Genomic DNA, 53,271 nt, shown 5'->3' on the forward strand with positions numbered 1-53,271 from the left:
CCCCCGAAAGCCGCATCCATGCCTGCAAATGCGGGGAAGCATTTCCCTGTTTCGCCAGAGTATAGCGCACCCGGTAGTTGACTTTCAGCTTACACGGGCACCGACTACGATGACCCCCGTATTGCGGTCAACTTGACGCATCCGTGTCAAGTTGATCCGCCTCAACGCCTTTTCTTTTGACCGTGAACGGCCGTTTTCTTTTCCGCAAGAGGAAAAGAAAATGGGGGTTCATTCCCCGCCCGGCAAAGCCGGGCAATCCTCCCCGTGCCCCGGCAGGGGCGCCAGAAAGGAGCACCTATGCGCGCAGTTGTCACCCGCGTGAAGCACGCCTCCGTCACCATCGACGGAAAAATCAACGGCCAGATTGGCGAGGGCTATCTGGTCCTGCTGGGCGTCGCCCCCAACGACACCCACGACACCGCCGTGAAGCTGGCGGACAAGATCTGCAATCTACGTATTTTCGAAGACGAAAACGATAAAATGAACCTGAATCTGGAGCAGGTGGGCGGCAGCCTGCTGGTAGTCTCCCAGTTCACCCTCTTTGCCGACACCTCCTCCCGCCGCCCCGGCTTCTCCGGCGCCGCCAAGCCGGACCTGGCCATCCCGCTGTACGAGGATTTCATGGCCCACTGCCGGGAGCGGGGCTTCACCGTGGAGCACGGCGAATTCGGCGCCAAGATGGAGGTGGAGTCCCTGAACCACGGCCCCGTCACCATTCTCTTTGACACCGACCGCCCCTGAAAAGGAGACGCCTATGAACATCAAGACCTTACAGGTAGGCCCCATCGGGACCAATTGTTATATTCTCTGCGACGAAGCGGAAAAGCTGTGTGCCGTCATTGACCCCGGCGGGGACGCCGACCTGGTGGCCGCCGCCGTGGCGGAGACCGGCTGCGCACTCTGTGCCATCCTGCTGACCCATGGTCACTATGACCACACCGGCGGCGTGGCAGGCCTGCAGGCCCGGTGGCCGGAGGTGCCCACCTATCTGAGCTGCCGGGATCAGGGTGCCGACGACAGCTATATGCTACAGCTCTTCCCCCCGGTAGCCAACGTCAAGGACTACGGCGAGGGAGATGCGATCCAGGTGGGCAGTCTCACTCTGAAGGTCCTGTCCACCCCCGGTCACTCCGAGGGCAGCGTCACCCTCCGCTGCGGGGACGTGCTGTTCTGCGGAGACACCCTGTTCGCCGGCTCCTGCGGCCGGACGGATTTCCCCGGCGGCAGCGTGAAGAAGATCATGGCCTCCCTGAAGCGGCTGGGCGAGCTGGAGGGAAATCTGAAGGTCTATCCTGGCCACATGGAGAGCAGCACCCTGGACCAGGAACGATCCTGGAACCCCTATCTCCGCCAGGCCATGAACGGATAAGGAACGGATATGAAATTGGTATTACAGGGCCACGACGAGCGGTACGTGGTGGAGCAGAGCCTGATGAACCTGTTCCCCGGCGAGCTGCCGGTCTACGAGCCCATTCTGCCCGGGGACGACACCTGGGCCATTATCTCCCTGCGGGAGGCGGACGAGCGTTGCCATGTCACCGTGGAGCTGAGCGTTCACGGCAAGGCAGCGCCCTATTCCCTGGACCGCCCCCTCTCCGGCACGGACTTTGAAAAAGAGGGACAGCGGCGCCACGCCGTCGCCCGGTGCTTCTTCCTGGCTGCCCGGGCCGTCACCGACGTCACGCCCCCCTGGGGGATGCTGACCGGCGTCCGGCCCGACAAGCCCGTCACCTGGGCGCTGGCGGAGGGCAAAAGCCCGGACCAGGCCCGCGCCATGCTGGAGGAGGACTACTTCGTCACCCGGTCCCGGGCGGATCTGGCCCTGGAGACCGGAGCCATGGCTCTGCGGGCCTCCCGGCGTCTGGCGTCCAAGGATATTGACATCTATGTAGGCATCCCCTTCTGCCCCACCCGCTGCGCCTACTGCTCCTTCGTCAGCCAGTCGGTGGAGCGGAGCTTCGCCCTGGTGCCCCCCTATGTGGACGCCCTCGTCGAAGAAATCAGGGAGGGCGGCCGGATGGTGCGGGAGCAGGGTCTCCGGGTCCGGGCCTTCTACATGGGCGGCGGCACCCCCACCACCCTGACGGCGGAGCAGATGGACCGGGTGCTGACGGCCTTTGAGGAGTCCTTCGACATCCTCCCCTGTGAGGAGATCACCGTGGAGGCGGGCCGTCCGGACACCATCACGGCGGAGAAGCTGGCAGTCCTGAAGTCCCACGGCGTCACCCGGGTCTCCGTGAATCCCCAGACCATGGAGGACCATGTGCTGCGGGCCATTGGACGGCACCACAGCGCCGGGGACATTGAGACCGCCATGGAACTGGTGGACAAATTTGGCTTCCCCCATGTGAACATGGACCTGATCGCGGGCCTGCCGGAGGACACCCCCGAGGGCTTCCGCCGGTCCCTGGACCGCTGTCTCTCCTTCGGCACGGACAACGTCACCGTCCACACCCTGGCGCTGAAAAAGGGAAGCCGGATTCTGACGGAGGGCCTGACTATCCCCGGCCCGGAGGCCGTCAGCGAGATGCTGGACTACGCCGCCCCCGTGCTGCGGCAGGCCGGCTACGCCCCCTACTACCTGTACCGGCAGAAGTATATGTCCGGCAGCTTTGAAAATGTAGGTTGGAGCAGGCCCGGGGCGGAGTGCTGGTACAACATCGACATCATGTCGGAACTGTGCTCCATTTTGTCTTTCGGCGCCGGCGGGTCCACCAAGATGGTGGAGCCCGGGACCAACCACATTGAGCGGGTATTCAACCTGAAATATCCCAAGGAGTACACGGAGCGGCCGGAAAAATGTCTTGCAAATCAGGCGGCCTTTGCCGCGTTCTATAAAAATCTGAATCTTTGAAAGGAGCGTTTCTCATGGCATACTCTCTGAAGCAGCTGAATGAAGCCATCCGCAGCGACCCCCAGGCCTTCGTGGACGAGTGCGACGCCGCCTTCCACAAAAAAGTGGAGACCGCGGCCCAGAAGATCGCCGACCACCGCAGCGAGTCCCACATCATCCTGCTGTCCGGTCCCTCCGGCTCTGGCAAGACCACCACGGCCCTGAAGATCGAGGAGCAGCTGGAGAAAATGGGCATTGAGACCCACACGGTCTCCATGGACAACTACTTCAACACCGTGGACCCGGAAACGGCCCCCCGGAACCGGGAGGGCGCCATTGACTACGAGTCTCCCTTCTGCCTGGATGTGGACCTGCTGAACCGGCATTTCGCCATGCTGGACCGGGGCGAGACCATCCACATCCCCAAGTACGAATTCGCCCGCCAGATGCGGTCCGACATCATGTCTCAGCCCATGCACCTGGGCCCCGATGAGCTGGCCATCTTCGAGGGCATCCACGCCCTCAACGACATCATCGTGGGCAAGAACCCCCGGGCCTTCAAGCTGTACATCGCCGCCCGCAGCAACCTGCTGGACGAGGACGGCTCCATGGTGTTCCAGCACCCCTGGCTGCGGCTGTGCCGCCGCATCGTCCGGGACTACCAGTTCCGGGGCAGCGACGCCGCCTTCACCCTGAAAATGTGGGCCAACGTGCGCCGGGGCGAAAAGCTGTACATCTCCCCCTACAAGGAGAACGCCAATCTGATGTTCGACTCCTCCCTGGCTTTTGAGTTCGCCGTTCTGAAGCCCATGGTGGTGCCTCTGCTGGAGGCCGTCCCCGCCGGGAAGTACGACGTGGTGGACGACATGCTGCGGGGCTTTGAGAAAATTGAGGCGCTGGACGAGAAGTATGTAGCCCCGGATTCCCTGGCCCGGGAGTTCATCGGCGGTTCCACTTACGACAACCACTGAGACTTTCAAGGGGGAGCCTGCTCCCCCTTGAGAACCCCCACCACCGGTGACGCCGCGTCACTGATATGCGTGTCCCCAGGGCACGCAGGTCAGGGTATTTTCGGCAGGCGCAGAAGGTGAATTGCCGCACAGCGGCAAGAGAAGCCCCCTCTGGAGGGTGTCCTGCCGGAAATGATGGAAACGACTTCTTTTTCCAGAGCTGAAAGAATTGGGGGGACCCTTGGTCCCCTCTGGCCCCGCTGTGCGCGGCGGGGAGATTGGAGGAGCTTATGAACGAAAAACTGGCAGCCTTACTGGAATCTGTTCAGCGTACCGCCGTACAGGCGGGAGACGTGGCCGCGGATGTAGCTTTCGGCATGGGGAAAAAGGCCGGGGAGCTGCTGTCCGTGGCAAAGCTGCGGATACGGATCGCCTCCCTGGAGGGCGATGTGAAGGACCGTCTCTCCCAGGTTGGTGAACTGCTGTACGCCACCCACACCGGGGCCCCCACGGACTCTGAGGTTCTGCTGGAAAAGCTGCAGGAGATCGACGGTCTCAAGGCGGAGATCGCCGGGCTGCAGGCCGAGATCCGCAGGGAGGAAGATGCCCACACCTGCCCCACCTGCGGGGCCTTCATAAAAGATGGCGACGCGTTCTGCGGAGAGTGCGGAGGGCAGCTGTGATGGAGCAGTACACCTATCAACAATATCAGGAAAGCGCGGAGATCCTGCGGACACGGCTGGGGAGCTTTCGTCCCGATGTCCTGCTGATCCTGGGCTCCGGCCTGGGTGCCCTGGGCGACGAGGTGGAGGCCCCCATCGTGGTGCCCTATCAGGATGTTCCCCATATGAAGCATTCCACCGCCCCCGACCACAAGGGCCAATTCGTCTTCGGGCGGCTGGCAGGACGCAACGTAGCGGTCATGCAGGGGCGGCTTCACACCTACGAGGGTTGGTCCTTCGCGGATGTCAGCTATCCCGTCCGGGTACTGCGGCTGCTAGGCGCGGAGACCCTGATCGTCACCAACGCCGCCGGAGCAGTGAACACGGGCTTTTCCGCCGGGGATATCATGCTGATCACCGACCACATCAAGCTCTTCGGCGTCAGTCCCTTGTGCGGCGCCAACGTGGCCGAATTCGGCCCACGGTTCCCGGATATGAGTCAGGTATACACCCCCGCCCTGCGGGAGGTGGCCCGGAAAGCCGCCCAAAATCTTGGCATCCGGCTGCGGGAGGGTGTATATATGTACTTCCCCGGTCCCCAGTACGAGACCCCGGCGGAGGTCCGGGCTGCCCGCATCCTGGGTGCCGACGCGGTGGGCATGTCCACCGTGCCGGAGGCCATCGTGGCCGCCCACTGCGGGATGAAGGTGTTGGGCTTCACCCTGTGCACCAACATGGCCGCCGGCGTGCTGGACCAGCCCCTGGACGGGGACGAGGTCATCGCGGCGGGCATGGCGGCCGGCCCCAGATTCACCGCTCTGGTAAAGGCCTGTCTGGCCGAGGTATAAAGATTTTCCGCCAGCCATACATTAAAGAGAACTCCCCACGCACATTTTTCTGTGATTTCGAGGTAATCTGTTCATGTCGAAACAAAAAAAGCAGTCCTTTCTGGGCGGCGCCGCCATTCTGACTGCGGCGGTGGTCATCGTCAAGCTCATCGGCGCGGTCTACAAGCTGCCGCTGAACAACATTCTGGGCAGCGTGGGCAAGACCTACTTTGACACCGCCTATCTGATCTACAATTTCCTGATGATCTTCTCCACGGCGGGCCTGCCCCTGGCCATCTCCAAACTCACCAGCCAGGCACACGCCCAGGGCCGGGAGAATCAGAAGCGGAAGATCTTCAGCACCTCCGTGTGGCTGTTCTTCATTCTGGGCCTGGTGGGCTCCCTGCTGATGTTCTTCGGTGCGGAGCAGCTGGCGGCCTTTGAGGAGAACCCCATGGCCGCCCAGGCTATCCGGGCGCTGGCGCCCGCGGTGTTCTGCGTGTGCCTGTTGGCCTGTATGCGGGGCTACACCCAGGGCCAGGGCAACATGAAGCCCACCGCCATTTCCCAGGTGCTGGAGGCCCTGTGCAAGGTCTGCATCGGCCTGCCCCTGGCCTGGTTCATCCTGCAGAAGTGCCGAGAGACCGCTGTCTCCCAGCAGCTGGCGCAGACGGGCAGCGACGGCGTGGAATACGTGGCCGCCGGCGCCATCCTGGGCGTCACCGTGGGTACCATTCTATCCCTGGCCTTCCTGATCGTCTATCTGGTGACCCACCACAGCAAAACGGAGAGCCTGGACACTCCCGATCCCAGCGGCACCATCATGAAGAGCGTGCTGGCTATCGGCATTCCCATTACCCTGGGCAACTCCGCCCTGGGCATTATCAACCTGATCGACACCAAGATCGTCATGGGCCAGCTGCAGAACGCCCTGCTGCTGAGCGAGACGGAGGCCGCCCTGCTGAACGGCCAGTACCGCATGGCCATGGATATGCCCAACATGGTGGCCTCCTTCGTCTATCCCGTCACCATGAGCCTGATCCCCTTCGCGGCGGCGGCCATGGCCCAGAAGGACACCGCCAAGGCCAACAGCATCATCTCCTCCGCCTTCCGGCTCATTGCCATTCTGGCCCTGCCGGCGGGCGTGGGTCTCTCCGTGCTGTCCACTCCCATCATGCGGCTGCTCCTGCCCACCCAGCAGGAGGACGCCCTGGCGGCAGGCCCCCATCTGCAGATCCTGGGCATCGCCCTGGTGTTCATCTGCCTGATGATCCTGACCAACGCCATCCTGCAGACCTACGGCAAGGAGAAGCTGCCCATTTTCACCGTCATCGCCGGCGGCATCACCAAGATCGTCATGAACTACATCCTGGTGGGCAACCCCGACATCAATATCCACGGCGCTCCCATCTCCACCCTGTGCTGCTACATGGTCATCGTGGGGCTGAACCTGTTCTTCGTGTGGAAATACTCCCCGGAGAAGCCCAGGTATCTCCAGATCTTTCTCAAGCCCGTGGCAGCCTCCGTGCTCATGGGTGCAGCCGCCTGGGCGGTCCACGGCTTCGCGGCCCGGGCCCTGGCCGGACACTCCGCGTATCTCGCCAACGCCGCCGCCACCTTCTGCGGCATTCTGGCGGGCGTGGTGGTCTACGCCGTCCTGGTCATCGCTCTCCGCATCCTGCGGGCGGAGGACGTCCGTTCCATCCCCCACGGGGAGACGCTTATTAAACTTCTGCACTTAAAATAAAAAACTTTGAGATTTCAAGGCTTTCACCGTTGAAATTTCTTGCAAAGGCGGTCAATCTATGGTAGATTTTCAATGTAAGCCCCAGTATGACTGGGAGGATTTTCTGGAGATCATGCGTCTGCTGCGCGCTCCGGGCGGTTGTCCCTGGGACGCCGAACAGACCCACCAGTCCATCCGGCGGAATTTTCTGGAGGAGACTTACGAGGTCCTGGATGCCCTGGACCGGGACGATCCCCACGCCATGCGTGAGGAGCTGGGAGACGTTCTGATGCAGGTGGTGTTCCACGCCCAGATTGAAAAGGAACAGGGGCGGTTCACCATGGACGATGTGGTCAACGAGATCGCCCAGAAAATGGTCTACCGCCACCCCCATGTGTTCGGCGGCACCATGCAGGCTGACACCAGCGAACAGGTCCTGGTGAACTGGGAGGTCCTGAAGCGCCAGGAAAAGGACCAGCGGTCCACGGCGGACGCCATTGAGGCCATTCCCCACACCCTGCCTGCCCTGTGGCGGGCGGAGAAGACCCAGAGCAAGGCCGCCAAGGCGGGCTTCGACTGGGACGGGGCCATGGGTGCCCTGGAGAAGCTGGAGGAGGAAGTCCGGGAATTGCGGGCGGCCCTGGAGGCCGGCAAGTCCGTGGACGCCCCCCACGGTATCCGGGAAGAAGTGGGCGACACCCTCTTCATGGCCGCCAAGGTGGCCCAGTCCTTCCAGGTAGACCCGGAGGACGCCCTCCACCGCGCCTGCGACAAATTTGACGCCCGTTTCCGCCTGGTGGAGGAAGCGGCGGACAAGCCCCTGGCGGACTATTCCCAGGAGGAGCTGCTGGCCCTCTGGCGTGCCGCCAAGGAACGAGAGTCTTAACACGCGATACGCGTTAAGAAATAAATGCTGCAAAAACTTTTTTACAGGAGGATACAATCACATGAACAAAGCTGAACTGATCAATGCTGTTGCCGCTACCGCTGAGGTCTCCAAGAAGGACGCCGAGGCTGTTGTTTCTGCCACTCTGGACGCCATCACCGCCGCTCTGACCGAGGGCGAGAAGGTCCAGCTGGTGGGCTTTGGCTCCTTTGAGGTGAAGAAGCGCGCCGCCCGTATCGGCCGCAACCCCAAGACCAAGGAGTCCATCGAGATCCCTGCTTCCGTGGTGCCCGTGTTCAAGGCCGGCAAGGCTCTGAAGGACGCTGTTTCCAAGTAAAGAGGGGACTCCGTCCCCCCTTTCCCCGCAAGGGGGGACGCCGCATCCGTAAAGCAGCAAAGCTGCTAACGGCTGCGCAGTAGATTCCCCCCCCCACCGCGTCAGAACAAGCTGCGCTCCGTTCGCTTCCGCCTTTGGCGAAAGCGAACACCGCTCCTCTCGTTCTTCCTTTCCCCACCGAACCCGCTTCGCTGGGCTTCGGCGGGGGCCCCTTGATCTGGTCACTGGTGAACGGCGCCCTTGGATAGCCGTTGGCGCTTTAGCGCCTTACGGATATCGCATACTCCTTGCGGGTAAAGGCGCCTGGGGTCAAGGAATTTTCGCCACGTACAGAAGGTGAATTGCCCCGCAGGGGCAAGAGAAGCCCCTCTGGAGGGCGCCGCGGCGAAAATGATTTCAATTTCTTGATTTGCCGCAGGCAAATCAACTGGGGAACCGCAGGTTTCCCTAGCCCCTTTCCGCTGTGTGCGTATGGGGAAAAGATGACCAAATCTGCCGGCACCTTGGTGCCGGCAGTCCTTATTTGGAGGATTTGCAATGCGTTTGGACAAATATCTGAAGGTCTCCCGGCTGATCAAGCGGCGGACCGTAGCCAATGAGGCCTGCGACAACGGGCTGGTGCTGGTCAACGGCAAGGCCGCCCGGGCCTCCTACGATGTGAAGGTGGGCGACCAGATCACCCTGCGCTTTGGCGCCCGCACCCTCACCGTGGAGGTCCTCTCCGTCCAGGAGACGGTAAAGCAGGCCGACGCCTGCACCCTGTACCGGGAAATCGGCCGGTAGCATATTTCCCCTCCCCCGCCCATAGGATATGGACAGGGGGAGGGCTGACCATGATGAAGGATTACAACAACACCGTACCCGCGGCGGAGCACCGCCTGGAGCTGGTGGGGCGGGAGCGGCTTACCGTCTCCGGCGTAGAGGATGTGGACCGCTTCGACGAGACCGGCATCGTCATGTCCACCTCGGCGGGCACTCTGGTGGTCACGGGAGAGGACCTGCACATCGGCAAGCTGTCCCTGGACGGCGGCGAGCTCCATGTGGACGGCCGCATCGACTCCGTGACCTACGAGGATGAGGGCCGGAGCCGGGGCGGCTTTTTCAGCCGGCTGTTTGGCTGACTATGGGGAACCAGGTCTCTCAGCAGCTGCTGACCTTCGGCCAGTCCATTCTCCTGGGTCTGGCCCTGGGGTCGCTGTACGATCTGCTGCGCCCCTTCCGGCTGCGGCTTCCCCGGCTCACCGCCCTGCTGGACACGGCCTACTGTCTGACGGCAGGCGCGGCCGCCTTCTCCTTTCTCATGGAGCGGGGCGGCGGCGAGCTGCGGGGCTTCATGGTGTTGGGCGCCGTGGGCGGAGCGGTGCTGTTCTTCTGCGCCTTCTCCCAATGGCTGCGCCCCATCTGGGATTTTTGGGCGGACACCCTGGCGTTCTTGGTATATTTGTTGTCTTTTCCCGCTCTCTGGACCAAAAATTTCTGCGAAAAAATGGCCCGCCGCGGAAAAAATCTCTTTTATTTTGCGAAAAAATGCTATACAATAAGAAAAACTGGGCGCATGTGTGCATCACGCGGAGGTGAGGATCATGGCAGACAAGCAGCACGCAAAAAAGCGGCCGCGTCCCCGGAGCGGCTTTCTGACCAAGGTCGTGATCCTGGTACTGCTGGCCGCCATCGGATGGCAGCTGTACGGTCTCCGGGACCAGCTGAAGACCGCCCAGGAAGAAAAGGACCGGTACGCCGCAGAGGTGGCGGCTCAGCAGCAGGAAAACGACGCCCTGGCCGCTGACATTGCCGCAGGTCCCACCGAGGAAAAGATTGAAGAGATCGCCCGGGACGAGTTGGGATACGTCAAACCGGGAGAATATATCTTTGAGCCGGGCAATTGACGGACGGCGGGGGTGCCCTCGTCCGTGGTGAAACAAACGGAAGGAGAAACAAAACTGGGTATGGAGCTTCAGGTCGGGAGCATTTTGGAAGGCAAGGTGACCACCATCACCAAATTCGGCGCCTTCGTCGCTCTGGAGGGCGGCAAGTCCGGATTGGTGCACATTTCGGAGATCGCCAACACATTCGTCAACGATGTACATGATTTTCTCCAGGAGGGACAGACCGTCAAGGTCTTGGTGCTGTCCACGGAGAACGGAAAGATCAATCTTTCCATCAAGAAAACGCAGCCGCAGGAGCGCCCCGCGCCCCGGCCTGCCACAGGAGGCCGCCCGGTCTCCCGGCCCGCACCCCAGCAGCCCAGGAGCTTCAGCCGCCCGCCCCAGCAGGCAGCGCAGGCCCCCTCCGGGGACCAGTCCTTTGAGGACAAGCTGAAGCAGTTCCTCTCCTCCTCCGAGGGGAAAATGGCCGATCTGAACCGCAGCATCGACGGCAAGCGGGGCGGCGGCCGCAGAAGAAGATAACAAAAAGGACCGCTTTGAAAGCGGTCCTTTTTTGATGAAAAAAGAGCCGCGCGGCGTCGGAACACCGTGCGGCCCAAACGGGTGGGATATTGGAAAGCTTCCTGGATTATCATAGCACCTTCGGCGCCCGAAGTATGTCGGAATGGGGCAGTGCTGAACAATTTGTAAAAACCGCTCAACACCATCTGTACAAAAGCGGAAATATATGCTATATTATACAAAAGAGAGGACACGCCTCTCTTCCACACGAAAGGAGCGATCTTTATGAAGTATACGTACGCCTGCAAGAAAGTCTCCCTGAACGATTCCATCAAGGACTATGCCGAGAAGAAGATCTCCAAGCTGGACAAGTATTTCCGGGATGACACGACCGCCGCAGTCACCTTTGCTGTGGAGAAGGATCATCTTTGCACGGTGGAAATTACCATCCGCGGCGGCGGCACGCTGCTGCGCGCCCAGACTGAGGCGCCGGATGGGGATATGCGCGGCGCCATCGACGCCGCGGTGGGCTACATTGAGCGCCAGATCCTGAAGAACAAGACCCGCCTGGCCAAGCGCCTGCGCAGCGAAGGCTTCCCCGCTCCCGCTCCTGCCGACGACTTCGAGGTGGCCGAGGAGAAGGAGTTCAACATCGTCCGCACCAAGCGCTTCTCCGTCAAGCCCATGAGCGCCGAGGAGGCCATTCTGCAGATGAACCTGCTGGACCACGACTTCTTCGTGTTCCGCAGCAGCGAGGATGACAGCCTGTGCATCGTCTATCAGCGCAAGAACGGCGGCTACGGCCTGATCGTCACCGACGAGGAAGAATAAGAACCATCTCCGGGGAGGCCGCAAGGCCTCCCCTTTTTTGCGGAAAACAGCCATTCTTTCTAAAATACTTGCCTTTCTGGCATGTATTTGTTATACTGATGAAACTTCCGCACATGGAAAAAAGACGAACAAAGGACTTTCAGAATATGATTTTTTTAGTAGACGGAGACAACAACATCGGCACCGGCCTGAAGGGCATCGACATGCTCTCCCAACAGGACACAGTGCTGGTCTTTTATCAGAAGACCGGTCTGGCCCTCAGCAAAATTGAAAAGCTCTGCGCCGGGACCCAGGCCAGTGTGCAGTATATCGAGAGCGTCCGGGGCGGACGGAACTCCATCGACTTCCAGATCATCACGGAGCTTGGGGTATTGGTGGGCCGGGGCGAGACAGACTATGCCTACGTCATCAGCCAGGACAAGGGCTACGCCGCCTCCATTGATGCCCTGCGTGCCCGGTATGCCGACGCCTTCCGGGAGGTGGACCTGCGGCCCTCCATTGAGGCCTGCCTGCCCCTGCCCTTCCTGCTGCGCGCTGCCAGCCGCCAGGAACTGCAAAGCGCCCTGGAGAAGGAATACGGCGCCGCCCGGGGCGGCCTGCTGTACAGCCATCTGAAGGCGCTGTTCGAGGCACCGGAGCCGCCTGTCCAGCCGGAAAAGCCCGCCAAAACCTCCCGACCCCGCCGGAACTACCGCAGAAAAAAAGCCGCCGCGGAAAAGGCGGCGGAGTAAAGAGTCATATGAGCACGCCCGGCCTGAAAAGGCCGGGCGTTTTTTGCGCAAAATAGTTTAGTTACCGTCCATGGCTTCCAGCATGGCCCGGACGGTGTTCTCCACGATCCGGAGGGTCTTCTCGTCCCGGTCCCGGAGGAGGGCGGTAATGGTCTCCTCTGGCATCTGTGTTTTTCCAAAGAGAATATAATTGGCATCAGCATCCAAAATTTTGCAGAGTTTTTGAAAACGATCCAGCCTTACGCCCGTATTTCCCAATTCCAGATCGGCCAGAAAGGGTACTGACAATTCCGCTCTTTCCGCCAATTGCTCCCGCGTCCAGTTCTTTTTCTCTCTGGCCTCCCGGAAACGGCGGCCCATATCCACTTTTTCCGGGTCTTTCTTCCTCATTGCCTGTGCTCTCCTATAACAGTTATGAGAAAAGTTTACCCCATTAGCGCAAAAACCAGAATATGTCATAGTACGTGTTTAACATAGTATTATATCATATGCTATAAATAAGTCGGGACTATATCAGCAAAAAAGAGCGCGGGAAATTCCCGCGCTCCATAATTCAGTCAATTCGTTAATTCTGGTGGTCCACCGCATACATATGGGCCATGAGGTCCAGCAGCTTGTTGGTGTAGCCCCACTCGTTGTCGTACCAGGCAATGAGCTTCACGAAGTCGTCGTCCAGCATGATACCGGCAGTCTCGTCGAAGATGCAGGTCTCGGAGAAACCCGTCAGATCAGAGGACACCACCTGATCACTGGTGCAGGTGATGATGCCCTTCATGCTGTTCCGGGAGGCGTTCTCCATGGCCACGCACACGTCATGGTAGCTGGCAGGCTGGATCAACCGTGCGGTCAGGTCCACCACGGACACGTCGTTGGTTGGCACCCGGAAGCTCATGCCGGTCATTCTTCCCTTCAGCTCGGGGATGACCTCGCCCACCGCCTTGGCGGCGCCGGTGGAGGAGGGAATGATATTGCCCAGGACGCTGCGGCCGGTCCGCCAGTCCCGTCCGGCGCGGGAGTCCACGGCCTTCTGTTTGGCGGTGGCGGCGTGGATGGTGCTCATCAGGGCCTGCTTGATGCCGAAGGTGTCGTTGATGACCTTGGTCATGGGAGCCAGGCAGTTGGTGGTGCAGGAGGCGTTGGACACCACGTCCATGTCCGTGGTGTACTTCTTGTGGTTCACGCCCATGACGAAGGTGGGCGTGCAGGTGTCCTTGGAGGGGGCGGAGAGAATGACCTTCCGAGCCCCGTGGACCAGGTGGGCGGAGGCCTTTTCCGTGGTGTTGAAGGCGCCGGTGGACTCAATGATGTACTCTGCGCCGCAGTCGTCCCAGGGGATCTGGGAAGCGTCGCTCTCGCTGTACACCCGGATCTTCTTGCCGTTGATGATGAGGTGTCGGTCATCGTGCTCCACGCTGCCCAGGAAGGTCCGGAACACAGAGTCGTATTTTACCTGATAGACCATGTAGTCCAGATCCGCGTTCCGCAGGTTGATGCCGCAGATCTGATAGCTGCTGCAGCCCCGCTCGATCATAATGCGCAGTGCCACGCGCCCGATGCGGCCGAAGCCGTTGATGCCCACTTTGATTGCCATGTTCCTGTGATCCTTCCCATTTTTCATATTCTGCCGGTCCTGCGGCAGTGGTTTTCCATCGCACAGCCATTATAACATTTGTTTCGCAAATTTCAATTTATATTTACGTAAAATTGCGTATGTTTTTTCTGGTTTTCTTTGGGCATTTGTATAGTCCTTCCTCCCTATTCGACAAAATTCGACAAAATTCTTGTTTTTTCCCCTCTGATTTGCTATCCTAATGGTGCCGCAGGCAGGGTTTTCCTGGGTTGAAGGCCCCTGCCCGTGCAAATCCTATCAACAGCGCCCCGGCGCCGGAAAGGAGGATTGCATGGATTCCGAACAGAATGAGCTGGCGTCCCTGTTTCCCAATGTCGCCGCTCAAATGCGAAGTGCCCTGAGCAATTTCCATCTGGCTGCCACGCAGTTGGCTCCGGCCTCCGCCCGGGAGCAGGACCCCGCCCTGGACGCCCGGGCCGCCCAGCTGGATCAGAGCTATTACCAGCTGCTGCGGCTGGCGAACAGCCTTTCCCTGGCATCGTACCTCACCCATGACGATCCCCTTCCCCTGCGGGATGTGGATGTGACGGAGCTGATCGGAGAGCTGTGTGAACGGGCCGCCTCTCTGGCGCCCATGCTGGGGTTGGAGCTGCGCTTCGTCTGCAGTCTGGAGCGGCATATCTGCGCCGTCTCTCCGGATGCCATGGAGCAGATCCTGAATCACCTGCTGTCCAACGCCTTCAAATTCACGCCCGCCGGCGGCACCGTCACCGTGGAACTGCGGCGCACCGCCGGACAGCTGCTTCTCTCCGTGGAGGACACCGGCTGCGGCATTCCCCAGGACCGGCTGGAGACCCTTTTTGACCGGTACCTCCATGCCGACCGCATGGACCCGCCTCCCCACGGCCTTGGCCTGGGGCTTCCCCTGTGCCGCCGTCTGGCGGCCGGTCAGGGCGGCGCCCTGATGGCCGAATCCCGGGAGGGAAAGGGCAGCCGCTTCACCCTGTCCCTGCCGGACCGGCAGTTGGGCACAGGTGTGTCGGACGTGCACTTCGATTACAGCGGCGGTTTCAACCGGACGCTGCTGGGTCTGGCGGATGCCTTGCCCTCCAAAGCATTTTTGCTGCGCAATCAGGAATGAACCTTCGCCGCGGGTCTCCCCCGCGGCGAAATTGTTGTTTCCTTTTTTACCGGAATGGGGTACAATATCACTCATACCACCCCCAAGGAGGGACGCATATGTCAAATGGACACGTATTCGTCGCCATGAGCGGCGGTGTGGACAGTTCCGTGGCTGCGGTGCTGCTGCAGCAGGCGGGATATCAGCTCTCCGGCGTGAACCTGCGGATGTTCCATAACGAGGACCTGGGCGAAAGTCCCAGCCGCACCTGCTGTTCTCTGTCTGACGCCGAGGACGCCGCCCTGGTGGCCCGCCGCCTGGGATTTCCCTTTTATGTATTCGATTTTGCACAGACCTTTCGGGATACGGTCATCCGGAATTTCATTGAGGAATACCAGCAGGGCCGTACCCCCAACCCCTGCGCGGAGTGCAACCGCTCTGTCAAGTTTGGAGCCCTGCTGCAGCGGGTCCGAACCTTGGGCGGCGACTATATGGCCACCGGCCACTATGCCCGGGTGGAGCGGGACGAAACCTCGGGCCGGTATCTCCTGAAGCGGGGCAAGGACCGCAGCAAGGATCAGAGCTACTTTCTGTATATGCTGACCCAAGAGGAACTGGCCCATACCCTGTTTCCCCTGGGCGGCATGGAAAAATCGGAGGTCCGCCAAATCGCTGAGGCTCACGGCCTGGTCAACGCCAAAAAGCGGGACAGTCAGGACATCTGCTTTGTACCCGATGGAAAATACGCCGATTTCATTGAGCGCACCACCGGGCAGCCCTCGGAGCCGGGACCCTTCCTGGACCAGGAGGGCCGGGTGCTGGGCCAGCACAAGGGGATCATTCGGTACACCAAGGGCCAGCACAAGGGGCTGGGTCTGTCCACGGAGCAGCCCCTTTATGTGCTGGAGAAAGATATCGCATCCAACGCCATCCGTCTGGGGCCGGACAGCGCCCTCTGGAGCCGCACTCTGACGGCAGAGCGGATGAACTGGATCTCCGTCCCGGAATTGACGGGGCCTATGGCCGTCACCGTCAAGACCCGCTATACCCAGCGGGAGGCCGCGGCGGTGGCGGAGCCGCTGGCAGGCGGCTGCATCCGTGTGACGTTTGAAGAGCCGCAGCGGGCCATCACCGCGGGGCAGGCGGTGGTGCTGTATGACGGCGACACCGTGGTGGGCGGCGGCACCATCTGCGGGACATGACGCAAAAGGACGCCGCTTTCGCGGCGTCCATCAGTGTCAGCGGTCGCTGATCAGCCAGTCATCCTGGAAAATCAGGTCGTCGACATCACCAATATGAAGCATTTGGGGTCTCACTTTGGGTTCCTCCTTTGCGATGTGTTTCATTCAGTATATGCTTCCACATGCGAAAAGTTGCACGAAACCATGCACCATCGAAAATTGTCGTACGGTTTTTTGATTATTTTCATATTGGTATTGACAGAAGCAGTAGATCTGTGGTATTCTAACTATTGCCGACAGCTGCCGGTGTGGTGGAATGGTAGACACAGGAGACTTAAAATCTCCCGGTAGCGATACTGTACCGGTTCGAGTCCGGTCACCGGCACCACAAAATTCTATATCGATATCGCGGAGTAGAGCAGTTGGTAGCTCGTCGGGCTCATAACCCGGAGGTCGCAGGTTCAAGTCCTGTCTCCGCAACCAAAAACCCTGAAACCGCAACGGTTTCAGGGTTTTCTCTTTGCCCCCGCTGCAATTTGCATTTGATTTTCCCGAAGAGCTACCTTCCGCATTTTCTTCAATTTTAGTCTCTCATATCTTGATTCTCCTAAAAGAGAAGATATCGCTCTTGTTCTCGGCGCTCAACTCAACGTTTGCAGTAAAGCAGGCCATTTCATAGCCTGTTGACGAATGAAGCCGAAGCACTGTTTCCAAAGCTGATCCATCAGATCACTTTCTCCGGCCTGAATAGCTGTTGTGGGCGGAGTCATAGTCATGGCTTTTGGTGTACTTTTTACTCACAGCAGGGCTTCCCTCACAAACTGTCTACGCCGCCTCAGAAGCGACTTGAAGGTGTACGGGTGCCACCCATTCCCCGCCGAGGGCACACAGCGGCCCACAGGGCAAGGATTGCTGCTTGCTGTGTTCCTTTGTATCTGTGGTCTTCTTTGATGACTGCATCGCAAATTTTGACTCGGAGCATTGCGATATTCCCGTTCTTTTCTAAACAAATCCCGCCGGGGCTTGCCCCGGCGGGATGGTTACCGATGAAGTGGAATCTGAATTTCTATCTGCAAAACGCATACGGCTGCTGCTTACACCACACTGCCTACGATCCGCTCATAGGTCCGGGCGGTCAGGCCGTACACCAGGGCGTACACCGCGGCAAAGACCGCCAGCGCCCCCGCCGTGCAGAGGGCGAACAGCCCCACGTCGTACAGGCCGAACAGCTCCAGAATCCGGCAGAGCATGGGAAATGCCGCCAGAATATGTAGTCCCGCCGCCAGCAGGGGCAGGAAGAACACCAGCAGGATCTGCCCCCGGATGGAGGCCCCCACCTCCCGGCGGCTCATGCCCACCTGCTGCATGATCTGGTAGCGGCGCTGGTCCTCATAGCCCTCGGAGATCTGCTTGTAGTAGATGATGAGCACCGTGGCCAGCAGGAACAGCAGTCCCAGAAAGATACCCAGGAACAGGAAGCCGCCGTACATGGCGTAGAATTCCTCCGCCATCGCCTGGCGGCTGGCCACGCCGTAGTTCCCATCGGAGACTGCCAGGATGGCCTTTGCGCAATCCAGCTTTTCGCTGCCGGTGCCGTCGGTGTTCAGATGGATGCGGAAAATCCGGCGGGCCAGGTCCATGTTCATCAGGTGCTCCGCCAGGGCGCCGTCTGCCACCAGACCCAGCGTGACCTCGTTGGTGACGATGGCGCTGTCCCCGGCGGGGAAGCTGTCCAGCCGGGCTTTCACCTGAACGGGAGACTCCTCATACGCAAAAAAGAAGGTTTCCGGCAGCTGAAAATCGCCGTCCGTATAGGCCAGCACCTGGTTTTCCTCCAGAGAGACCGTCTCCCCCGTCAGGCGGCTGTACTCCTCCGCCGTCAGGATCGTGACCTCCGTCAAAAGGCCGCTCTGGCTCATGTCCGTCAGCACCGTATTGCCGCTGTATCTGGCGTGGAAGGAGGCGGAGGTCTCATAGCGCAGGTCCGTCACCTGCCGCCCCGCATCTGCCACAGTCTGCCGCACCAGGTCCAGCGTGGCGTCGGGGTCAGTATCGTCCTTGAGCGTCTGCGTCACCAGAATATCATCGGGATACTTGCTGTCCAGGGATGTCTGCGCCCCCAGATAGAGACACAGCGTCCCGGACACGGTCACCAGCACCATGCAGGCCAGGATGCAGATGTTGGCGAGGCCCACTGCATTCTGCTTCATGCGGTACAGCAGGCCGGAGACGGCGGTGAAGTGGCGGGTCTGGTAATAGAAGTCCTTGTTGGCCCGCAGGCGCTTCAGCAGAGCGATGGACCCGGCGGTAAACAGGCAGTAGGTGCCGATCATCACCAGAATGACCGCTACGAAGAACAGCATCAGGGCGTTCACCGGGTTCCGGGTGGTGAGGGCGATGGCATAGCCCCCCAGCAGCGACACCAGCCCCAGGACCGCCAGCAGCCGCTTTGTTTTCGGCTCCCGCTCTCCAACGCTGTCACTGTGAAGCAGCTCAATGGGCCGGGCCCGCCCCAGGCGCAGCAGATTCCATAAAAGCGCCAGCAGGAACAGCACGCCCAGCAGCGACGCCGTCTCTCCCATGCCCCTGACGCTGACAGAAAAGCCGAACTGCACCGGGATCTGCACCAGCTTCAAAAGCAGCAGCAAAATCAGCTTGCTGAGCAGGATGCCTGCCGCGATGCCGCCGGGGATCACAGCGGCGGCGCACAGCAGCGTTTCCCAGAAACACAGGGCAGCGATGTGGCGCTTTTCCAGGCCCAGAATGTTGTAGAGCCCCAGTTCCTTCTGCCGACGCTTCATCACAAAGCTGTTGGCGTACAGCAGCAGCACCGCTGAAAACAGCGCCACCACAAAGCAGCCAATAGACATCATGACCTGCAGGTAGGCGGCGCCCCGCACCGTCTGAATGACCTCGTTCCAGGTCAGGAACCGCAGGATATAATACATGGCGGCCAGCGCGCCGCAGGAGAGCAGATAGGGGCCGTAATACCGGCCGTTGCGGACAAGGTTCACCAGCGCCAGCCGGGGAAAGAAGCTGCGCTTACCCATGGTTCTCACCGCCTTGGGTCAGGACCGTCAGGGTATCGGAGATGCGGCGGAACTGGGCCTCCCGGCTCTCGCTGCCCCGGTAGAGCTGGTGATACACCCTGCCGTCCCGCAGGAACAGCACCCGCCCCGCATGGCTGGCGGCCTTCACGGAGTGGGTCACCATCAGGATGGTCTGTCCGCCCTTGTTGATCTCGCCAAACAGCTCCAGCAGATTGTCGGAGGACCGGGAGTCCAGGGCGCCAGTGGGCTCGTCCGCCAGGACGATCTGTGGGTCCGTGATCAGGGCCCGGGCCACTGCCGCCCGCTGCTTCTGCCCGCCGGAGACCTCGTAGGGGTACTTGCCCAGAATGTCGGCGATGCCCAACTGCTCCGCCAGGGGCTTCAGCTTCCGCTCCATCTCCTCGTAGGGCCGACCCGCCAGCACCAGCGGCAGGAAAATGTTGTCCCACAGGGAGAAGGTATCCAACAGGTTGAAGTCCTGAAACACAAAGCCCAGATGAGAGCGGCGGAAGGCCGCCAGGTCCCGTTCCCGGACATCGGACAGGGCCTTACCGTTCAAAAACACCTCTCCGGCGGTGGGCCGGTCCAGCGCCGCCAGAATATTCAGCAGGGTGGTCTTGCCGGAGCCGGACTCGCCCATGATGGCCACATACTCCCCCGGCTCCACAGAGAAATTCACGTTTTGCAGCGCCTCTACCTGGCTGCCGCCGAAGCGGCTGGTGTAGACCTTCTGCAGGTGCTGTACTTCCAATAATGGCATAAAGGTTCCTCCTCTTTCAGCTTGCCATCATCTTACCAAACAAGCCGGACTGTCCGCCATCGATTTGGCTTACAGTCCGGCTCCGTTTCTTACACTTTTGTAAGGTTACTCCACCATGCGGCCCTCCCGGCCCAGGTCCAGCCGCACCAGCGTCCCCTGACCGGGCCATGAGGTGAGGGAGATGCCGTGATTCAGCCGGTCCATGACCTGACGGCATAGGTACAGCCCAATTCCCGTAGATTTCTTGCCCGCCCGGCCATTGTACCCGGTGAAGCCCTTTTCAAACACCCGGGCCTGGTCCTCCTCCCGGATGCCGATGCCGCTGTCGGCAATGACCACCGTGGCGCCGTCCCCGTAGATGCGGATGGTGCCGCCGGCCGGAGTGTATTTCAGGGCGTTGGAGAGCACCTGCTCCACCACGAACAGCAGCCACTTCTCGTCCGTCAGCACGGTCTTTCCGGTCTCCCGGAAATCCAGGGTGATTTTTTTCAGAATGAATATCTTGGCAAACTTCCGCACCGCCTGCCGCAGGATGTCGTCCAGTGGGTACTCCCGCAGAACGTAATCCGTAGAATCGCTGTCCAGCCGCAGATAGGAGAGCACCATCTCCACATACTGCCGGATCTTCAGCAGCTCTGTTTCCAACTCGCCCCGGTGGGGAGAGTCATCCTCCTGCAGCAGCAGGTCCATGGCGGCGATGGGCGTCTTGATCTGGTGGGCCCAGAGGGAGTAGTAGTCCGTCAGCTCCCGGAGGCGGTTCTCGTTCTCTGCAGCCAGCCGGGCCCGGTCCTGGCAGACCGCCCGCAGCAGCGCCTGATAGTCCTCCTCCAGCAGTCCCCTGGCGGGCGGCAGGGGCAGGGCCTTCTCCCCCGCCTGCCGCAAAAGCTGCTGCAGTTCCCGGTGCCGCCGGAGAAAGCGGCTGTACCCCACCGCAAAGAGGACCAGCCCCAGCGCCAGGCACAGTACCCCGGCGTAGAGCACTGCCTCCAGGGGCAGGTCGTAGAGGGCAAAGACCGCCGCGAATACGCAGACGGCTCCCGCCAGCAGCAACAGCAGCTTGTATTGGCGTTTCAGGTAAGCCAGCAGCATCCTCAGCCCTCCACCAGATAGCCCGCGCCCTTCCGGGTGCGGATGAAGTCCGTCAGTCCCGCGCTCTCCAGCTTCTTCCGCAAGCGGGTCACATTTACCGTCAGGGTGTTCTCATCCACAAAGCTGTCGGATTCCCACAGCCGGGTCATGATGGCCTCCCGGCTGACGATCTCGCCCCGGTGCTCCAGCAGGAGCTGCAAAATTTTGAACTCGTTCCGGGTCAGCTCCACTTTCTCTCCGCCCGCCGTCAAAGTCCCATCGGACACATTCAGCACCGCACCGCCGCACTCCAGCAGGTGGGCGGTACCGGCGAAATCGTAGGCCCGCCGCAGCATGGCCTGCACCTTGGCGGAGAGCACCTGGAGGTGAAAGGGCTTGGCCAGCAGGTCGTCCCCGCCCATCTCCATGGCCATCACCAGATTCATGTCATCTGAGGCGGAGGTGAGAAATAAAATAGGGACCTTGGACACCTTTCGGATCTCCCGGCACCAGTGGTAGCCGTTGAAAAAAGGAAGGGAGATGTCCAGCAGCACCAGCTGGGGGTCGAAAGCGGCAAATTCCGACAGCACATCGTCAAAATGTTCCGCACAGGCTACCTGATACCCCCAGCTCTCCAGATGCCGCTGCACGGCGCTTGCGATGACGGCGTCATCCTCCACCACAAAGATTCGGTACACTGTGCTTCCCCCTCCCCATGATGTTTTCATTCTGGTTGGAGCATAGCATCCGGGCACGAAAATGTCAAATTCCAAAGGGATCTTCGTTCGTTCCTGACCCAAACCGTGACCCAGACTGGAATCGAAGCAGGCAGCAGACAACGGAAACAGCGGAGCGGACAAAAAGCAATTTTGGCCAAATAGGCCTGGAAAGATCTCAAAGCAGCAGACAGCAACCCGGGCCGCAGCTCATAACCGGTCGGTCGCAGGTTCAAGTTCTGTCTCCGCAACCATAAAGCCTTTGAATCGCAACGATTTCAGGGTTTTTACTTTTGTCTCGGCAAGTAGCAGCCGCGTCTTTCAGCACTTTTCTAACCGTTTTATAATGACATTGGCTTGGCGGGTACGGTTCATCACCAGCCGGGGTACTTTCCTGCCATTCATGTACAAAATTTGCAATTCATGGAAAAAAAGGGGGACAAACCACTTCTTCTCTGGTAAAATAAAATAGTAGATATCGCTCCCGTGGAAACAATTCTTCTTTGCGGAACAGGGGTCGTTTCGGAAATAGATTCAAGCGCGAATAATCAATCTCGGGAGAGAACATACGGGGAGATTCGCTTATGACCGGCAGAAACAGAGAATTGAAAAAGCTCGGGGCGATTGCAGATAAGATCATCGCCCGGAAAGCCGAGACGTCCGCGTTGAGCGACGCCGCGCTCCGGAATAAAACATGGGAGTTTCGGAGGCGTCTGGCCGAGGGCGAAACGCTGGACGATTTGCTTACGGAGGCATATGCTGTTGTCCGGGAGGCAGCCCGCCGGGTGCTGGGAATGGAGCACTTCTATGTGCAGCTGATCGGCGGGATCGTGCTGCATCAGGGCCGGATCGCGGAGATGTGTACCGGAGAAGGCAAAACGCTGGTGGCAACTTTGCCTGCTTACCTCAATGCGCTGACGGGGGAGGGCGTCCATGTCGTCACGGTCAACGACTATCTGGCAAAGCGTGACCGGGAGCAGATGGGGCAGGTGCAAGAGTTCCTGGGTCTGAGCGTTGGCGTGGTGTTGAGCGGTATGAGTATCGCAGAGCGAAAGAAGGCGTACGGCTGCGACATTACATATGTGACAAACAGCGAACTGGGATTCGATTACCTGCGGGATAATATGGCTCTTTCCAAGGCGCAGCTGGTCCAGCGTGGATTTCACTATGCCATCATTGATGAAGTGGATTCCATTTTGATCGATGAGGCCAGGACCCCACTGATCATCTCGGGAAAGAGCACCCGCTCCACACAGCTTTATGAAGCCTGCGATGTGTTGGCCCGGAGGCTGACCCGCGGTGAGGATGTGAAAGAACTGTCCAAGCTGGATATCATTTCCGGGGTGGAGCAGAAGGAGACCGGAGATTTTGTCGTCATTGAGAAGGAAAACCGGGTCATGCTCACAAACAGCGGTATTGACAGAGTGGAGAGATTCTTCCGCATCCAGAATATCGCGGACATACAGAATATAGAGATACAGCATCACATGAACCTGGCTCTGCGGGCGAACAATCTGCTGATCCGGGACAAGGATTATGTGGTGAAGGATGGGGAGATTCTCATTGTGGACGGCCTTACCGGGCGGATCATGCCGGGGCGGCGGTATTCTGACGGGCTTCATCAGGCCATCGAGGCCAAGGAGCACGTCCGTATTCAGAAAGAGAGCTGCACGGCGGCCACAGTCACCTATCAGAATTTCTTCAATAAGTATCAGAAAAAGGCGGGCATGACCGGCACGGGCCGGACGGAAGGAAAGGAATTTGGGGAAGTTTACGGTATGGATATCGTGGAGATCCCCACCAACCGTCCAGTTCTCCGAGTGGATAAGGAGGACCTTGTATTCCGGACAAAGCAGGAAAAGCTGGAGGCCGTCTGCCGCGCTGTGGAGGAATGCGCGGCCTGCAAGCGGCCTGTCCTTGTCGGCACCGCCAGCGTCAGCGATTCGGAAGAGTTGAGCCAGCTGTTTGCCCAGCGGGGGATCCGGCACAATGTGCTCAACGCGAAGCACCATGAGCGGGAAGCAGCTATCGTTGCAGAGGCCGGCCGCCGGGGAGCGGTGACGATCGCCACCAATATGGCGGGCCGGGGTACCGATATCAAGCTGGATGACAGGGCCCGGGCTGCCGGCGGGCTTCTGGTCATCGGAACAGAGCGCTATGATTCCAGACGCATTGATAATCAGCTGCGGGGACGCTCCGGGCGGCAGGGAGACCCCGGGGAATCCCGGTTCTACCTCTCACTGGAGGACAGCCTGCTGCGGCTTAACGGCCGGAAGCGGATGGAGTCCGTTTTTGATTTGCATAGTACCGCAGGGGCGGGCGGCGTGACCCATGCTGCGCTGACGAAAGCGGTGGAGCAGGCCCAGCGCCGGGTGGAGAATGACCACTTTGCCCAGCGACGCCATCTGTTGGAGTACGACCAGGTGCTCAACGAGCAGCGGGAGATTTTTTACAGCTGGAGGCTGCGGGTCCTCAAGGGAACGGATATCCGCGAGCTGATCGGCAAGCTGTTCCAAGGCGCGGCGGCAGATGCGGTGGAGGCCGCTGCCGCGGGCAGCCCGGCTGAGCGCAGAAACGCAGCCATACAGGCTTTCGCGGAAGTCCTTGCGCCGTTCGAGACAGCCGCCTGTGCGCGGTGCGGGGAAGAGGAGCTTCCCCAATGCCTTGCGGAAAAGATGAGCCGCCGGTATGAAAGGCTTGAGGACGCCTCCGCGGACAGCGCGGCGTTTCGGGAACGGGAACGGACAACCCTTCTTCGCGTTGCGGACCGGTGGTGGATGGAGCATATTGACGAGATGGAGCAGCTTCGCCAGTGCATTGGTCTTGTGAGCTATGCGCAGAAGGACCCACTCACAGAGTATAAAAAGGAATCCTTACGACTCTTTGAGGAGATGAACCGCAATATCAGATATGTCGCAGCCATGGCGATCCTTCGTGAAGGAAGCGAGGAGGGTGTGTGATGGAGTATACCGGAAGCCTGCGGGTATATATGCTCGGTGGCTTTGAAATGTACTATGACGGGGCGCTGCTGCAGATGAAAAAGAAGCAGACCTCAAAGCCTGTTCAGCTTCTCCAGCTCCTGCTCTACCACAAGGAGGACGGCATTTCCAGACACGCCCTGCTGGAGACGCTCTACGGCCAGGAGACGGAGATCGACGCCGCCAACAGCCTGAACGCCACGGTTTCCCAGCTGCGCAAGCTGCTGCGGGACACCCATCTGCCGGATGAAAACTATATCCGGGTAAAATTTGACCGCTACTATTTTGAAAGCTCTTTTCCCACCTGGGTGGATACGGAAGAGGCGGCGCACCTTCGGCAGTCGGCGGACCTGATGTCCGGCATCGACAGGGTAAATACCCTATACCGGCTCTGCGACCTTTACCGCGGCAGGTTCCTGCCGGAGCTTGACGGCGAGAGCTGGGTGGAGATTGCCCGCGCGGGCTATCAGAGAATTTACAGGGACAGTCTGAATGAGGTGTGCCGCGCGCTGAAGGAGCGGGGGGCCTACAATGAGATTCTGCGCCTGACAGGACTTGCCTCCAAAATATTCCCCTTTGACGAGTGGCAGGTCTGGCAGCAGGAGAGCCTGCTGGCACAGGGACGGATCAGGGAGGCCCACGAATTGTACAGGCAGGTGGAAAAGCTGTACCTGACCGAGCTGGACGCGCCGCCCCCGGAGCGGATGCGCGCCCGGTTCAGAAAGCCGGAAAAGGAATCCTGGCGAAAATCCGAGACCGCCGGTGAGGTCCGGAGGTGGCTGGGATCGGCGGAAGAAAACGGACCCTACTGTATTCCATTGCCCGGCTTTTTGGATGTCTACCGCATCACCAGCCGCATGTGCGAAGCGACCGATACCCCATTCTGCCTGCTTTTGTGCACGCTCAGCAGTGCGGATGGCCGCTCCAACCCGGAGGCAAGGACGTTTCACGGCGCAATGGAGCAGCTGGAACTGGCGATCACGCAGTCGCTGCGCGCGGGAGATATCTTTACCCGCTATTCCGGAAGCCAGTTTCTGGTGATCCTGATCGGAGCGCAGGAGGAAAACCTGGATGCGATCTCCCAACGGATCAGCCAGCGCTTCCGCGGCATCACCGACTCGGCAAGGTTGTGCCTGGTCTGCCAACTGTTTTCCACGGCCGGGACGCCCTTTTCAGAAAAATAAACATCCTGCCGCACGGCAGCACCGCATGATCCGGCAAGGCGCCGGCAGCTATGCGGTGCTGCCTTATTTTTTTGATTCACGGCCCCTTTTTTATGGGTTCTGTTAAGTCGTCCTTTGTATAATCCTGTATGAAAACATAAAAAGCGGAGTAGAAGAAACACGATTTACTTCGCGCGGAGCAGAAAGGAGCGGCTTATTTCAATGGAACAGCTTGAGAGAAGATCCATCGGACGGGTATCGTTTCCCTCCAAGGGCGTGCTCGTTGTGTGTGACACGCAGGAGGTCCTGCATGTGGGCGTGCGGGATCTCGGCCCCATCGGCGTGGGCATCCGGGCCGAGGCTGACACACCGAACCTGGTGGGCAAGGATGTCATCATGGTTGCGGAAACGCTGATCATGTATGCCGATGTTGTCCGTCAGGATCCCATGGTGGACGGATGCTGGAGCATCGGCCTGACAGCCAGAAAATTCAGCAGGGATGTATTGCAGTATCTGTTTGACGGAATTGAAATGCGTGCCAAATTGGAGGAGGAACTGGACAAATGAGCGAATTTGGGAAGGGCAGAAAAGTTGTCAATGCAATCGGCATCGGCATCATGGCGTTTTTGAGCGGCGGCACCTCGGTCCTCCAGGTGAGCGCGGCCGCGGCAGAAACAGAAAATGTCGGTGAGACGCTGGAAAACGGCACGCAGACAATCAGCCAGAACCAGGAGACCATCGCCGCGATCGACACTGCGGGGGATGCCATCAATACCGCGCAGGGAACGGTTACCGATGCCGGTGAAATTCCGAGCAAAGATGGTATTCAGGGCGGCCTGTCTGGGGCTGCCGGTGCGCTGGGCAAGGTGGACGAAGCCGTCAGTAAGCTGGAAAAGGAAAACGGCGAGGCAAAGCAGGCACTGGAAGACTACCAGAATGCGGTCAAAGAGAATCTGTACCGTGACGGCGCGGCGGAGAACATCAACGATGCCAAGGATGCGGTAGAAGCCGCCCAGGGCGCCGCTTCTGAGAGCAGCCAGGCCATCAAGGACGCCGCGGAGGAAAACAAGGCGGCGCAGGAGGCAACCTACAATAACCACGCCGAGGCCGAAGCCGCGCAGGCGGAGGCCAAGAAAAAGGCCGAGGACGCGCAGAAGGCCCTGGATGCCGTGAAAGAGAAAGCGGAGGATGCGAAGGACGCACTCGAAACGGCTGAGGACTCCGTGGAATATCTGAAGGATCAGAAGGAGAGGGCTGACGCTGCGTATCAGGCGGCGCAGAAGGCGGTCGAAGAATCTCAGAAGGCGCTAGATGCGATCCTGGGGGATACCGCCGATGCGGATGCGGCCAAGGCGAACGCGAAAGACGCGCTGGATCTGGCCAATCAAAACCTGACGAATGCGCAGGATGAGCAGAAGGCTGCTGAACAGGGTGTGAAAGATGCTGAAGCGGCGCTGGCGTCTGAGCAGGCTGCAAAAGACGCCGCTGACAAAGCACTGACCGAGGCAAACAAGGCCGCCGCAGAAGCGCAGAAAGCTCTGGATCAGGCAAAAAGCGAAAAGGCTGCCGCGGAGGCTGCCGCCCAAAAGGCTCAGTTGAAAGCGGAGATCGCCGACACAGCCGCAAAAGCCGCGCAGATTGCAAAGGAAGTTGCTGATGCGGCGCTGACCGAAGCGAATAAGGCTGCCACTGAAGCCAGAAACGAAGCGACTGCTAAGGCCACTGAGGCCCAAAATGCCCAGGACGAGGCTGACCGTCTGGCAGGTTTGGCGGCGACGGCAACCACCAATAAAGAGAAAGCTGAAAAGGCTGCCAAGGAGGCGCAGGACAAGGCCGACGCCTTGAAGAAGTCGGCGGATGAGCTTGCTGGCAAAGCCACGGAACTTGAGGGCGCCGCACAGACTGCCTCGGATGATGCGGCTGCCAAGGATAAGGTGTATAAAGACCTGCAGAGTAAAGCAACCACTAAGGCAGAGGAAGCTACCCAAAAACAGGCAACTGCGGATGAGAAAGCGGATGCTGTCACAACGGCTCAGACTGCTAAGATTCAGGCCGACCAAACCGCCCAGGCTGCGCGAACTGCCGTAGACAATGCCAAAAAAGCAGTGACTGACGCGGAAGATAATGTCAAAGAGGCGGAAGATAATGTAAATACTGCGGCTGCTGGTGTCAATAAGGCTCAGGAGCTGGTAGCACTTGCTGAAAAAGGCCTTGAGCAGTTGGAAAACGATGTCGAAGCTGCCAACCAGGATCTCGAGGAGAAAAAAGCGGAACTTGAGGCTGCTAAGAAAGAGGCCGAAGATGCAGCCACTAAAATGGAAGACACCGCTGACAGGCTGGCTAAAGCAGAACAAGCGGCTATTGATGCCGCAGCGGCCAAGGAGAAAGCTGAAGCGGATGCTGCGGCTAAACAGACCGAGGCGGATGCCGCGGCAGAGGCTGCTAAGGGCGCGCAGGAGACGCTTGACCGTATGGAGGAGCTTAAAGATCGTGCCGATGCTTCGGATGCGCTGCTTAAAAAAGCCTCGAAAGAGGCCAATAGCATTATAGCTTTGGTTGACTTCAATGACCGGACGAACTATACAGTAGATGTGGCCAGGACCATGTTGGAGCATGCGGGTTATACCAATATTGACTGGGAACACGCTACGGCAAATTTCGGAACCTTAACAGGCGGTGCCAAGGCGAAGCATTATGTCGCAATTCAGTGTACTGGCAGCGATGAAAAAACGACCACAGAGTATTTTGACTTCAGAACGGACCCTCAGGAAGGCGAAGTGATTGTCTACTGGAAAGATAATAAGGATAAAGATGCGGTACGTAATCACAAAGAAGCGGTCAGCTCAAAGGACTACAAAGATTATATCAATGGCTTGAAGCCGAATGAAACAGATATTCAAAACGCGCAGAAGGCTGTGGATGCCGCAAATGAAGCAAAGACTGCCTCGGACACGGCTGCCAAGAATGCGGAAGCTGCAAAATCTGCTGCGGAAAAGGCTGCCCAGGATGCGAAAGACGCAAAGACTGCTGCAGAGAAGGCTGCCCAGGATGCGGAAAACGCAAAGACTGCTGCAGAGAAAGCTGTCAAGGATGCGGATGATGCAAAACTTGCTGCAGAGAAGGCTGCTGCGGATTGTGAGAAGCTACGGCAGGCAGGAAGTACAGATGTTAATGTACTGAGAGAAAAGCTGGAAGCTGCGGAAAAACTGGCGGAGGAAGCCGCCGCAAAGAAAGCGGCAGCCGACCAGGCCTTGAAAGACGCGGAAGATGCGCAGAAAAAGGCTGCTGACGAACTGACCGGGGCGAACAATGCCGTCACAGCTGCGGAGACGGCTCTGAGCCAAGCGCAGACAGAGAAGACTGCCGCAGTTGAGGCACTGAAAACGGCGAATGAGGCTGCGGGCAAGGCCGCCGAGGACGCGAAAGTTGCACAGGCTGCAAAGGAAGCTGCTGAAACGGCGCTGACTAAGGCGAACGAGGCTGCCACCAATGCCAGAAGCGAAGCAACTGTCAAGGCCAACGATGCCCAAAAAGCCAAAGACGAGGCTGACCGCCTGGCAGGTTTGGCGGCGACGGCAACCACCAATAAAGAGGAAGCTGAAAAGGCTGCCAAGGAGGCGCAGGACAAGGCTACCGCCCTGAAGATTGTTGCCAACGGGCTTGATGTCAAAGCCAAGGGTCTGGAGAAGGCGGCGGAGCTTGCCAAGGAGGCCGCGGCTTTCAAAAAGAACCTTGCTGATCAGGCTGCCGCCAAGGCCGCGGAACTGAATAAGAAGGCGGAGAGTGCTCAGACGACTGCAAGGGAGAAGGCGGCTGCCGTCACAACGGCGCAGGATAATCTGAAGGCCGCTCGAAAAGCTGTCGCTGAGGCCAAGAAGGCTGTCGGTGTGCATAATGCTGCCTCTGTGGCAGCTCTCCAGGAGGCACTGGATGATGCAAGCGCAGCGGTCAATGCCGCTAAGGGTAAGGTTACGGCTGCCGGAAAGGTTCAGGCCAGCGTACAGGAAGCCTACGACATGGTAGTCGATGCAATCGACGCACTCTCTAAGCTGACTGCTCAGGCAGAAATCGACGGTTCCAGGTATGACGAGCTGGTGAAGCAGTATGAGCAGGCTATGGCTACATATGAGAACGTGCTGGCAGACGCCGGGGCGTTGGAAAAGGATGTGAGTGCCCTTTCCGAGGCGGTGCAGAATGCCCTCGACGCCGCAAATGGAGTGTTCTCCTATCGGACCCCGGCTTCCGTCGGCAACGGTGATTCCGGCAATTCCGGCGGCACGAATCCTGCGGAAAATCCCAATGGAAATACGGAGCTTGCCGATATCGCAGACGAGAATGTTCCTCTGGCGGGCAGCATTGACACGGACGCAGAGCCCGCCGACATTGCGGACGAGAAGGTTCCTCTGGCAGGCAGCGTTGCCACCGGCGCGGAGCTTGCCGACATCGGGGGCGAGGCTGTTCCCCTGACGGGCGACATTGGCGGTGAAACCCGCGAAGTGAACGCCCCCAGCGCAGCCGTTCAGGACGGTCAGGAGGACGCGCAGGCAGAAACGCTGGGAGAGGAAATGTCTCTGGAAGAAATTGCGGATGAAAAGACTCCCCTGGCTGCCGCTCCCGCACAGTCTATGGAAATGAACGGCGGCATCCTGGGTGCCCTCGCCGCGGCGTTTGGCGCACTGCTGCTTCTCCTGGGCAAGCGTAAGAAAGAAGAGGAAAAGGAGCAGTAAGCCCTCTCGTGTCGCTGCAGCAAACCAAAGCATGAGAAAATGAATAAGGCACCCTGAATATTCCAGGCACCCCGAGACTCTCTGTGGGTCTTGGGGTGCATTTTGGTTTTACCGTTGTATGCGAAGAAACGCCGCCTCCCAATCAGAAGCGACTTTTGCGCAGCGCCTGTTTATTCACAAATGCCCGAAGCGTCACTGGGATCTTACGGCCGGCGTTGCCAAATATCTGGTGCAGAGAGGATGGTGCCAATGCTGTGGGCAGAGACGTTCCTGTTCTTTGTTTACTGCGACGCAATTCTTGCGTACTTCCACCGGGTGTGAATTCGGCTCTCCCTGCTGATAGGAACTGGATGGGCTGCAAGGCCGCACAGTGCCAGGTGGCTGATAAATCTTCCTTTTCCTTAAAATCCGCCTGTGAGGCTATTCTATCGGCCTGACCCAAGCCGTGACCCAGACTGGAGTCGGAGCAGGCAGTAGACAACGGAGCCAACGCAGCGGACAGCAAGTGATTTTGACCCAATAGGCCCGGAAAGATCTCAAAAGCAGCCGACAGCAGCCTCGGCCGCCGCTCATAACCGGTCGGTCGCAGGTGCAAGTCCTGTCTCCGCAACCATAAAAACCACTGATTTCGAAAGAAATCGGTAGTTTTTATGGTGATTTCAGATGCTGCACTTTAAGTACGTCTGCTATTTGTCCATTGACTTTGCCGAAACGGAAGGATATACTGCTTATAAAGATACATATAATTTGGAAAAATGGCAGTTATTTTCGATTTTGTTCCCAAATATTATTTATGAAAAGGGGCCTATGCCATGACTGACAAGCGCAGGCTTTTTCCCTCTATTGAAAAAGCTCTGATCTTCATCGTGCTGGCCGCTGTGTTTCTCTCCTCGGGGACCTCGCGGCTTCAGCGCCCTTCCGCACCGGGCGGTGTGGAGCAGCTGGACGGCTGGTATTACCTTCAGGATGGACAGAGAGTGGATGTGGATCTGCCCTGCTCCATCACGTTGGACGGCGGAGCGGACCTGGTGCTGTACAATGACAGTTTTTCCTCCGTTCACGCCAGCACCTTGACTACCCGGGGCGCCGTCTACCGTCTTCAGATCCTGCTGGGAGATCAGGTGCTCTACGCCTATGAGGATTCGGATTTCCCCCGAAATGAACAGATGCGTTCCAAGCTGTACTGCACTGCCTCCATCCTGGGGGGGCCGGAAGATCAACCCCTGGCTCTGGTTTATCAGAACCCCGGGGACGGTCACTTTCACCTCTCCGCCGTCTATCTGGGCAGCAGCAGCGCCGTTTTTCGCTGGCAGGCATCCAGTGATATTTTCACCTTTGTCATGGTCTTCACCATGCTGCTCATGGGGATCATCGCCCTGGGGATCCACATCTACCTGTCGGTCATCCACATGCCGGATCCCCGTTTTGCCAATGTGGCCTGCTTCCTGTTCATCTGTGCCACCTGGTGTACGCTGGACTCCTCTCTGATCCAGCAGCTCACCAACATGTCCCCCTCGGTGTGCTATATATCCTTCTACGCCTTTATGACCCTGGCTATCCCCATGATCCACTTCGTCCGCAACACCGGGGAGATGGGCCGGTTCCGCAGCCTCAACGTGTGCCTGCTTCTTTTCTACCTGAACGTTGTGGTACAGACCCTGCTGGATTATTTCGGCGTCTGTTCTTTTATCGACACGCTGCTGATCACCCACCTGCTGCTGGCCGCAGGAATCGGGCTGATCACCGTATTGATGCTGAAGGAGTATGCCAGGACACATCATCGGGAGATCAAGGTCACTTTGATCGCCTTTGCCATCCTGGCCACAGGCGGGCTGCTGGCCATCCTGCTGTACTGGCTGTTGGAGATCCCCTACTATGGTGCAATTTTTGAGATCGGCATCCTGATCTATATCATTTGCCTGCTGTCCTCTCTGGTCACCACCATGGCAGCCAACCTGCGGTTCAAGGCAGAGGCCATCATTTACCAACGACTGTCCCAGGAAGACCGTCTCACCGGTCTTGCCAACCGGCGCGGCTTTGAAAAATACCTGACAACTCTGGAAACGGGCTCTGACAGCTATAACAACATAGCACTGATCTTTATGGATCTGAATGGGCTGAAATATGTCAACGACCAGTTCGGGCACAATGTGGGCGACGAGCTGATCATCGCAGCGGCCCGGTGCATTGAGACTGCTTTTTCCGAAATGGGCACCTGCTACCGTATTGGCGGCGATGAATTTGCCGCCATTCTGCCGGACCCGGTGGGCAGTGCGGAGGACTGGCGGAAACGGTTGGAGGATGCCATCCGCCTGTACAATCAGGATGCCCGGCATCGGCTCTCCATTGCCTGCGGCGCAAGTCTGCTGCGGGACGAAGCAGGCCGGAGCAAGCGGCTGAGCGACTGGAAATATGAGGCCGACCAGGCTATGTACGCCTGCAAGCGACAGCAAAAAGAGTATCAAGCCACGGAGTTTTCCTCCGCAAGTCAAGGACGGGAGGGAAAGCCTTATGGCATATAATGTGGATTTTCTGCTGTCAGCATTGATCTTTTTGCTGATCATCCTGAACCACTTTATGGAGCAGCGGGCGCTGAGCACCAGGAGCACAAAGGCATTTCTCATTTTTCTGCTGCTGGGCATCGCAAACATCGCATTCGACCTGTTGTGCACCATTCTCATCACTCTGGCGCGGCCTGATCTGGCCTGGGTAACCGAATGGTGTTTGACTGTACTGTATCTTCTTCAGGTGCTGGTGCCCGTTTCTCTGCTGAGCTATATCCGGACCCATTACGAGTCCGACCAGTCTCCAAGCCGTTGGAAGTCTGTCTGTCTTGTTGTCTCTACGGGCCTGATGAGCCTGCTTGTCCTGCTCAACCACTGGCACGGCCTGTTTTTCCGGATCGATGAGTCCGGCAGGTATGTCCGCGGACCATATTACCTCGGCATGTACCTGTTCGCCGGCGCTTGTATCGCAGTGGTGGCCGTCAACAGCTATATCTATGCCGCTCAGCTGGGCCAGCAGAAGGTCCGCGCCATCCGCGAGCTTCTGCTTTTGGTGGGGATTTGCGTGGTGATCCAGTCCATTTACCATGACGTCCTGTTGACCGGCTTTGGAATCGCCATGTGCATCGCCATCCTGTTTTTTACCATCAACAACCCCTACCAGCACATGGACAGTCTCACCGGGCTGTTCGACCTGAATGATTTCCGGGAGCAGTGCAGCCACTTCGTCCAGCGCAAGAAGAGCTTTCATGTGCTGGCGGTGGACCTGTGCCAGTTAAAGCGGATCAACCGCATTCTGGGCACGGATGTGGGGAACCGGGCGTTGATCCAAATGGCGCAAATGCTGCAGCAGGTGGGAAAGAATACCCGGGTATTCCGCAGCAGCGGCAAACGCTTTCTGCTGATCTGCCCCACCATCTCCGAGTACGAGGCCGCGCAGCGGAGAATTCAGGAGATGTTCTCCCAGCCTCTGGAGATCAATGGAAACAGCATCTCCTCCCCCGTCGCGGTTTGCGGCATCATTCACGCAGAAGAGCTGGACAGCTGCGAATTCCTGTTGGGCTATCTGGATTATCTCTCCTCTCTGATCGCGTCTACAAGCAGAACCGTACTGATCCAGGGAGATTCAAAAACGCTGAAAGGCTTCCGCTACACACAGGAAATCGAGCATTTCCTGCAGACTGCTTTGGAGGAAGATCTCTTTGAGGTCTATTTCCAGCCGGTCTATTCCACCAGCCAGAAGCGGTATGTCACCATAGAGGCGCTCAGCCGTCTGCGCCACCCCACTCTGGGTCCTGTTTCCCCGGAGGTATTTATCAGCATTGCAGAAAAGAGTGACCAGATCGCCCGTCTGGGTCTGCTGCAAATGCGCCGGATCTGTGCGTTCCTGAAGGCGCACCCCCAATTGATGGAGCAGATCCAGAACGTCAAAATCAATCTGTCCCCCATAGAGCTTTTGAAAAAGGGACATATCCAGCAGCTTGTGAACACAATCCGCGACAGCGGTATTCCCGCGTCTTATTTCTCCTTTGAGATCACCGAGACAGTGGCAACCGATTACAGTGAGAACCTGTGGAATACCATCGACCTGTTCACCAGTGCCGGCATTGGCCTTTGTCTGGATGACTTCGGCTCCGGCTACGCAAACCTGAACTCTGTGCTGAAGCTTCCCTTTTCCGTCATCAAAATGGACAGGTCCATGCTGTCTGGCATCTGCACCGACGAAAAGGCCGCCGCGCTCTACCGCAACACCGTATCCGTTCTGCGGAACATGGGCTTCACTGTTGTTGCAGAGGGTGTGGAAAACCCGGCGGAATTGGAACTGCTCTCCCGTTGGGGAGTGGACATGATCCAGGGCTTCTACTTCTCCCCTCCCGTCAGCTGCAGCAAGCTGCTGGAGCTGCTGCTCCCAAAGGCGGATGAGGCAAAGAACTGTTCTGCATAAGCGCAGAATCATATGATGTACAGAAGAATTCCTGAAATCGCAAGATTTCAGGAATTCTTCTGTTTTTCCGACGGAAAGGCCGAAAGAAAACCGGGGTCAGTCAGACTTGCCCATACGGGCCTGGGCCGGAAAGCATTGGGTCGTAAAGGAGATATCCCAAAGGGACCCCACCTGTAAAATCCAAAAATTATCCCCCGTCATGTGAAAAACAAAAGTTTCACAATCTCGGTGAATTCGGTAAAATAAAACAAGATCATAGAAAAGGGGGGGGATTGCATGGAATATGTGCTGGAAATGAAAGATATCAGCAAAACGTTTCCGGGTGTTGTCGCGCTGGATCATGTGCAGCTGCAGGTACGGCCCGGTGAAGTCCATGCATTGATGGGAGAAAATGGCGCCGGAAAATCCACCCTGATGAAAATTCTGATGGGCATTTATACAAAAGATCCCGGCGGGGAGATCCTCTTCGACGGAAAACCCTATCACGCATCCAATCCCAAAGAGGCCATGGACATGGGCGTGGCGATGATTCATCAGGAATTAAATCCGATCCTGGACATGACCGTGTACGAAAATATCTTCGTTGGACGTGAGCTGCGGAAGAACGGTCTGGTGGACAAGAAAGCGGAGATCGAGGAAGCGGAAAAGCTGATCGAGGAGTGCGGCCTGCACGTGTCTCCCAAGGAGACGCTGCGGAATCTCACGGTGGCACAGTGCCAGCTCATTGAGATCATCAAGGCCATCTCGGTCAATGCCAAGGTCATCGTCATGGACGAGCCCACCGCCGCCATTACCGAACGTGAGGTAGAGCTGCTGTTCCAGCATATCCGCAGGCTCAAGGAAAAAGGCGTTGCCATCATTTACATCTCCCACCGTATGGCAGAGATCTTCTCCATCTGCGACCGGGTCAGCGTTTACCGCGACGGGCAGTACATCGGCACGGGCGACACAGCAAGCCTGAGCGAGGCCCAGCTGATCAAGATGATGGTGGGCCGGGAGATCACAGATGTGTATCCCAAGCTCAGCGCCGAGATCGGCGACGTGATGTTTGAAGCCAAAAACATCACCCGTGCGGACAACAAGGTCAAGGGCGTCAGTCTGGCCGTGCGTAAGGGCGAGATCTTAGGCATCGGCGGCCTGGTGGGCGCCGGCCGCAGTGAGTTGGTGGAGGGCATCTTCGGCATGCATCCCCTCTCCGGCGGCGAGATCTATGTGAACGGCAAAAAGGTGAAGGTGTCCTCGCCCCAGGATATCATCAAGGAAGGCGTGGCGCTCATCACGGAGGATCGAAAGGTCACGGGCCTGAACCTGAGCGGAACGGTCAACGACAACATCGCCATGGTGGCTATCAAAAAGCTGCTGACCAACGGTCTTTACAACAAAGCCAAGGCCCACAAGGCCGCCCAGGAGTACATCGAAAAGCTGAACATCAAAACTCCTTCCGTCGACCAGATCGTCGGCAATCTGTCCGGCGGCAACCAGCAGAAGGTGGTTATTGCCAAATGGCTGCTGAATGAGCCGGATATCATTATTCTGGATGAGCCCACGCGAGGGATCGATGTGGGTGCCAAGCGGGACATCTATCTGCTGTTGGGAAATCTGGTGCAGCAGGGCAAGGCCGTTATCATGATCTCCTCGGAGATCCCGGAGCTGATGGGAATTTGCGACCGGATCCTGGTCATGTGCGAGGGCAATTATTCCGGCGAGGTCCAGCGTGAAGAATTCTCCCAGGAACGCATTATGACATTGGCCTCTGCCATCACGGTATAAAGGAAGGGGAAAGCATGAAAGAGAGAAAGCATATCAACACTCTCATCAGCGAATATTTCATTTTTGTGATTTTTATTGCGCTGGTGATCATTCTGACCTGTCTGAAGCCCAGCTTCATCACGCCGGGTAACCTGGTCAACATCCTCAAGCAGGCATCCATCAACGGCATTCTGGCATTCGGTATGATGTTTGTCATCGTTGCAGGCGGATTTGATATGTCTGTCGGTTCCACGGTGGCTTTTGCCGGTATTCTGGCCGCTATGCTGGGCCAAGGCAACTATCCGCTGATCGTACCCCTGGTGGTTTCCATGCTGGCCGGCCTGGCTGTGGGCATTGCCAACGGCGTCGGCGTTGCCGTAGGCAACCTTCCGCCCTTCATCATGACCCTGGGCACCATGACTGCCGTCCGCGGTCTGGCGCTGGTGGTCTCCGGCGGCAAGCCTGTCATCGGCATCAGCGCACAGTACAAAGCTGTCGCCGCCTCTACCTTCTGCGGCATCCCCATGCTGGCCCTCTATCTGGCCGTCATCATTGTCATCTGCTCCTTCGTCCTGGCGAAGACTGTATACGGCCGCCGGGTCTATGCCTGCGGCGGCAATCTGCTGGCAGCAAAGGTCTCCGGCATCAACACCACACTGATCCGCATTTCCACCTTTGCCATTGCCGGTCTGCTGGCCGGCCTGAGCGGCTTCCTGATGACCTCCCGTGTGACCATCGGCCAGCCTACCGCTGCCGAGAGCTATGAGATGGACGCCATCACCGCCTGCGTTGTCGGCGGCGTGTCCATGTCCGGCGGCGTGGGCAAGCCCTGGGGCGTTGTGGTCGGCTGCCTGCTGATCACGGTCATCGCCAACGGCCTGGATATCATGGGTGTGTCCTCCCACTGGCAGAAGATCGTGAAGGGCGCCATCATCGTATTGGCGGTGCTCATTGACATCAAGGGTAAAAACAACAAGAAGAACTGACGAGGTGTCAAGAGGAGGATCATGGATTCTTCTCTTACATAGATAAATTTTATTCAGGAGGAACGATTTATGAAGAAGTTTTTAGCACTGCTGCTGACTGGCATCATGGTCCTGTCTCTGGCCGCTTGCGGCAGCAAAACCGAAGCTCCCGCAAACAATGATTCCAGCAATGCTCCCGTTGAAGAACCCGCTGAAAAGGGCGCATACAAGATCGCTCTGATCCAGCAGCATCAGACCAATGCATTCCAGATCGCTGTTACCGAAGGCGCCGAGGCAAAGGCCAAGGAGCTGGGCGTTGAACTGAACATCCTGAGCGCCGATCAGGACGCCGCCAAGCAGATCAGCCAGATCGAGCAGTGCGTGTCCGAGGGCTATGATGCCATTCTGTTCGAGCCCGTGGATCCCGATGGCCTGCGCGACGCTGCCAAGGCCGCTGCTGACGCCGGCGTGGTCGTGATCAACGTTGTCTCCGTCTGCACCGATTGGGAGAGCGCCGGTATCTCTGCCATCTCCTGCGGCAACAACGTCAAGGCCGGCGAGAACGAGATGCAGCACGTTGCTGACCTGCTGGGCGGCAAGGGCAATGTTGCATTCCTGACCGGTCCCTCTTCCGTGACTGACGCTCTGGACCGTCTGGAGGGTTATCGCAACATTCTGGCCAAGTATCCCGATATCAAGGAAGTTGTTGCTCCCGCTGACTGCGAGTGGGATACCGCCAAGGCTCAGGCGACTGTTGAGAGCTGGCTGTCCGCTTATGATCTGGACGCCATCGTCTGCGAGAACGACGGCATGGCCGTTGGTGCCGGCAACGCTGCCGGTGCGAACAGCGGCATCATCATCACCGGTGTTGACGGCACCCCCGACGGCTATGAGGCCATCGAGGACGGCCGTATGACCGGTACCGTTGCCCAGGACGGCGGCATCATGGCCGCAGGCGGCCTGGAAGCAGCTGTCACCCTGCTGAACGGCGGCACGCTGGAGAACAACGTGATCATCGCTGACAGCGTTTGGATCGACGCTTCCAACGTTGCCGACTACAAGTAAGCATTTGCGGAAAATGCCTCTTGGCAAACCAAATCAAAAGGCATATAATGAAAAGAAAGGGAAAACGGCTTCGTTTTCCCTTTCTTTTTACAAAAACCGGAGGAATGGGCCATGCTGAGGGTTGTTCTGGCAGATGATGAAAACAAAATTCTTCTGCTGCTGCAAAAGCTGATCGACTGGAAACGGCTGGGTTATGAGATTGTCGGCACGGCCAACGACGGCCTGCGGGCGCTGGGGCTGGTGCGGGAAAAGCAGCCGCACCTGCTGATCACGGACGTCCGGATGCCGGGATGCAGCGGAATTGAGCTGATCCAGCGGGCCAAGGAGCTGCAGCCGGACCTGCACTTCATCATCATCAGCGGATATCGGAAATTTGAGTATGCGCAAACCGCATTGAAATACGGCGTGGAGGATTATCTGCTCAAGCCCCTCAAGCAGGAGGAGCTCACCGGTATTCTGATGCGCCTCGGCGACAAGCTGGGAAAGGAAGCTGCACTGGAGTTCCAGCTGAAGCAGAGCCAGGAGCGCCAGCAGGAACTGCTGATGGAGTCCCTTGCCAATGCGGCAGAACACCAACAGCCCTTTATGGCATATGCGGACGAGGGCTTTCGCACCGCCGAAGGCGTTTGCTTCGCGGCACTGGTGCGGGTGGATATGGCCGCCACTCCCCAGGACCCAGGCGGCTATCAGGTCATTCTTCGCAGTGCGCTGGAGATCGTCCGGCGGGAGCTGCAGTCTCTGACGGGCATCTATGCCGCCGCTATTCAGAAGGAGGGCATCGCCATCGTGCTGCGCATGAGCGCATACCGTACCGTGGCGGTGAAGCAGTGCTTCACGAAGATCCAAAGGGAAATCGAACAGCAGCGGGACATGTTCGGCAATCTCCGCTGCACCATCTGTCTGGGCAGCCGGCAGACCGACTTTGCGGAGACAGTCCTCTCCATGCGTCAGGCCATGTGGTTTTGCCGGGACCGCCTGTGTCATCCCCAGTCCTGGCGGGACGCGGAGAGCGAGCGGGCAGACTTCAACCAGCGGTATCTGATGGAAGCCGCCCAGAAAAAGAGGTTTCAGGTGGCGGCGGAGTGTCTGGATGAGGAGCGTTTTGAGCAGGAACTGGAGGAGAGCTTCCGCACCGTCATGTCCCGGGAAAATCTGAACGGACAAATGCTGGAGGATTGGTTTTACCAGGTACTGGAGGCCTGCCTGTATGGGATGCAGCAAAACGGGCAGGCAGAGGAACGGTTTGCGGAAAACATGGAGGAAAAATTCTGGCTCTGCCCGGATGCGCAGAGTGTCCTTCAATTACTGCGGAAGGATATCAGCCGGGAACTGCAGCGGTTGCGGGACGAACGATCCCTGCGGGAGATGCGACCCATTACAGAAGCCAAGCGCTATATGCAGCAGCACTACCGGGAATCTCTTCGTCTGGAGGATGTCAGCAGCGCCGTGGGCTTCAACGCCACTTACTTCTCCACCCTGTTCAAAAAAGAGACTGGGCAGAACTTTATGGATTACCTGACGGAGCTGCGGATCAGCAAGGCCAAGGAGCTGCTGTGCGGTGAGACGCTGTCTGTCCAGGATGTGGCAGAGATGGTGGGCTACAGCGACCTGAAATACTTCTCCCGATTGTTCAAAAAGGCCACCGGCGTCAGCCCGTCGGATTATAAAAAGCTGTACAAGTAGGTGATATCATGTGGCTGTGGACCGGATGGAAATTGAGAAAAGCGCTCTGGCGTTATGGAAATGACCGGGATCTGGAAGCTGTCCTGCAGACGGACTGGGGGAAAAACCAGCTGCTGAAGGGCTTCTTCTCCGACATCGGAGAACGCCTGCACGGCGAGGAGATCACCAAGCTGCGGCAGAAGCAAGCGGAATATCTGGCGCTGCAGAACCAGATCAATCCCCACTTTCTCTATAACGCGCTGGAAGCCATCCGGACGGATGCGCTGCTGGCGGACTGCGAGGACATTGCAGAGACCACGGAAGCACTGGCCACGTTTTTTCGCTATACCATCTCCAATGTGAAGGAATATGTGACATTCTCAGACGAATTGGACAATGCGGAAAACTATTTCACCATCCAGCGGTGCCGCTTCGGGGACAAGATCTCCATGGAGCTGGAGTTGGAAAACGAGAAGCTGCTGGAAGCCCGGATGCCCAAGCTGATCTTGCAGCCCCTGGTGGAAAACGCAGTGTCTCACGGTCTGGAGGGCAAACTGGGGCCCGGTACCGTCCGTATCGCGGTGGAAAACAGTGACCGTACATTGTTTCTGCGGGTCCGGGATGACGGCATCGGTATGCCCGAGGAGCGGGTGGAGCAATTAAACAAGCAATTCGCTGAGGATACCGGGGCGCCCACCGGCCAGCAAAAGGGCGGTATTGCTCTGCGCAATGTCAACAGCCGCATCCGGCTGATGTTTGGCGAGAATTACGGCCTTCGTATCTTCAGCGCGGCGGGGATCGGGACGGAATGCTGTGTCACGCTGCCGCTGCTTTTCCGGGAGGAATGACCGCCCATGAAAGAGGAATTGATCCGTGTGGAGCACGGCTGCTTTCAGAGCGAGGACTGCGCGTATTACTTTGAGATCTCTGTTTCCCGGGGAGAATGTATTGGCATCTATGTGGACGATCATCTGACCTCCGGCACGGCCTATCTGGACATTTTTAAGGGCTTTTCCCACATGAAGAGCGGCAAAGCCTTTTCCTGCGGCCGCCGGGTGGGCGGGCAGGCACTGGAGCGCTGGATCCTGCAAAACAGCATGATCGTGGATAAGTACCGGTTCGAATCCAGGGAACTGACCGTACAGGATTTTTTGCTGGCACTGGGGAAACCCGCAGACCGGAGCCAGCGGCAGATCGTTGAGCAGCGGCTGCGGAGTCCGGAGGCCGCGGCCATGATGCAACAAATGGAGCTGTGTATTCCCACGAATCTGAGTCTGGCAGAGCTTTCCATGCTGGATTATTACCGGCTCTGCGTCTTCCGGGTATGGCTCTGGAAAAGTGAGCTGCTGATCCTGGACCGGCTTACAGAAATTCTGCGTCAGAAGGATCTGGAAAAGCTGATGCAGTGTGTCCGGCTGCTGCTGGAGCAGGGAACGGCGGTCATCCTGTTCGATTTGGACGAGGCATTTATGTACCGCTGCTCCGACCGGATCGATGTCATCAAAAACCGGAAGACCTGCTACCGGCTGTATCCGGAAGAATACGGCGAGAAACTATACGAGATCCTTGGCTGGAAGTGCCGCAGCAGCGGGATGAAACAGGTCGGGCAGTACAGCGGAGACGATCTCGTGCTGCGCGCGTCCGACCTGACATTTCCCGGAGTGCCGCCCCTGAATTTTCAGATCCGCAGCGGCGAGATCGCTTGTTTGCGAGACGAGAATTACAGCACAGCGGTGCAGCTGCGGAACTGTTTCCTGGGCGGGCAGCGCTGGCTGGCCGGTACGTTCTGCCTGAGTGGGACCGTGTATACCCACGGGGAGCTGGCCAAATTGATCGGCACCGAGATCGGGATCCAGCTGGAAAGGCCGGACCGCCCCAATGGGGTGCTGTTTGACAATTTGACCGCCCTGGACAACCTGAGCACCTGTCTGCTTCCGAAAGCAGGCAAGCGGATCGCCGCCAGGCAGGTCACGGAAAACATCCTCTCCGAGGCATCCCGGTGGTTCCCCAGAGAGGATCTGCAAAAGCCCCTGCGGGCTTGGTCACTCCCCCAGCGCCTGCGGTTTTCTTACTACAAATGGTATCTTCTGAATCCGAAGCTGCTGATCTGCTTTTTCCCCTTCGCCGGCCAGGAGGCAGCACATCACGAGATGATCATTGATATGCTGGTGACCTGCGCGAAGCGGGGAATGGCCATCTGGGTGATCTCTTCCGGCATTGACGCCATCTGCGAGAAAACAGAGAACCAGGAGTTTCTCAGGCGTCTGCGCTACCTCAACTGACTGCGCAAAAACACCGCCGAAGCCTGTTTTCAGGCTTCGGCGGTGCTTGTTTGCCTATATGGCTATAACGCTTCGCGATATTACGGTTCGGCACACTCGCTGCCGCCGCGGGTGACCACCCGCACCCATTTCCAGCTGTGGAGCCGGATCGTCACGGGAATGATCTTATAGAGCTGGTCCCACTTCAGCAGGAAAAACACCATCACCGGCGCCAGATTCCAGCGGAAGGCCGCCAGGGCGGACAGGGGCACAACAATGAGCCACATGCTGATGAGATTCATCTTGGCGCTAAAGGCGGTGTCTCCGCCGCCGCGGATGATGCCGTTGTCGCAGGCCACCTGATAGGATGTTCCCACGGTGGTGACGGCGATCACGGCCATAAACTGCATGGAGAGGACATGGGCACGCTCTGTCAGCGAGCCGCCGAACACCGTCAGAATCGGTTCACGCAGCAGGAAGATGGCAAGGCCCGTGAGAATGCCGATGACGGAAAACAGTACCTCCAGCGTATGCACTAGCTTCTTCAATTCCGCCCGCTTTCCGGCGCCGATGGTCTTGCCCACCACAATGCCGGATGCCGACGAAGCGCCGTATGCGACCACGGAGAGCACCTGATAGGTCTGCACGGCGATGGCGTTGGCCGCCGTCACGTCGCCGCCCAGGTGGCCCAGAATCCCCGTCTGCACCATTTGTGCCGCACCCCACTGGGCCTGGTTGAGCAGAACGGGAAAGGAGACCCGGATATAATCCCGGATATAACTGGTGTCGATGAAAATCAGCTTCTTCAGCGTCAGGCACAGCTGTTTCTCCCGGAACTTCAAATAATAGATGACGATCAGCAGCTCTACACAGCGGGAAACCAGCGTGGCGATGGCCGCGCCGCGGACGCCCAGCTCCGGAAATCCAAAATTGCCGTAGATCAGCAGGTAATTCAGGCAAACATTGATGCACAGGGTGGAAAAGGAAATGATATAGCCGATGGTTACAATGCCGATGGACCGCAGGGACGCCACCAGGATACGGGTCACCGTAAAAATGATGTAAGAGAAGCAGATGATGCGGAAATACCGGACCCCTTCCGCGATCACCAGCGGTTCGTTGGACAGAAGGCCCAGCAGCTGCTGCGGCGCAAGCACGACGATCAGAAACATCAAAACCGCCATTGCGCCGCCGAAACGCAGTGCGGAACCAATGATGTGGGGGATCGGATCCAGTTTGTTTTTCCCCCAATATTGGGCGCCCAGCACCACCGCCCCCTCGCCGGCGCCCTCCACCAGCATCTGGAGCATGAACTGCACCTGGTTGCACAGGCTGACGCCGCTCATGGCGTTCTGGCTGTACCGCCCAAGCATGACCGTATCCATCATATTGACGCTGTATGTCAGCAAATTTTGCAGTGCCAGAGAGAGTGCCAGCACAAAAAAGGTCTTATAAAACCGCTTTTCCCGTATCATGGAATGTATGAACTCCTTGTTTTTCCCGCTTATTTCACGTTAAGCCGGCCGTTTCAAATATGCGCGGGACAGACACGCAAGTACCGGACATGACGGAGCGGATGATGAGGGGCAATGCCAGGACCGGCATTGCCCCTTCATTGATTTTGGTAAGTACGGCAAGTCGCCCCTTCATGTGTCGGTCCTACGAGATCACCAGTCTGCCGCGGCCGTTTTCTTTTGCCTGATACAGTGCCTTGTCCGACGCTTCATACAGCTGATTAAAGGTCGCATCCGGTGCGGCGATGGCCACGCCCACAGAGATCCCCGTTCCTCCGTCTGCTCCCTTCAGCGTGATACTCACCTTATCAAAAATCTGCTGTGCCCGCTCCCGGATGACTGCCTCCGGCGTATCCATGCTGAAAAAGAGTGCCGCCGCGAACTCATCGCCGCCCATGCGGCAGGCGCGGTCCTCTTTTCGCAGGGACACATACAGCGTCTGTGCCACCAGGATCAGGAACTTGTCTCCGTTATGATGCCCGAATGTGTCGTTGTAATCCTTGAATTTGTCCACATCCATCATCAGCATCATGACCTTGGATTTCCCCTCCAGGAGCTTCAGCTCCACATCGCTGCGGAATGCGGCGTGATTCAAAAGTCCCGTCAGGGAATCGCGGCGGTAGGTATCCTCCCAGTATTTCAGCCGGATCTGGGCCTTGTTCTGTTCCGCGTCCGCCAGCATCTTCATGGAATAAGTCTTGGTGATATCGGCGATAATGATCTCCGACCGTTCGGTGCGGACCGCGGAATCAAAATACACTCTGCCGAAGCAAAATACGTAGATGTCAGAGCCGTCCTTGCGGCGGAGCCTATGTTCCTGGAATACCAACGGGCTCTTGGCAAGGCAGGCATTGGTGTGGCACAGATACTCCGTACGCTCCTCTTCCGGGATCAGATCCGCCTGGAACACGGGTTTTGTCTGGATATCTTCCGACGTGTATCCCGTCAGCTTCTCGAAATTTTCATCTACAGTTACGATCCGCATGGATTCATCCAGCACATATCGGCTGTACGGGACCAGATGCACATGGTTGCCGGTTTCCACACTGTCGTCGGTGGGTTCTGTATGCGCTGCATGCCCGTTTCCGCTCTGTTCGGCCGCATCGCCGTTTGGAATCTCGACCGGTGAATTTTCCCGCAGCATCTGGAGAAACTCCGACACAATAAAGGGGTCGAACTGGCTGCCCGCGCAGCGCTTTAACTCCTCCATTGCATCGGAAGGAGACATGGCATACCGGTACGAGCGGTTATTGGTCATGGCGTCATACGCATCCACGACCGCGATCACCCTGGACAGGAGCGGAATGCTCTCACGGCTCAGGCCGTCCGGATAGCCCTTGCCGTCCCAGCGCTCATGATGGTGCCGGATCTCATCCGCGATCCCCCGGAGTTCATTATTACTGTTGGCAATTTCAAAACCTTTTTCCGTATGGGACCGCAGGATCTTCCACTCCTCATCCGAAAGATTGCCCGGTTTATTGAGGATCTCCAGCGGAATTCCGATCTTGCCGATATCATGCAGGAGGCAGAGCAGAGACAGCTTGCTCTGCTGGATATCCGTCAGCTCGATCCGCTTTCCCAGCTCCGCGCCCATCTGCTGGGTGCGGCGCACATGGTGCTCCGTGTCGCTGTCGCACTCCTGAAGCGCCCGGATCAAGGATGTCAGCATTTCCGAATGGATGGATTCCCGGTCCAGCAGCTTCTTTGCACGCATCGCCTTCGATGCCACAAGAATGGCCCGCAGGATATCCGGTACTTTCTCTGTGGTTGCGCTGACCGCGTACTGCATTTTGCCGGAAAAACGCTCCTTCACCTGCGCCATGCACGCCTGCATCTCTGCTTCATTGCTGTGGCTGCACAGTGCAATGAGACTTGCTTCCAGTCCACGCACATAATAGGTCTGCTTCGGGAAGCACTGCCGCATGGTATCCGCCAGCATTTTGATCGTCTGGTTTCCCGCCTGGTTACCCATGGTGCTGTTGATCACCGACAGGCTGTTGATGTCGCAGATCGCCACCGCTGTGGGGCACGGAAACGCGTTGGGGTTGCTGCCCGCAAACAGCTGGAAGCTCTCCCAATCCTGAAAGCCTGTCAACAGATCGGTTTCCAGAGCCGCGTCTGAAAAGACAAACAGCTGTCCCAGTCTCTGCCCTTTTTCATTCTTCAGGCTGCGGATATCACATCGCAGCGGCCGGACATCATGACCGTTTTTGATATAGCATTGCAGTGAAAAGCTGTCGTCCTCTGTCTCTGCACCCAGGGAGAGGTCGTAACAGTTCAGGAAATCCTCCAGAACAGCGCATTTTTCCGGCTGGATCCCGCCCAGCAGCGCGTCGGCTCTTTCATTGTGCAGGATCAGGTGATCATTGTAGTCAAACAGAACGATTCCCTGCCCGATATTTTCAAAAATACTGGTTTTCAGACAGTTCAGCATGCCGTGGGTGGAGTAGTCAAAACAGCTCCAGTACAGCAGGAAGGCCGTCAGACTGTATCCGCAGATGGAGTAGTCCAGCAGGCTGTAAACACTTTCTCCCGGCCAGAACAGAAACACGCCGTTCACGGACACGATGACCAGGATCCCCAGGATCACATACTGGTACTGCGCCCGGTATTCCTTGGGGATGCTGCACATTTTCCGGATCAGCAGGACTACGACCACCACCACCAGCGTATAGGTGAACAGAAGGTGCATGACGTAAAGCGGCCGCATCTGATAGCTGTACTTGGCAATGAGGGTATTTCTCTGGACATAGTGGATGGCAATTTCATAAAAGGGGTTGATGGCAAAGACCACGATCTCAAATATGGTATACAGAACACTCAGCCTTATGAGCGTTTTTCCTGTCCTCGTGAATTTGCCTTTCGTGAAATACACCGTAAACACCAGCAAACAGAGCAGCATGACGTCGATGGTGACAAAATAGACGCTGGACATCACGGACATGCACAGATAGTCGTCGTTCAGGATGCTGATCAGGTAGCTGATATCCACCACGGCTGCCCCTGCGCAGGCATAGCCCAGGAAACGGCCTGTGGTCTTGTTTTTCTGAAAGGACTTGATTGCCAGAAATCCATCTACCACAGCGATCAGAATGGAAATCATCGTATAGCAATCCAAAAACGTCGCATTCATGCCGGTCATTCCTTTCTCTTCGGCGGTATCGCTTGCCTGTTTGCGGCGACTCTAATTTCTTTATATACCATTTTTGTACATATATCAATATTATGCACAAATTTTGGCGAAAAATGTTTTTGGAAATATCAGGAGGATCAAAAAAATGCTTTTGATCCGCGCATATCATGGCCGTCCAGCAGTTGTCAGTGCGTTCGCCTGGCACAAGATCGTGATCCCTATCCGACACCAGAATGTCCTCCGTGACTCGCTGCGACGGCTGCGGAAGCGGAGACACATGGCCGCTGACCGGCTCTGGGCTGAACAGCAAGGAGATCGGGGTGTCGGCCCCGGAGCCGCCGGAAGCGGGCGAAATTCCACGACAAATGGGATAATCGGGAGAAAATATTACTGAGAGGAATCAGATATATCGTTCCAGCTCCACGGCCAGAGCGCCTGACGCAGGACTGCCAGACAGAAGTGGAATGCCGGCGGCTTTTGGAATCGTACACAAAAAAATGTGGCTGGCGGGCAGTGAATTTCCGCCACGTTTCCATTTCCTTTTTTTGAGAGGTATGATATCATAACTGTACTTGAAAATGATATTCGAGGTGGTCATCATGAAAACAGGTCTGGTCCTGGAGGGTGGTGCCCTGCGGACCATCTTTTCCGCCGGTGTGTGCGATGCGTTTTTGGATGGCGGGCTGCCCATGCCGGACTACACCATCGGCGTTTCCGCCGGTATCGCTTACGGCGTCAGCTATCTCTCCCAACAGAGCCGCCGGAATCTGAAGCTGGTGACCACTTACGCCAACGACCCCCGCTACATGAGCATGCGGAACCTGCTGGACCGCAGGAACCGCTCCTATTTCGGTCTGAAATTTGCCTACGAGACCATCCCCAACCAGCTGCTGCCCTTTGACTACGACACCTTTGAGGCCTATCCCGGCACTGTGGAGGCGGTGGTCACCAATGTGGACACCGGCAAGGCGGAGTATGTGCCTGTCCCCCGCCGGGACGCCCCTAACCTGGTGCTGGAGGCCACCTGCGCCATTCCCCTGATGTTCCCCATCATAGAGGTGGATGGCCGTCCCTATTTAGACGGCGGCTGTACCGACCCCATCCCCTGGAAGCGGGCCTTTGAGGTGGGCTGCGACCGGGTGGTGGTGATCCTGACCCGGGAGCGGGACTACCGGAAGAACGCCGACAACTCCTTCCGGATGGTGAAAAACACCTTCCGCAAGCATCCGGAATTCGTGGAGGCCATGCGGACCCGGGCGGAACGCTACAACGCCAGCCGGGAGGAGCTCTTCGCTCTGGAGCGGGAGGGCAAGGTCCTGGTCATCGCGCCGGAGGACACCCTGGGTTGCTCCCGGACGGAAAAGGACCTGGAGATCCTGCGGGGCCTGTGGCAGGCGGGCTATTTCGCCGGCCGCCGCTGCGCGGAGGACGTGCGGACATTCTGGGCAAAAAGCAGCGAGGCCGCGTCTTGCTGAATCTGTGAAAACGGTGCCGGAAACGGCACCGTTTTTTTCGCTGGTTTCCGGCAGATTTACATCCCTATTTAACAGTCTTTTGGCGTCTTCGTCATATTTCCGGTTTTTTTACGGATAATTTACTCAATTTTTTCCGAAAACCTTACATTTGTTCATTCCGCCGCTTCTCAATTTCAGCACAAACAGATATAATAAGTCTGCAACGTTTTGTTGACATTACATTTCCCCCGGCAGGGAAATTCGGATCAGGAGCATCGGCATGGACATTTTTTCTGTCTTTACCCTGTGCGGCGGCCTGGCCTTCTTCCTCTACGGCATGACCACCATGTCCAAGAGCCTGGAGAAGATGGCAGGCGGCAAGCTGGAGCGTGTGCTGAAGCGCATGACCTCCAACCCCTTCAAGAGCCTTCTGCTGGGCGCCGGCATCACCATCGCCATCCAGTCCTCCTCCGCCATGACGGTCATGCTGGTGGGCCTGGTGAACTCCGGCGTCATGGAGCTGGGCCAGACCATCGGCGTCATCATGGGCTCCAACATCGGCACCACCCTGACGGCGTGGATTCTGTCCCTGACGGGCATTGAGAGCGAGAGCGTGTTCGTCAACCTGCTCAAACCCGAAAACTTTTCGCCGGTGATCGCGCTGGTGGGCATCATTCTCATCATGGCCTCCAAAAAGCAGCGCCGCCGGGACATTGGCCGTATTCTGGTGGGCTTTGCCATCCTGATGTACGGCATGGAGCTGATGAAGGACGCGGTGAGCCCCCTGGCCGACATGCCGGAGTTCTCCAGCCTCCTCACCGCCTTCAACAACCCCCTGCTGGGCGTGCTGGTGGGCGCCGTGTTCACCGGCGTCATCCAGTCCTCCGCCGCCTCCGTGGGCATCCTGCAGGCCCTGGCCCTCACCGGCTCCATCACCTACGGCATGGCCGTGCCCATCATCATGGGCCAGAACATCGGCACCTGCGTCACGGCGCTGCTGAGTTCCATCGGCGTCAACCGCAACGCCAAGCGGGTGTCCGTCATCCACATCTCTTTCAACGTCATCGGCACCGTGGTGGGGCTGATCCTGTTCTACGGCGGAAACGCCCTCTTCCACTTCGCCTTTATGAACACTGCCGTGGGCGCCGTGGGCATCGCCTTCTGCCACACGGTGTTCAACGTGTTCACCACCCTCCTGCTGCTGCCCTTCTCCCGCCAGTTGGAAAAGCTGGCGCGGAAGCTTGTCCAGAATGAGGACAAGGCCGAGCAGTTCGCCTTCCTGGATCCCCGCCTGCTGCGCACCCCCGGTGTGGCTATCAGCGAGTGCGTCAGCATGACCAACGCCATGGGCGCCCTGGCCCATCAGAACCTGCTGTACGCCATCGAACAGTTCTCCGGCTACTCCGAGGACCGGGAGGCGGAGATCATTGCCAACGAGGACAAGCTGGACATCTACGAGGACCGGCTGGGCAGCTATCTGGTGCAGATCTCCCAGCACGGCGTGTCCATGGACGACATCCGCACGGTCTCCCGCCTGCTCCACGCCATCGGTGACTTCGAGCGCATCGGCGACCACGCCCTGAACCTGCAGGAATCCGCCCAGGAGCTCCACGAAAAGGACCTGCACTTCTCCGAATCCGCCCGCGGCGAGCTACGGGTGCTGCTGGCCGCCCTGGAGGACATCATGGACCGGACCTTCTCCTGCTTCGACGCCGCCAGCGTGGAACAGGCCCGGGAGGTGGAGCCGCTGGAGGAGACCATCGACCGGCTGATCGAGGAGATCCGGATGCGCCACATTCGCCGTCTCCAATCCGGCGACTGTACCATGCAGCTGGGCTTTGTGCTCAATGACCTGCTGACCAACTTCGAGCGTGTCTCCGACCACTGCTCCAACATCGCCCTGTCCGTCATTGAGGAGAAGGACTCCTCCGTGGACCGCCACGCCTATCTAAACGTCCTGAAGGACGAGGGCAGCTTCACCAGCAGTCTGAACCAGGCCATCCGGACCTACCAGCTCCCTCAAGAATAAGAAAACATACATGCCTCCGTGCTTTGCATGGAGGCATGTATGTTTGTGCATAAATTTCCCCGAAAGGCACATGCTCTCTCCATGTATTACAAGGAGGAGCTTGCCATGTCCGTGGAATTCAAAGCCAGCGAAACGCTGCAAAACCTGATGCGGGCCTTTGCCGGCGAAAGTCAGGCCCGCAACCGCTACACCTTTGCCGCCGCCCTCTGCAAGCAGCAGAAGCTGCATGTGCTGGAGGCCGTCTTTCAGTTCACCGCCGGTCAGGAGCAGGAGCATGCCGAGATCTTCTACAACCACATGAAGGAGCTGTCCGGCCAGACCGTCCAGATCGACGGCGGGTATCCGGTGGACCTGACCAATGATGTGGTCCAGCTGCTGCGGTACGCCCGGCACAATGAATACGAGGAAGCGGGGACGGTGTATACCGCCTTTGCCCAGACCGCTCAGACCGAGGGCTTTCCCCAGATCGCCGCCTCCTTCCGGCAGATCGCCCCCATCGAACAGAGCCACGGGGACCGGTTCGGCTATCTGGCGGACCTGCTGGAGAACGGAAAGCTGTTCGTCTCCGACACCAAATGCGGCTGGATGTGCCTGAACTGCGGCCACATTCTGGAGGGAACGGAGGCGCCAAAACTCTGTCCCGTCTGCCGGCACGACCAGGGGTATTTCATCCGTCTGGAGCTGGCGCCCTACAGCGGGATGCTTCTCCCCTGATCCCGGAGCACGCCAAGGCGTGCTCTTTTTTTGCGCAGAGGTTTTCTCCGTTTCTTGCACGCCGCCATGCAAATTCTCTCCTCTGTCCCCCAAATGCAGGCGCGCTTCCCGGCGCGCCAAATCAAAAGGAGGAAGGACAGCATGAGCAAATTGGGTAAGCGCTGGGAATTTGACGGGGTCCCGGCCGCATTTGTCACACGCAGCGCCGTCAACGGACACTACTGCATCACCTTTGAGCGGGAGGAGTCCAGCCTGGAACAGATCGAGCAGATCAACTGGTCCCGCCCCGCCATCCGGCGCCTGACGGACCGCCAGGACGAGCTGGGCCTGCCGGAGGGCTACAGCTTTAAGCTGACGGACGTTCGCTATCAGCACGCCGGCCGCTACTTCGTGGCGGAGGTGCGGACCGCCAGCCAGTATCTGGGGGATGTCTCCGCCTATCAGGCGCAGATCGCGGAGCTGAACGAAAAGCTGGCGGAGCAGCAGGCTGCCCTGGAGGCACAGTCCGCCCAGGCCGACGCCGCCGTTTCCAGCATGGAGACCGCATACGAGGAAGGAGTGGAGAGCAATGGCTGAGACGATCCTGACACTGGCCCTGGAAGCCCTGTTCAGCAAGGGTGCCGCCGACGCGGCGGCCCTGGCAGCCCTGGCCGTCTCCGGTGAGGCGGACGGCACCTATCTTCTGGCCCACGAGACGGAGATCCCCACCTGGCGGCAGCAGGCCTATAACACCGAGGAGACCCCGGTGGGCAAGCCCTACAAATGGCAGGGCCAGGTGTACAAGCTGTGGCAGCAGCATGACGCCACGGGCCAGCCCGACTGGTCTCCGGACAAGGCCGTCTCCCTGTGGGACATCTGCCACACCACCGACCCCAAGCTGGCCAAGTCCTACACCGCCCCTCAGGGCAGCCGCGGCCTGTGGCAGGTCGGTGAGTGCTGCACACTGGAGGGCCGTGTCTGGCGCTGCAAGGCCGATAACAACGCCTACGGCCCCCTGGAGCTGGCGGAGCGCTGGGAGGACCTGGGCGCCGTGGAGGACCTGCAATGACTGCGGAAGAGATCGCGGTGAAGCTGGAGAACCACACCCATGAGATCGGCTCCCTGAAGCACCGCATGAACGCCGCTGAGGAGGCCAGCCGCGCCCTGAACCGGCTGGCCACCGCCATGGAGGTCATGGTGACCAAGCAGGAGGCCATGGGGGACAGCGTGGACCGGCTCACCGGCAAGGTGGAAGCCCTGGAGGCAAAGCCCGGCAAACGCTGGGACGGGCTGCTGGACAAGGCGCTCCTGGTCCTCTGCGGCGCCTTCGTGGCCTGGCTGGCCTCCGGGGCACCGGGGCTGTGACGCGCATAGAATAGAGCGGCGCCTCAGAAGAAAGGAGAACATCATGGAGCTTCTGGAAAAACGGCTCACCAACCTACTTACCATCAAAAGCATCGTCACCATCGCCCTGACAGGTGTCTTCGCATGGCTGTCCGTGGCGGGCCGGGTCACCACGGACCAGTTTCTGACAGTCTTTACCGTGGTGATCGGCTTCTATTTCGGCACCCAGGCTGAAAAGCAGAACAGCAGAAACGGCGACGCATAGACGCCGTCGCACAGGCGGGCGGACTGTCTCACAGTCCGCCCGCTTTTTATATATAAGGAAGCCGCATGATAATTGCGCAGCTTTCTATACAAAAACAGGCGTCCGCTCACCGTGAACTGCACCCCATTTGTTAGACAGTATGATATACTATCTAACAAGTGGGGTGTTTTGCTATGCCAAAAGGA

At 58.3% G+C, this 53,271-nt stretch carries 44 protein-coding genes, 2 tRNA genes and 1 pseudogene; 39 read left to right on the forward strand and 8 right to left on the reverse strand.

What is annotated here, in order from left to right; genetic code table 11:
• Nucleotides 1-297: 297 nt before the first annotated feature.
• From dtd to JQM66_RS09475, 16 genes and pseudogenes are all read left to right on the forward strand, one after another.
• Nucleotides 298-741 carry a D-aminoacyl-tRNA deacylase gene (gene dtd, locus JQM66_RS09405; RefSeq protein WP_235229620.1) on the forward strand — a complete coding sequence of 148 codons (444 nt, stop codon included), beginning with the start codon at nt 298-300 and terminating at the stop codon, nt 739-741.
• A gap of 13 nt (nt 742-754) precedes the next feature.
• The gene (locus tag JQM66_RS09410; RefSeq protein ID WP_235229621.1) at nt 755-1,369 is read left to right on the forward strand and encodes an MBL fold metallo-hydrolase; all 615 of its coding nucleotides are present in this window, start codon (nt 755-757) and stop codon (nt 1,367-1,369) included.
• Nucleotides 1,370-1,378: 9 nt separating this feature from the next.
• Nucleotides 1,379-2,854, forward strand: coding sequence for a coproporphyrinogen dehydrogenase HemZ (gene hemZ / locus JQM66_RS09415; protein WP_235229622.1), 1,476 nt, complete (start codon nt 1,379-1,381; stop codon nt 2,852-2,854).
• Between the two features lie 14 nt (nt 2,855-2,868).
• Nucleotides 2,869-3,804: a uridine kinase family protein gene (locus JQM66_RS09420; protein ID WP_235229623.1), complete on the forward strand. Its 936-nt coding sequence runs from the start codon at nt 2,869-2,871 to the stop codon at nt 3,802-3,804.
• A gap of 269 nt (nt 3,805-4,073) precedes the next feature.
• Nucleotides 4,074-4,466: a zinc ribbon domain-containing protein gene (locus JQM66_RS09425; RefSeq protein ID WP_235229624.1), complete on the forward strand. Its 393-nt coding sequence runs from the start codon at nt 4,074-4,076 to the stop codon at nt 4,464-4,466.
• A complete protein-coding gene (locus JQM66_RS09430; protein WP_235229661.1) occupies nt 4,466-5,293 on the forward strand; it encodes a purine-nucleoside phosphorylase in 828 nt (275 codons plus the stop codon). The genes JQM66_RS09425 and JQM66_RS09430 overlap by 1 nt, the downstream gene beginning before the upstream one ends.
• Before the next feature lie 73 nt (nt 5,294-5,366).
• Nucleotides 5,367-7,019: a putative polysaccharide biosynthesis protein gene (locus JQM66_RS09435; RefSeq protein ID WP_235229625.1), complete on the forward strand. Its 1,653-nt coding sequence runs from the start codon at nt 5,367-5,369 to the stop codon at nt 7,017-7,019.
• A gap of 58 nt (nt 7,020-7,077) precedes the next feature.
• The gene (gene mazG / locus JQM66_RS09440; RefSeq protein ID WP_235229626.1) at nt 7,078-7,884 is read left to right on the forward strand and encodes a nucleoside triphosphate pyrophosphohydrolase; all 807 of its coding nucleotides are present in this window, start codon (nt 7,078-7,080) and stop codon (nt 7,882-7,884) included.
• A 61-nt stretch (nt 7,885-7,945) separates the two neighbouring features.
• The gene (locus JQM66_RS09445) at nt 7,946-8,221 is read left to right on the forward strand and encodes an HU family DNA-binding protein (protein WP_235229627.1); all 276 of its coding nucleotides are present in this window, start codon (nt 7,946-7,948) and stop codon (nt 8,219-8,221) included.
• A 537-nt stretch (nt 8,222-8,758) separates the two neighbouring features.
• Nucleotides 8,759-9,004 (forward strand): RNA-binding S4 domain-containing protein, encoded by a 246-nt coding sequence (locus JQM66_RS09450; protein WP_235229628.1) that lies wholly within the window; start codon nt 8,759-8,761, stop codon nt 9,002-9,004.
• 50 nt (nt 9,005-9,054) lie between these two features.
• On the forward strand, nt 9,055-9,342 hold the full coding sequence (locus tag JQM66_RS09455; protein WP_407946017.1) for a YabP/YqfC family sporulation protein: 288 nt from the start codon (nt 9,055-9,057) through the stop codon (nt 9,340-9,342).
• 2 nt (nt 9,343-9,344) lie between these two features.
• Nucleotides 9,345-9,596, forward strand: a pseudogene (yabQ, locus tag JQM66_RS12815) (spore cortex biosynthesis protein YabQ); the annotation flags it as partial.
• Between the two features lie 208 nt (nt 9,597-9,804).
• Complete coding sequence (locus JQM66_RS09460) at nt 9,805-10,107, forward strand: FtsB family cell division protein (protein ID WP_235229629.1); 303 nt, start codon at nt 9,805-9,807, stop codon at nt 10,105-10,107.
• A 60-nt stretch (nt 10,108-10,167) separates the two neighbouring features.
• Nucleotides 10,168-10,629 carry a S1 RNA-binding domain-containing protein gene (locus JQM66_RS09465; protein ID WP_235229630.1) on the forward strand — a complete coding sequence of 154 codons (462 nt, stop codon included), beginning with the start codon at nt 10,168-10,170 and terminating at the stop codon, nt 10,627-10,629.
• Between the two features lie 264 nt (nt 10,630-10,893).
• Nucleotides 10,894-11,439: a ribosome hibernation-promoting factor, HPF/YfiA family gene (gene hpf / locus JQM66_RS09470; RefSeq protein ID WP_235229631.1), complete on the forward strand. Its 546-nt coding sequence runs from the start codon at nt 10,894-10,896 to the stop codon at nt 11,437-11,439.
• A 146-nt stretch (nt 11,440-11,585) separates the two neighbouring features.
• Nucleotides 11,586-12,170, forward strand: coding sequence for a PIN domain-containing protein (locus tag JQM66_RS09475; protein WP_235229632.1), 585 nt, complete (start codon nt 11,586-11,588; stop codon nt 12,168-12,170).
• A 57-nt stretch (nt 12,171-12,227) separates the two neighbouring features.
• On the opposite strand, the gene JQM66_RS09480 is transcribed toward JQM66_RS09475, so the two are convergent.
• Together JQM66_RS09480 and gap are read right to left on the reverse strand one after the other, a co-directional pair.
• Complete coding sequence (locus JQM66_RS09480) at nt 12,228-12,560, reverse strand: helix-turn-helix domain-containing protein (RefSeq protein ID WP_235229633.1); 333 nt, start codon at nt 12,558-12,560, stop codon at nt 12,228-12,230.
• Nucleotides 12,561-12,735: 175 nt separating this feature from the next.
• Nucleotides 12,736-13,761: a type I glyceraldehyde-3-phosphate dehydrogenase gene (gene gap, locus JQM66_RS09485; protein ID WP_235229634.1), complete on the reverse strand. Its 1,026-nt coding sequence runs from the start codon at nt 13,759-13,761 to the stop codon at nt 12,736-12,738.
• Between the two features lie 310 nt (nt 13,762-14,071).
• Between gap and JQM66_RS09490 the strand changes: the two genes are divergently transcribed.
• From JQM66_RS09490 to JQM66_RS09505, 4 genes are all read left to right on the forward strand, one after another.
• Nucleotides 14,072-14,881 (forward strand): sensor histidine kinase, encoded by an 810-nt coding sequence (locus tag JQM66_RS09490; RefSeq protein WP_235229635.1) that lies wholly within the window; start codon nt 14,072-14,074, stop codon nt 14,879-14,881.
• 98 nt (nt 14,882-14,979) lie between these two features.
• Nucleotides 14,980-16,062, forward strand: coding sequence for a tRNA 2-thiouridine(34) synthase MnmA (mnmA, locus tag JQM66_RS09495; protein ID WP_235229636.1), 1,083 nt, complete (start codon nt 14,980-14,982; stop codon nt 16,060-16,062).
• 281 nt (nt 16,063-16,343) lie between these two features.
• Nucleotides 16,344-16,429 (forward strand) — tRNA-Leu (locus JQM66_RS09500).
• 19 nt (nt 16,430-16,448) lie between these two features.
• Nucleotides 16,449-16,524: transfer RNA gene (locus JQM66_RS09505), tRNA-Met, on the forward strand.
• 611 nt (nt 16,525-17,135) lie between these two features.
• On the opposite strand, the gene JQM66_RS09510 is transcribed toward JQM66_RS09505, so the two are convergent.
• From JQM66_RS09510 to JQM66_RS09525, 4 genes are all read right to left on the reverse strand, one after another.
• Complete coding sequence (locus JQM66_RS09510) at nt 17,136-19,091, reverse strand: FtsX-like permease family protein (protein ID WP_235229637.1); 1,956 nt, start codon at nt 19,089-19,091, stop codon at nt 17,136-17,138.
• The gene (locus JQM66_RS09515; protein ID WP_235229638.1) at nt 19,084-19,851 is read right to left on the reverse strand and encodes an ABC transporter ATP-binding protein; all 768 of its coding nucleotides are present in this window, start codon (nt 19,849-19,851) and stop codon (nt 19,084-19,086) included. Before JQM66_RS09515 ends, JQM66_RS09510 begins: the two co-directional genes overlap by 8 nt.
• A gap of 105 nt (nt 19,852-19,956) precedes the next feature.
• Entirely contained in the window at nt 19,957-20,946 is a 990-nt protein-coding gene (locus JQM66_RS09520) for a sensor histidine kinase (RefSeq protein ID WP_235229663.1), read from the reverse strand.
• Nucleotides 20,943-21,617, reverse strand: coding sequence for a response regulator transcription factor (locus JQM66_RS09525; RefSeq protein WP_235229639.1), 675 nt, complete (start codon nt 21,615-21,617; stop codon nt 20,943-20,945). The genes JQM66_RS09520 and JQM66_RS09525 overlap by 4 nt, the downstream gene beginning before the upstream one ends.
• A 602-nt stretch (nt 21,618-22,219) precedes the next feature.
• Between JQM66_RS09525 and secA the strand changes: the two genes are divergently transcribed.
• From secA to JQM66_RS09585, 12 genes are all read left to right on the forward strand, one after another.
• Entirely contained in the window at nt 22,220-24,595 is a 2,376-nt protein-coding gene (secA, locus tag JQM66_RS09530) for a preprotein translocase subunit SecA (protein ID WP_235229640.1), read from the forward strand.
• On the forward strand, nt 24,595-25,797 hold the full coding sequence (locus tag JQM66_RS09535; protein WP_235229641.1) for a winged helix-turn-helix domain-containing protein: 1,203 nt from the start codon (nt 24,595-24,597) through the stop codon (nt 25,795-25,797). The genes secA and JQM66_RS09535 overlap by 1 nt, the downstream gene beginning before the upstream one ends.
• 201 nt (nt 25,798-25,998) lie before the next feature.
• Nucleotides 25,999-26,343, forward strand: coding sequence for a hypothetical protein (locus JQM66_RS09540; RefSeq protein ID WP_235229642.1), 345 nt, complete (start codon nt 25,999-26,001; stop codon nt 26,341-26,343).
• Entirely contained in the window at nt 26,340-30,503 is a 4,164-nt protein-coding gene (locus JQM66_RS09545) for a hypothetical protein (protein WP_235229643.1), read from the forward strand. The genes JQM66_RS09540 and JQM66_RS09545 overlap by 4 nt, the downstream gene beginning before the upstream one ends.
• Nucleotides 30,504-31,315: 812 nt before the next feature.
• Complete coding sequence (locus JQM66_RS09550; protein WP_235229644.1) at nt 31,316-33,025, forward strand: GGDEF domain-containing protein; 1,710 nt, start codon at nt 31,316-31,318, stop codon at nt 33,023-33,025.
• Nucleotides 33,015-34,952: an EAL domain-containing protein gene (locus JQM66_RS09555; protein ID WP_235229645.1), complete on the forward strand. Its 1,938-nt coding sequence runs from the start codon at nt 33,015-33,017 to the stop codon at nt 34,950-34,952. The genes JQM66_RS09550 and JQM66_RS09555 overlap by 11 nt, the downstream gene beginning before the upstream one ends.
• A gap of 276 nt (nt 34,953-35,228) precedes the next feature.
• Nucleotides 35,229-36,722: a sugar ABC transporter ATP-binding protein gene (locus JQM66_RS09560; RefSeq protein ID WP_235229646.1), complete on the forward strand. Its 1,494-nt coding sequence runs from the start codon at nt 35,229-35,231 to the stop codon at nt 36,720-36,722.
• Nucleotides 36,723-36,736: 14 nt separating this feature from the next.
• Nucleotides 36,737-37,687: an ABC transporter permease gene (locus JQM66_RS09565; RefSeq protein ID WP_235229647.1), complete on the forward strand. Its 951-nt coding sequence runs from the start codon at nt 36,737-36,739 to the stop codon at nt 37,685-37,687.
• A gap of 69 nt (nt 37,688-37,756) precedes the next feature.
• Nucleotides 37,757-38,731, forward strand: a complete 975-nt coding sequence (locus tag JQM66_RS09570; RefSeq protein ID WP_235229648.1) for a sugar ABC transporter substrate-binding protein — start codon at nt 37,757-37,759, stop codon at nt 38,729-38,731.
• 111 nt (nt 38,732-38,842) lie between these two features.
• Nucleotides 38,843-40,414 (forward strand): response regulator transcription factor, encoded by a 1,572-nt coding sequence (locus JQM66_RS09575; protein ID WP_235229649.1) that lies wholly within the window; start codon nt 38,843-38,845, stop codon nt 40,412-40,414.
• Nucleotides 40,415-40,422: 8 nt separating this feature from the next.
• Nucleotides 40,423-41,241, forward strand: coding sequence for a sensor histidine kinase (locus JQM66_RS09580; RefSeq protein ID WP_235229650.1), 819 nt, complete (start codon nt 40,423-40,425; stop codon nt 41,239-41,241).
• A 6-nt stretch (nt 41,242-41,247) separates the two neighbouring features.
• Nucleotides 41,248-42,675, forward strand: a complete 1,428-nt coding sequence (locus tag JQM66_RS09585; protein ID WP_235229651.1) for a hypothetical protein — start codon at nt 41,248-41,250, stop codon at nt 42,673-42,675.
• An 80-nt stretch (nt 42,676-42,755) separates the two neighbouring features.
• Here JQM66_RS09585 and JQM66_RS09590 read toward each other — a convergent pair whose 3' ends face one another.
• A complete protein-coding gene (locus tag JQM66_RS09590; protein ID WP_235229652.1) occupies nt 42,756-44,129 on the reverse strand; it encodes an MATE family efflux transporter in 1,374 nt (457 codons plus the stop codon).
• Nucleotides 44,130-44,313: 184 nt separating this feature from the next.
• The gene (locus JQM66_RS09595; RefSeq protein ID WP_235229653.1) at nt 44,314-47,301 is read right to left on the reverse strand and encodes a diguanylate cyclase domain-containing protein; all 2,988 of its coding nucleotides are present in this window, start codon (nt 47,299-47,301) and stop codon (nt 44,314-44,316) included.
• A gap of 599 nt (nt 47,302-47,900) precedes the next feature.
• Here JQM66_RS09595 and JQM66_RS09600 point away from each other — a divergent pair.
• From JQM66_RS09600 to JQM66_RS09630, 7 genes are all read left to right on the forward strand, one after another.
• On the forward strand, nt 47,901-48,776 hold the full coding sequence (locus JQM66_RS09600; protein ID WP_235229654.1) for a patatin-like phospholipase family protein: 876 nt from the start codon (nt 47,901-47,903) through the stop codon (nt 48,774-48,776).
• Between the two features lie 259 nt (nt 48,777-49,035).
• On the forward strand, nt 49,036-50,784 hold the full coding sequence (locus JQM66_RS09605; protein WP_235229655.1) for a Na/Pi cotransporter family protein: 1,749 nt from the start codon (nt 49,036-49,038) through the stop codon (nt 50,782-50,784).
• Between the two features lie 105 nt (nt 50,785-50,889).
• Nucleotides 50,890-51,498: a rubrerythrin gene (gene rbr, locus JQM66_RS09610; protein ID WP_235229656.1), complete on the forward strand. Its 609-nt coding sequence runs from the start codon at nt 50,890-50,892 to the stop codon at nt 51,496-51,498.
• A 141-nt stretch (nt 51,499-51,639) separates the two neighbouring features.
• Nucleotides 51,640-52,074, forward strand: a complete 435-nt coding sequence (locus tag JQM66_RS09615) for a hypothetical protein (protein WP_235229657.1) — start codon at nt 51,640-51,642, stop codon at nt 52,072-52,074.
• On the forward strand, nt 52,067-52,546 hold the full coding sequence (locus tag JQM66_RS09620) for a hypothetical protein (RefSeq protein ID WP_235229658.1): 480 nt from the start codon (nt 52,067-52,069) through the stop codon (nt 52,544-52,546). Before JQM66_RS09615 ends, JQM66_RS09620 begins: the two co-directional genes overlap by 8 nt.
• Nucleotides 52,543-52,842: a hypothetical protein gene (locus tag JQM66_RS09625; protein WP_235229659.1), complete on the forward strand. Its 300-nt coding sequence runs from the start codon at nt 52,543-52,545 to the stop codon at nt 52,840-52,842. The genes JQM66_RS09620 and JQM66_RS09625 overlap by 4 nt, the downstream gene beginning before the upstream one ends.
• Before the next feature lie 43 nt (nt 52,843-52,885).
• Entirely contained in the window at nt 52,886-53,086 is a 201-nt protein-coding gene (locus JQM66_RS09630; RefSeq protein WP_235229660.1) for a hypothetical protein, read from the forward strand.
• Nucleotides 53,087-53,271 lie beyond the last annotated feature (185 nt).

It is taken from the genome of Oscillibacter valericigenes (assembly GCF_021531915.1).
GTDB lineage: Bacteria > Bacillota > Clostridia > Oscillospirales > Oscillospiraceae > Oscillibacter > Oscillibacter valericigenes_A.

Bases quoted from the DNA above. Each gene is read 5' to 3' on its own strand.
- dtd (WP_235229620.1), top strand. From the start codon at position 298: ATGCGCGCAGTTGTCACCCGCGTGAAGCACGCCTCCGTCACCATCGAC.
- JQM66_RS09410 (WP_235229621.1), top strand. From the start codon at position 755: ATGAACATCAAGACCTTACAGGTAGGCCCCATCGGGACCAATTGTTAT.
- hemZ (WP_235229622.1), top strand. From the start codon at position 1,379: ATGAAATTGGTATTACAGGGCCACGACGAGCGGTACGTGGTGGAGCAG.
- JQM66_RS09420 (WP_235229623.1), top strand. From the start codon at position 2,869: ATGGCATACTCTCTGAAGCAGCTGAATGAAGCCATCCGCAGCGACCCC.
- JQM66_RS09425 (WP_235229624.1), top strand. From the start codon at position 4,074: ATGAACGAAAAACTGGCAGCCTTACTGGAATCTGTTCAGCGTACCGCC.
- JQM66_RS09430 (WP_235229661.1), top strand. From the start codon at position 4,466: ATGGAGCAGTACACCTATCAACAATATCAGGAAAGCGCGGAGATCCTG.
- JQM66_RS09435 (WP_235229625.1), top strand. From the start codon at position 5,367: ATGTCGAAACAAAAAAAGCAGTCCTTTCTGGGCGGCGCCGCCATTCTG.
- mazG (WP_235229626.1), top strand. From the start codon at position 7,078: ATGGTAGATTTTCAATGTAAGCCCCAGTATGACTGGGAGGATTTTCTG.
- JQM66_RS09445 (WP_235229627.1), top strand. From the start codon at position 7,946: ATGAACAAAGCTGAACTGATCAATGCTGTTGCCGCTACCGCTGAGGTC.
- JQM66_RS09450 (WP_235229628.1), top strand. From the start codon at position 8,759: ATGCGTTTGGACAAATATCTGAAGGTCTCCCGGCTGATCAAGCGGCGG.
- JQM66_RS09455 (WP_407946017.1), top strand. From the start codon at position 9,055: ATGATGAAGGATTACAACAACACCGTACCCGCGGCGGAGCACCGCCTG.
- JQM66_RS09460 (WP_235229629.1), top strand. From the start codon at position 9,805: ATGGCAGACAAGCAGCACGCAAAAAAGCGGCCGCGTCCCCGGAGCGGC.
- JQM66_RS09465 (WP_235229630.1), top strand. From the start codon at position 10,168: ATGGAGCTTCAGGTCGGGAGCATTTTGGAAGGCAAGGTGACCACCATC.
- hpf (WP_235229631.1), top strand. From the start codon at position 10,894: ATGAAGTATACGTACGCCTGCAAGAAAGTCTCCCTGAACGATTCCATC.
- JQM66_RS09475 (WP_235229632.1), top strand. From the start codon at position 11,586: ATGATTTTTTTAGTAGACGGAGACAACAACATCGGCACCGGCCTGAAG.
- JQM66_RS09480 (WP_235229633.1), bottom strand. From the start codon at position 12,560: ATGAGGAAGAAAGACCCGGAAAAAGTGGATATGGGCCGCCGTTTCCGG.
- gap (WP_235229634.1), bottom strand. From the start codon at position 13,761: ATGGCAATCAAAGTGGGCATCAACGGCTTCGGCCGCATCGGGCGCGTG.
- JQM66_RS09490 (WP_235229635.1), top strand. From the start codon at position 14,072: ATGGATTCCGAACAGAATGAGCTGGCGTCCCTGTTTCCCAATGTCGCC.
- mnmA (WP_235229636.1), top strand. From the start codon at position 14,980: ATGTCAAATGGACACGTATTCGTCGCCATGAGCGGCGGTGTGGACAGT.
- JQM66_RS09510 (WP_235229637.1), bottom strand. From the start codon at position 19,091: ATGGGTAAGCGCAGCTTCTTTCCCCGGCTGGCGCTGGTGAACCTTGTC.
- JQM66_RS09515 (WP_235229638.1), bottom strand. From the start codon at position 19,851: ATGCCATTATTGGAAGTACAGCACCTGCAGAAGGTCTACACCAGCCGC.
- secA (WP_235229640.1), top strand. From the start codon at position 22,220: ATGACCGGCAGAAACAGAGAATTGAAAAAGCTCGGGGCGATTGCAGAT.
- JQM66_RS09535 (WP_235229641.1), top strand. From the start codon at position 24,595: ATGGAGTATACCGGAAGCCTGCGGGTATATATGCTCGGTGGCTTTGAA.
- JQM66_RS09540 (WP_235229642.1), top strand. From the start codon at position 25,999: ATGGAACAGCTTGAGAGAAGATCCATCGGACGGGTATCGTTTCCCTCC.
- JQM66_RS09545 (WP_235229643.1), top strand. From the start codon at position 26,340: ATGAGCGAATTTGGGAAGGGCAGAAAAGTTGTCAATGCAATCGGCATC.
- JQM66_RS09550 (WP_235229644.1), top strand. From the start codon at position 31,316: ATGACTGACAAGCGCAGGCTTTTTCCCTCTATTGAAAAAGCTCTGATC.
- JQM66_RS09555 (WP_235229645.1), top strand. From the start codon at position 33,015: ATGGCATATAATGTGGATTTTCTGCTGTCAGCATTGATCTTTTTGCTG.
- JQM66_RS09560 (WP_235229646.1), top strand. From the start codon at position 35,229: ATGGAATATGTGCTGGAAATGAAAGATATCAGCAAAACGTTTCCGGGT.
- JQM66_RS09565 (WP_235229647.1), top strand. From the start codon at position 36,737: ATGAAAGAGAGAAAGCATATCAACACTCTCATCAGCGAATATTTCATT.
- JQM66_RS09570 (WP_235229648.1), top strand. From the start codon at position 37,757: ATGAAGAAGTTTTTAGCACTGCTGCTGACTGGCATCATGGTCCTGTCT.
- JQM66_RS09575 (WP_235229649.1), top strand. From the start codon at position 38,843: ATGCTGAGGGTTGTTCTGGCAGATGATGAAAACAAAATTCTTCTGCTG.
- JQM66_RS09580 (WP_235229650.1), top strand. From the start codon at position 40,423: ATGTGGCTGTGGACCGGATGGAAATTGAGAAAAGCGCTCTGGCGTTAT.
- JQM66_RS09585 (WP_235229651.1), top strand. From the start codon at position 41,248: ATGAAAGAGGAATTGATCCGTGTGGAGCACGGCTGCTTTCAGAGCGAG.
- JQM66_RS09590 (WP_235229652.1), bottom strand. From the start codon at position 44,129: ATGATACGGGAAAAGCGGTTTTATAAGACCTTTTTTGTGCTGGCACTC.
- JQM66_RS09595 (WP_235229653.1), bottom strand. From the start codon at position 47,301: ATGAATGCGACGTTTTTGGATTGCTATACGATGATTTCCATTCTGATC.
- JQM66_RS09600 (WP_235229654.1), top strand. From the start codon at position 47,901: ATGAAAACAGGTCTGGTCCTGGAGGGTGGTGCCCTGCGGACCATCTTT.
- JQM66_RS09605 (WP_235229655.1), top strand. From the start codon at position 49,036: ATGGACATTTTTTCTGTCTTTACCCTGTGCGGCGGCCTGGCCTTCTTC.
- rbr (WP_235229656.1), top strand. From the start codon at position 50,890: ATGTCCGTGGAATTCAAAGCCAGCGAAACGCTGCAAAACCTGATGCGG.
- JQM66_RS09615 (WP_235229657.1), top strand. From the start codon at position 51,640: ATGAGCAAATTGGGTAAGCGCTGGGAATTTGACGGGGTCCCGGCCGCA.
- JQM66_RS09620 (WP_235229658.1), top strand. From the start codon at position 52,067: ATGGCTGAGACGATCCTGACACTGGCCCTGGAAGCCCTGTTCAGCAAG.
- JQM66_RS09625 (WP_235229659.1), top strand. From the start codon at position 52,543: ATGACTGCGGAAGAGATCGCGGTGAAGCTGGAGAACCACACCCATGAG.
- JQM66_RS09630 (WP_235229660.1), top strand. From the start codon at position 52,886: ATGGAGCTTCTGGAAAAACGGCTCACCAACCTACTTACCATCAAAAGC.